The organism is Actinomadura sp. ATCC 39365, from assembly GCF_054392275.1.
This window is the reverse complement of record NZ_CP184335.1, coordinates 3586581-3640433: the sequence shown is the minus strand read 5'-3', so window position 1 is coordinate 3640433 and position 53853 is coordinate 3586581. Positions and strand designations below refer to the sequence as shown.

General features: G+C 68.1%; 65 protein-coding genes and 1 tRNA gene (2 of these 66 running past the window's edge). 34 read left to right on the top strand and 32 right to left on the bottom strand.

The features are described 5' to 3' along the window. Together ACNF49_RS18140 and ACNF49_RS18135 are read right to left on the bottom strand one after the other, a co-directional pair. Nucleotides 1–140 carry the 5' portion of a serine hydrolase domain-containing protein gene (locus ACNF49_RS18140; RefSeq protein WP_482944424.1) on the bottom strand. 1012 nt of this gene lie to the left of the window's left edge, so only the first 140 of its 1152 coding nucleotides appear in the window; its start codon is at nt 138–140; its stop codon lies beyond the left edge, outside the window. 246 nt (nt 141–386) lie between these two features. Next, nucleotides 387–797, bottom strand: coding sequence for a hypothetical protein (locus ACNF49_RS18135; protein WP_482944423.1), 411 nt, complete (start codon nt 795–797; stop codon nt 387–389). A 439-nt stretch (nt 798–1236) separates the two neighbouring features. Between ACNF49_RS18135 and ACNF49_RS18130 the strand changes: the two genes are divergently transcribed. From ACNF49_RS18130 to ACNF49_RS18090, 9 genes are all read left to right on the top strand, one after another. Then, nucleotides 1237–2151, top strand: coding sequence for a DMT family transporter (locus ACNF49_RS18130; protein ID WP_357965491.1), 915 nt, complete (start codon nt 1237–1239; stop codon nt 2149–2151). Nucleotides 2152–2290: 139 nt separating this feature from the next. After that, a complete protein-coding gene (locus ACNF49_RS18125; RefSeq protein ID WP_482944422.1) occupies nt 2291–3331 on the top strand; it encodes an AMP-binding protein in 1041 nt (346 codons plus the stop codon). Then, complete coding sequence (locus ACNF49_RS18120) at nt 3328–3747, top strand: AMP-binding enzyme (RefSeq protein WP_482944421.1); 420 nt, start codon at nt 3328–3330, stop codon at nt 3745–3747. Before ACNF49_RS18125 ends, ACNF49_RS18120 begins: the two co-directional genes overlap by 4 nt. 75 nt (nt 3748–3822) lie before the next feature. Continuing rightward, the gene (locus ACNF49_RS18115; RefSeq protein WP_357965495.1) at nt 3823–4092 is read left to right on the top strand and encodes an acyl carrier protein; all 270 of its coding nucleotides are present in this window, start codon (nt 3823–3825) and stop codon (nt 4090–4092) included. Beyond that, complete coding sequence (locus tag ACNF49_RS18110) at nt 4089–4280, top strand: cupin domain-containing protein (protein WP_482945742.1); 192 nt, start codon at nt 4089–4091, stop codon at nt 4278–4280. Before ACNF49_RS18115 ends, ACNF49_RS18110 begins: the two co-directional genes overlap by 4 nt. After that, a complete protein-coding gene (locus tag ACNF49_RS18105) occupies nt 4202–4462 on the top strand; it encodes an ectoine synthase (protein WP_482945540.1) in 261 nt (86 codons plus the stop codon). Before ACNF49_RS18110 ends, ACNF49_RS18105 begins: the two co-directional genes overlap by 79 nt. A gap of 15 nt (nt 4463–4477) precedes the next feature. Further along, nucleotides 4478–5644 carry an acyl-CoA dehydrogenase family protein gene (locus ACNF49_RS18100; protein ID WP_482944420.1) on the top strand — a complete coding sequence of 389 codons (1167 nt, stop codon included), beginning with the start codon at nt 4478–4480 and terminating at the stop codon, nt 5642–5644. Beyond that, nucleotides 5641–6297, top strand: a complete 657-nt coding sequence (locus ACNF49_RS18095) for a transglutaminase-like domain-containing protein (RefSeq protein WP_357991656.1) — start codon at nt 5641–5643, stop codon at nt 6295–6297. The genes ACNF49_RS18100 and ACNF49_RS18095 overlap by 4 nt, the downstream gene beginning before the upstream one ends. A gap of 34 nt (nt 6298–6331) precedes the next feature. Beyond that, nucleotides 6332–7696: a TrpB-like pyridoxal phosphate-dependent enzyme gene (locus tag ACNF49_RS18090; RefSeq protein WP_357965503.1), complete on the top strand. Its 1365-nt coding sequence runs from the start codon at nt 6332–6334 to the stop codon at nt 7694–7696. A gap of 100 nt (nt 7697–7796) precedes the next feature. On the opposite strand, the gene ACNF49_RS18085 is transcribed toward ACNF49_RS18090, so the two are convergent. Then, entirely contained in the window at nt 7797–8168 is a 372-nt protein-coding gene (locus ACNF49_RS18085) for a DUF5997 family protein (protein ID WP_357965505.1), read from the bottom strand. A 54-nt stretch (nt 8169–8222) separates the two neighbouring features. Here ACNF49_RS18085 and ACNF49_RS18080 point away from each other — a divergent pair, with 54 nt between their 5' ends. Then, a complete protein-coding gene (locus tag ACNF49_RS18080) occupies nt 8223–8957 on the top strand; it encodes a LysR family substrate-binding domain-containing protein (protein WP_357965507.1) in 735 nt (244 codons plus the stop codon). Nucleotides 8958–9088: 131 nt separating this feature from the next. Beyond that, a complete protein-coding gene (locus ACNF49_RS18075) occupies nt 9089–9376 on the top strand; it encodes a hypothetical protein (protein ID WP_482944419.1) in 288 nt (95 codons plus the stop codon). A 33-nt stretch (nt 9377–9409) separates the two neighbouring features. On the opposite strand, the gene ACNF49_RS18070 is transcribed toward ACNF49_RS18075, so the two are convergent. The 3 genes from ACNF49_RS18070 to ACNF49_RS18060 all read right to left on the bottom strand — a co-directional run bounded on the left by ACNF49_RS18070 (nt 9410) and on the right by ACNF49_RS18060 (nt 10648). Then, the gene (locus tag ACNF49_RS18070; protein WP_357965512.1) at nt 9410–9553 is read right to left on the bottom strand and encodes a hypothetical protein; all 144 of its coding nucleotides are present in this window, start codon (nt 9551–9553) and stop codon (nt 9410–9412) included. Between the two features lie 43 nt (nt 9554–9596). Beyond that, nucleotides 9597–9743 (bottom strand): hypothetical protein, encoded by a 147-nt coding sequence (locus ACNF49_RS18065; protein ID WP_357965514.1) that lies wholly within the window; start codon nt 9741–9743, stop codon nt 9597–9599. A gap of 110 nt (nt 9744–9853) precedes the next feature. Further along, entirely contained in the window at nt 9854–10648 is a 795-nt protein-coding gene (locus ACNF49_RS18060) for a GNAT family N-acetyltransferase (RefSeq protein WP_482944418.1), read from the bottom strand. Between the two features lie 155 nt (nt 10649–10803). Between ACNF49_RS18060 and ACNF49_RS18055 the strand changes: the two genes are divergently transcribed. Further along, nucleotides 10804–12177, top strand: a complete 1374-nt coding sequence (locus tag ACNF49_RS18055) for a hypothetical protein (protein ID WP_482944417.1) — start codon at nt 10804–10806, stop codon at nt 12175–12177. 27 nt (nt 12178–12204) lie between these two features. Further along, the gene (locus tag ACNF49_RS18050) at nt 12205–13050 is read left to right on the top strand and encodes an FkbM family methyltransferase (protein ID WP_482944416.1); all 846 of its coding nucleotides are present in this window, start codon (nt 12205–12207) and stop codon (nt 13048–13050) included. On the opposite strand, the gene ACNF49_RS18045 is transcribed toward ACNF49_RS18050, so the two are convergent. The 9 genes from ACNF49_RS18045 to ACNF49_RS18005 form a co-directional block, all read right to left on the bottom strand. Then, entirely contained in the window at nt 13027–13296 is a 270-nt protein-coding gene (locus ACNF49_RS18045; protein ID WP_364329067.1) for a hypothetical protein, read from the bottom strand. The two genes, ACNF49_RS18050 and ACNF49_RS18045, sit on opposite strands and share 24 nt — an antisense overlap. Continuing rightward, the gene (locus ACNF49_RS18040) at nt 13293–13565 is read right to left on the bottom strand and encodes a hypothetical protein (RefSeq protein ID WP_352358868.1); all 273 of its coding nucleotides are present in this window, start codon (nt 13563–13565) and stop codon (nt 13293–13295) included. Before ACNF49_RS18040 ends, ACNF49_RS18045 begins: the two co-directional genes overlap by 4 nt. A gap of 145 nt (nt 13566–13710) precedes the next feature. Further along, complete coding sequence (locus ACNF49_RS18035; RefSeq protein ID WP_482944415.1) at nt 13711–14343, bottom strand: TetR/AcrR family transcriptional regulator; 633 nt, start codon at nt 14341–14343, stop codon at nt 13711–13713. A 51-nt stretch (nt 14344–14394) separates the two neighbouring features. Next, nucleotides 14395–15339 (bottom strand): LLM class flavin-dependent oxidoreductase, encoded by a 945-nt coding sequence (locus ACNF49_RS18030; protein WP_482944414.1) that lies wholly within the window; start codon nt 15337–15339, stop codon nt 14395–14397. Between the two features lie 105 nt (nt 15340–15444). Then, nucleotides 15445–16131, bottom strand: coding sequence for an alpha/beta fold hydrolase (locus tag ACNF49_RS18025; RefSeq protein WP_482944413.1), 687 nt, complete (start codon nt 16129–16131; stop codon nt 15445–15447). Next, a complete protein-coding gene (locus ACNF49_RS18020; RefSeq protein ID WP_482944412.1) occupies nt 16128–16604 on the bottom strand; it encodes an ester cyclase in 477 nt (158 codons plus the stop codon). Before ACNF49_RS18020 ends, ACNF49_RS18025 begins: the two co-directional genes overlap by 4 nt. A 9-nt stretch (nt 16605–16613) precedes the next feature. Beyond that, nucleotides 16614–17561 (bottom strand): NADP-dependent oxidoreductase, encoded by a 948-nt coding sequence (locus tag ACNF49_RS18015; RefSeq protein ID WP_482944411.1) that lies wholly within the window; start codon nt 17559–17561, stop codon nt 16614–16616. 187 nt (nt 17562–17748) lie between these two features. Beyond that, nucleotides 17749–18804, bottom strand: coding sequence for a hypothetical protein (locus ACNF49_RS18010; RefSeq protein ID WP_482944410.1), 1056 nt, complete (start codon nt 18802–18804; stop codon nt 17749–17751). Beyond that, nucleotides 18752–19525: a hypothetical protein gene (locus tag ACNF49_RS18005; protein ID WP_482944409.1), complete on the bottom strand. Its 774-nt coding sequence runs from the start codon at nt 19523–19525 to the stop codon at nt 18752–18754. The genes ACNF49_RS18010 and ACNF49_RS18005 overlap by 53 nt, the downstream gene beginning before the upstream one ends. A gap of 124 nt (nt 19526–19649) precedes the next feature. Between ACNF49_RS18005 and ACNF49_RS18000 the strand changes: the two genes are divergently transcribed. After that, nucleotides 19650–20471: a hypothetical protein gene (locus ACNF49_RS18000; RefSeq protein ID WP_498702619.1), complete on the top strand. Its 822-nt coding sequence runs from the start codon at nt 19650–19652 to the stop codon at nt 20469–20471. 70 nt (nt 20472–20541) lie between these two features. On the opposite strand, the gene ACNF49_RS17995 is transcribed toward ACNF49_RS18000, so the two are convergent. Then, nucleotides 20542–21000, bottom strand: coding sequence for a GNAT family N-acetyltransferase (locus tag ACNF49_RS17995; protein WP_482944407.1), 459 nt, complete (start codon nt 20998–21000; stop codon nt 20542–20544). Between the two features lie 77 nt (nt 21001–21077). Beyond that, a complete protein-coding gene (locus ACNF49_RS17990; protein WP_482944406.1) occupies nt 21078–21371 on the bottom strand; it encodes a hypothetical protein in 294 nt (97 codons plus the stop codon). A gap of 39 nt (nt 21372–21410) precedes the next feature. Here ACNF49_RS17990 and ACNF49_RS17985 point away from each other — a divergent pair, with 39 nt between their 5' ends. Next, nucleotides 21411–21968, top strand: coding sequence for a hypothetical protein (locus ACNF49_RS17985; RefSeq protein ID WP_482944405.1), 558 nt, complete (start codon nt 21411–21413; stop codon nt 21966–21968). 427 nt (nt 21969–22395) lie between these two features. Next, nucleotides 22396–22665 carry a site-specific integrase gene (locus ACNF49_RS17980; protein WP_482944404.1) on the top strand — a complete coding sequence of 90 codons (270 nt, stop codon included), beginning with the start codon at nt 22396–22398 and terminating at the stop codon, nt 22663–22665. A gap of 203 nt (nt 22666–22868) precedes the next feature. On the opposite strand, the gene ACNF49_RS17975 is transcribed toward ACNF49_RS17980, so the two are convergent. Further along, nucleotides 22869–23345, bottom strand: coding sequence for an NUDIX domain-containing protein (locus tag ACNF49_RS17975; RefSeq protein WP_482944403.1), 477 nt, complete (start codon nt 23343–23345; stop codon nt 22869–22871). A gap of 30 nt (nt 23346–23375) precedes the next feature. Continuing rightward, nucleotides 23376–24590, bottom strand: coding sequence for a helix-turn-helix domain-containing protein (locus tag ACNF49_RS17970; protein WP_482944402.1), 1215 nt, complete (start codon nt 24588–24590; stop codon nt 23376–23378). Nucleotides 24591–24715: 125 nt separating this feature from the next. On the opposite strand from ACNF49_RS17970, the gene ACNF49_RS17965 reads away from it, so the two are divergent. Both ACNF49_RS17965 and ACNF49_RS17960 read left to right on the top strand, forming a co-directional pair. Continuing rightward, a complete protein-coding gene (locus tag ACNF49_RS17965) occupies nt 24716–25063 on the top strand; it encodes a hypothetical protein (RefSeq protein ID WP_482944401.1) in 348 nt (115 codons plus the stop codon). 447 nt (nt 25064–25510) lie between these two features. Then, nucleotides 25511–26014 (top strand): site-specific integrase, encoded by a 504-nt coding sequence (locus tag ACNF49_RS17960; RefSeq protein WP_482944400.1) that lies wholly within the window; start codon nt 25511–25513, stop codon nt 26012–26014. Nucleotides 26015–26479: 465 nt separating this feature from the next. Here the strand turns inward: ACNF49_RS17960 and ACNF49_RS17955 are convergent, their stop codons facing one another. From ACNF49_RS17955 to ACNF49_RS17945, 3 genes are all read right to left on the bottom strand, one after another. After that, nucleotides 26480–26989 (bottom strand): hypothetical protein, encoded by a 510-nt coding sequence (locus ACNF49_RS17955; protein ID WP_482944399.1) that lies wholly within the window; start codon nt 26987–26989, stop codon nt 26480–26482. Nucleotides 26990–27636: 647 nt separating this feature from the next. Next, nucleotides 27637–29865, bottom strand: coding sequence for an NACHT domain-containing protein (locus ACNF49_RS17950; protein WP_482944398.1), 2229 nt, complete (start codon nt 29863–29865; stop codon nt 27637–27639). Nucleotides 29866–30578: 713 nt separating this feature from the next. Continuing rightward, nucleotides 30579–31868, bottom strand: coding sequence for an NsdA family TPR-like regulatory protein (locus tag ACNF49_RS17945; protein WP_482944397.1), 1290 nt, complete (start codon nt 31866–31868; stop codon nt 30579–30581). Between the two features lie 345 nt (nt 31869–32213). On the opposite strand from ACNF49_RS17945, the gene ACNF49_RS17940 reads away from it, so the two are divergent. From ACNF49_RS17940 to ACNF49_RS17900, 9 genes are all read left to right on the top strand, one after another. After that, the gene (locus tag ACNF49_RS17940) at nt 32214–32498 is read left to right on the top strand and encodes a hypothetical protein (RefSeq protein ID WP_482944396.1); all 285 of its coding nucleotides are present in this window, start codon (nt 32214–32216) and stop codon (nt 32496–32498) included. Nucleotides 32499–32787: 289 nt separating this feature from the next. Next, nucleotides 32788–33480 carry a GntR family transcriptional regulator gene (locus tag ACNF49_RS17935; protein ID WP_482944395.1) on the top strand — a complete coding sequence of 231 codons (693 nt, stop codon included), beginning with the start codon at nt 32788–32790 and terminating at the stop codon, nt 33478–33480. Between the two features lie 564 nt (nt 33481–34044). After that, nucleotides 34045–34470 (top strand): plasmid replication, integration and excision activator, encoded by a 426-nt coding sequence (locus ACNF49_RS17930; RefSeq protein WP_482944394.1) that lies wholly within the window; start codon nt 34045–34047, stop codon nt 34468–34470. After that, complete coding sequence (locus ACNF49_RS17925) at nt 34470–34736, top strand: hypothetical protein (RefSeq protein ID WP_482944393.1); 267 nt, start codon at nt 34470–34472, stop codon at nt 34734–34736. Before ACNF49_RS17930 ends, ACNF49_RS17925 begins: the two co-directional genes overlap by 1 nt. Further along, a complete protein-coding gene (locus tag ACNF49_RS17920; protein WP_397194565.1) occupies nt 34733–35050 on the top strand; it encodes a hypothetical protein in 318 nt (105 codons plus the stop codon). Before ACNF49_RS17925 ends, ACNF49_RS17920 begins: the two co-directional genes overlap by 4 nt. An 84-nt stretch (nt 35051–35134) precedes the next feature. Beyond that, nucleotides 35135–36553 carry an FtsK/SpoIIIE domain-containing protein gene (locus ACNF49_RS17915; RefSeq protein WP_482944392.1) on the top strand — a complete coding sequence of 473 codons (1419 nt, stop codon included), beginning with the start codon at nt 35135–35137 and terminating at the stop codon, nt 36551–36553. Beyond that, on the top strand, nt 36550–36705 hold the full coding sequence (locus ACNF49_RS17910) for a hypothetical protein (RefSeq protein WP_482944391.1): 156 nt from the start codon (nt 36550–36552) through the stop codon (nt 36703–36705). The genes ACNF49_RS17915 and ACNF49_RS17910 overlap by 4 nt, the downstream gene beginning before the upstream one ends. Further along, complete coding sequence (locus ACNF49_RS17905; RefSeq protein ID WP_482944390.1) at nt 36702–38312, top strand: replication initiator; 1611 nt, start codon at nt 36702–36704, stop codon at nt 38310–38312. The genes ACNF49_RS17910 and ACNF49_RS17905 overlap by 4 nt, the downstream gene beginning before the upstream one ends. Then, nucleotides 38312–39436 (top strand): tyrosine-type recombinase/integrase, encoded by a 1125-nt coding sequence (locus ACNF49_RS17900; RefSeq protein ID WP_482944389.1) that lies wholly within the window; start codon nt 38312–38314, stop codon nt 39434–39436. The genes ACNF49_RS17905 and ACNF49_RS17900 overlap by 1 nt, the downstream gene beginning before the upstream one ends. A 57-nt stretch (nt 39437–39493) precedes the next feature. On the opposite strand, the gene ACNF49_RS17895 is transcribed toward ACNF49_RS17900, so the two are convergent. The 7 genes from ACNF49_RS17895 to ACNF49_RS17865 form a co-directional block, all read right to left on the bottom strand. Continuing rightward, nucleotides 39494–39568, bottom strand: a tRNA-Val gene (locus tag ACNF49_RS17895). 17 nt (nt 39569–39585) lie between these two features. Next, nucleotides 39586–40527: an ROK family protein gene (locus ACNF49_RS17890; RefSeq protein ID WP_482944388.1), complete on the bottom strand. Its 942-nt coding sequence runs from the start codon at nt 40525–40527 to the stop codon at nt 39586–39588. Nucleotides 40528–40701: 174 nt separating this feature from the next. After that, nucleotides 40702–41031 carry a hypothetical protein gene (locus ACNF49_RS17885; RefSeq protein WP_352321053.1) on the bottom strand — a complete coding sequence of 110 codons (330 nt, stop codon included), beginning with the start codon at nt 41029–41031 and terminating at the stop codon, nt 40702–40704. 14 nt (nt 41032–41045) lie between these two features. Beyond that, on the bottom strand, nt 41046–41507 hold the full coding sequence (locus ACNF49_RS17880) for a peroxiredoxin (protein WP_357965566.1): 462 nt from the start codon (nt 41505–41507) through the stop codon (nt 41046–41048). A 29-nt stretch (nt 41508–41536) separates the two neighbouring features. Beyond that, nucleotides 41537–41965 carry a DUF3052 domain-containing protein gene (locus ACNF49_RS17875; RefSeq protein ID WP_352321051.1) on the bottom strand — a complete coding sequence of 143 codons (429 nt, stop codon included), beginning with the start codon at nt 41963–41965 and terminating at the stop codon, nt 41537–41539. A 118-nt stretch (nt 41966–42083) separates the two neighbouring features. Continuing rightward, nucleotides 42084–42491: a secondary thiamine-phosphate synthase enzyme YjbQ gene (locus ACNF49_RS17870; RefSeq protein WP_357965569.1), complete on the bottom strand. Its 408-nt coding sequence runs from the start codon at nt 42489–42491 to the stop codon at nt 42084–42086. Between the two features lie 9 nt (nt 42492–42500). After that, the gene (locus tag ACNF49_RS17865; RefSeq protein ID WP_482944387.1) at nt 42501–42797 is read right to left on the bottom strand and encodes a DUF1918 domain-containing protein; all 297 of its coding nucleotides are present in this window, start codon (nt 42795–42797) and stop codon (nt 42501–42503) included. Nucleotides 42798–43755: 958 nt separating this feature from the next. Here ACNF49_RS17865 and aceE point away from each other — a divergent pair. The 3 genes from aceE (at nt 43756) to ACNF49_RS17850 (ending at nt 49011) form a co-directional block, all read left to right on the top strand. Further along, nucleotides 43756–46554 carry a pyruvate dehydrogenase (acetyl-transferring), homodimeric type gene (gene aceE / locus ACNF49_RS17860; protein WP_498702612.1) on the top strand — a complete coding sequence of 933 codons (2799 nt, stop codon included), beginning with the start codon at nt 43756–43758 and terminating at the stop codon, nt 46552–46554. Nucleotides 46555–46754: 200 nt separating this feature from the next. Beyond that, nucleotides 46755–48254 carry an alpha/beta hydrolase gene (locus tag ACNF49_RS17855; RefSeq protein WP_482944385.1) on the top strand — a complete coding sequence of 500 codons (1500 nt, stop codon included), beginning with the start codon at nt 46755–46757 and terminating at the stop codon, nt 48252–48254. A 10-nt stretch (nt 48255–48264) separates the two neighbouring features. Next, complete coding sequence (locus ACNF49_RS17850; protein ID WP_482944384.1) at nt 48265–49011, top strand: maleylpyruvate isomerase family mycothiol-dependent enzyme; 747 nt, start codon at nt 48265–48267, stop codon at nt 49009–49011. 196 nt (nt 49012–49207) lie between these two features. Here the strand turns inward: ACNF49_RS17850 and ACNF49_RS17845 are convergent, their stop codons facing one another. The 3 genes from ACNF49_RS17845 to ACNF49_RS17835 all read right to left on the bottom strand — a co-directional run bounded on the left by ACNF49_RS17845 (nt 49208) and on the right by ACNF49_RS17835 (nt 51481). Next, complete coding sequence (locus ACNF49_RS17845) at nt 49208–49567, bottom strand: VOC family protein (protein ID WP_498702608.1); 360 nt, start codon at nt 49565–49567, stop codon at nt 49208–49210. 76 nt (nt 49568–49643) lie between these two features. Continuing rightward, nucleotides 49644–50372 (bottom strand): helix-turn-helix transcriptional regulator, encoded by a 729-nt coding sequence (locus tag ACNF49_RS17840; protein ID WP_352357678.1) that lies wholly within the window; start codon nt 50370–50372, stop codon nt 49644–49646. Between the two features lie 86 nt (nt 50373–50458). Continuing rightward, nucleotides 50459–51481: a PHP domain-containing protein gene (locus ACNF49_RS17835; RefSeq protein WP_482944383.1), complete on the bottom strand. Its 1023-nt coding sequence runs from the start codon at nt 51479–51481 to the stop codon at nt 50459–50461. Nucleotides 51482–51660: 179 nt separating this feature from the next. Between ACNF49_RS17835 and ACNF49_RS17830 the strand changes: the two genes are divergently transcribed. The 4 genes from ACNF49_RS17830 to ACNF49_RS17815 all read left to right on the top strand — a co-directional run. Beyond that, nucleotides 51661–51978: a hypothetical protein gene (locus tag ACNF49_RS17830; RefSeq protein ID WP_482944382.1), complete on the top strand. Its 318-nt coding sequence runs from the start codon at nt 51661–51663 to the stop codon at nt 51976–51978. 1 nt (nt 51979) lies between these two features. After that, complete coding sequence (locus tag ACNF49_RS17825) at nt 51980–53125, top strand: glutathionylspermidine synthase family protein (RefSeq protein WP_482944381.1); 1146 nt, start codon at nt 51980–51982, stop codon at nt 53123–53125. Nucleotides 53126–53149: 24 nt separating this feature from the next. After that, nucleotides 53150–53581 (top strand): DUF350 domain-containing protein, encoded by a 432-nt coding sequence (locus tag ACNF49_RS17820; RefSeq protein WP_357965596.1) that lies wholly within the window; start codon nt 53150–53152, stop codon nt 53579–53581. 95 nt (nt 53582–53676) lie between these two features. After that, nucleotides 53677–53853: the 5' portion of a PucR family transcriptional regulator gene (locus ACNF49_RS17815; protein WP_357965870.1), read on the top strand. It continues 948 nt past the right edge of the window; only the first 177 of its 1125 coding nucleotides appear in the window; its start codon is at nt 53677–53679; the stop codon falls past the right edge of the window.

Sequence of the window (53853 nt, the reverse complement as noted above, 5' to 3'; positions counted from 1 at the left end):
CGGGCAAGGACGATCTTGCCGCTCTTCATGATGGCGAGCTGCGCGGCGGTGATCCGCCGGTCCAGCACGAACTTCTTCAACAGGTTGTCGAAACCGGCGAGCGAGGCGGGCGCGATGCCCGACATCTCGACCCCTGGCATGGGCCGCGCCGCCCGCGCCGCCTGGGCCGCCGTTCCGGGCGCGAGGACCGCGGCCGGAACCGCGATCGCGCCAGCTTTGAGAAGGTTTCGCCGGGACAGCAGCGTCACGTCAGGGCCCCCAAGTCACATCCGTACCATTAGGACCCGTATCTTACGGATTTTTCGGTCGTCCTTGACAAGGGTTTGCCAGATCGCCCCCGGCCGCAGCCCGGCGACCTCGCCGCCGGGCCGGAGCGCCGGGCGGGGCTAGACCCGGGTCATCGTCGACTGGTAGCCGCCGCCGGGCCACTCCCAGGCGCCGGCGTTGGTGTCGCCGTTCTCGTTGAACTTGCCGACGAAGCGGGCGGGCGAGCCCTGGTCGCCGTACCAGATGGTCAGTGTGTCGCCGCTGACCTCCCAGGTGTACTTGAGGATCTCGGCGGACTGGCCGAAGAGGTGCGACTTGAGGGTCTTGCTCTCCTCGTCGTAGCCGATGTACTCCACGGCCTTGGTGTCGACCAGGTCGACGTGCTGGACGAGGAAGTTGCCGCCCTCCAGCCATTCGAAGCGCACGGTGCCGGCGTCGGTCGCCTTGCCGTCCTCGACGTTGCTGACCCGCCAGGTGCCGATGAGGACGTCGAGCTGCCGGAGCGCGGGATTGGGGGATTTATCGGTCATGGTGGTTTCCCTCCGTTTCAGGGTGACAGTGCACGGCTTGGCGCGGCGGGACCAACGGCCCGATGCCGTCCGGCGAGGGCCGGTGATTTCGCGACTGACCTGCGAGGACACCGATCGGCGGCACTCCGGTCGCGCGTCAAGCATCCCTTGGCGTCGAGCCGATTGTCCACTGAAAGAGCACGTTGAAAGAAGCCGCGACACGGGCGCCGTGCGATTCTCGGGAAGAAATGCTTTCGTGCGGGAATTGTCGCGCGGCAGCGAATAGGCTGGAGGATTTTCATGGATTCGCCGTCGGTCTTCCGCAGGCCGCCGGCCCGCATCCCCGGCGCCGCTCCCGCCCCGCCCTCTCCTCCCGCCGCACCACCGGCCGCTCCCCCGCCCCTCGCCTGAGCAGACCGTCCATGAGCAGACCGACCATCTCGACCGCAAGGAGACGCATGTGAGCCGCCGTGGCTGGGTGCTGTTCGCCCTGATGTCCGTGATCTGGGGCATCCCCTACCTCCTCATCAAGGTCGCGGTCGGCGGCGTGCCGGTGCCCGTGCTGGTCTTCGCGCGCACCGCGATCGGCGCCGCGCTGCTGCTGCCGCTGGCGATCCGCGGCGGGCAGCTGGCGATGGTCCGGCGGTACTGGCGGCCGGTCATCGCGTTCGCCTTCCTGGAGATCCTGGCGCCCTGGTGGCTGCTGTCGGACGCCGAACGGCGGCTGACCAGCTCGACCAGCGGCCTGCTGATCGCCGCTGCCCCCATCCTCGGCGTGGCGCTGGCCCGCCTGAGCGGCGGCAGCGAACGGCTCGGCAGGGCCCGCTGGACCGGGCTGGTGATCGGCCTGGCCGGCGTCGCCGTGCTGGCCGGGCCGCACCTGGGCGGCGGGGACGCCTGGGCGATGGGCGAGGTGCTGCTGACCGCGCTCTGCTACTCGATCGCCCCGCTCGTCGCCGACCGGCACCTGCGGGACCTGCCCACCATCCCGCTGACCGCCGCCTGCCTGACCCTGGCCGCGCTGGTCTACACGCCCGCCGCGATCTGGACCTGGCCGTCCGCCATGCCGAGCTGGCAGGTGCTGGCGGCGCTGGGCGGCCTCGGCGTGGTCTGCACCGGGCTGGCGTTCGTGGTGTTCGTGGAGCTCATCAAGGAGGCCGGGCCGTCGCGGGCGCTGGTGTCGACGTACATGAACCCGGCGGTGGCGATCGTCGCCGGGGTGCTGATCCTGGACGAGCCGCTGACCGCCCTGATCGTCGTCTCGTTCGCGCTCATCCTGGGCGGCTGCGTGCTGGCCACCCGCGCGGAGAAGGAGCCGCCCGCTCCGGCGGCCGGCCCGCCGGAGCGGGCCGAAGAACTGGAAGTACGGTCCTGACCCGTTCTCGTGGTCGAGGCGTTGCAGGAAGCTGCCGGACGCGGGCAATTAGCTGAAGCCCGCATTCCCGATTCCGCGGTCGCACATCGAAGAAAATCATTGGTATCCGGCAACCAAGAAATCGATGGGTGACCTTCCGATGACCACAGAACTGCTCCGCGATTTCATCGCGCACGCCGAGAGAGAACCGTCCGCACCGGCGCTGCGCACCAGGACGGAAAAGGTCAGCTACGCCGAACTGGCCACCATGGCCGGACGGGCACAGAAAGAACTGGACGCCTTTCCGCCGGGCCCGGTCGCGGTGCTCGCCCGTAAATCCCCGCAGGCGGTCGCGCTCGTGCTCGGCTGCCTGGCGGCCGGGCGTCCGCTGCTGCTGCCGCCGATCGACCTCGGCGCGGTCGCGCTCGGCGAGTTGTGCGCACGGGCGGGCTGCGTCGAGGTGCTGGCCGCCACCCCCGAGGACGCCGCCGAACACCCCGACGTGGTCACCGCCGTGATCAGCGGGCACGGCGGCGGGCCTGCGCTCCCCGACCCGGTGGCGGTCGCCGGCCAGGACAGCGCGTTCATGCTGACCACCTCCGGCTCGACCGGCACCCCGAAGATCGTCCCGCTGTCGGCGGGCGCGGTGGCGCGGTTCACCGACTGGGCCGGCGACGCGTTCGGCCTCGGCCCCGGCGAGGTGGTGTTCAACTACGCGCCGCTCAACTTCGACCTGTGCCTGCTGGACGTGTGGGCCACGCTGCGGCACGGCGGATGCGTCGCCCTGGTCGACCCCGCGCTGGCCGCCAACCCGCGCTACGTCTGCGACTTCTTCGCCGCCTGCGGGGTCACCGTCGTCCAAGGCGTGCCCATGCTGTACCAGCTGCTGGAGGAGGGCGTCTTCCCCGGCGTGCGGCACGTCATCGTCACCGGCGACCACGCGCCGGTCCCGCTGCGCGCCGGGCTGCCGCGCAGGTTCCCGCGCGCCCGGCTGCACAACGTCTACGGCTGCACCGAGACCAACGACAGCTTCTGGCACGAGTTCGACGCCGCCGAGGCGGCCGGGCCCGCCCCCTGCCGATCGGCCGCCCGCTGCCCGGCGTCGTCGTGGCCTTCGGCCCTGATCTGGCCCCCGTCCCGCCGGACGACGGCGGCACCGAGCTCCTGGTCTGGACGCCCTTCCAGACCGAGGGGTACGTGACGCCGGACCCGGCCGCGGCGACCGGCAGGTTCGTGACCGGGCCGGACGGCCGCCGCTTCTTCCGCACCGGCGACCTGGTCCGCCGGGACGCCGCCGGCCGGCTGTTCCTCGTCGGCCGGGACGACTTCCAGCTCAAGGTGCGCGGCATCCGGGTGAACCTGGAGCAGATCGAGCGGGTGCTGCTGGAGCACGACGACGTCCTGGAGGCCGCCGTCGTCCCGGCCGTGGACGGCGCCGAGACCCGGCTCACCGCGTTCGTCCGCGGGACCGGGCCGGGGCGGCTGTCGGGGCTGCGGCTGCGTACGCACTGCGCGATGCGGCTGCCGCGGGCCGCGATCCCGTCCGCCATCAGGCTGGTCGAGCAGCCGTTCCCGCGTACCTCGACCGGAAAGGTGGACCGAAAGCGCATCGGCTGACACGCAAAGCCCTATTGCGGGCACGCGCATTCTCGGAGATGCGACCGCGTGCGCGCGCGTGTGATGCTGCCTTTCGTGGACATCACACTCCAGATTAAAGAATTCGTGGTGACCGAGTATCTCCCCGATACTCCCCCCGACGAACTCGAGGCCGACTACGACCTTTTCCGCAACGGGGTCATCAGCAGTCTGGGCCTGTTGAAGCTCATCGGCTGGATCAAGGACCGGTTCGACGTCCCGGTCGACGAGCTCGACATCGCCCCGGAGAACTTCCGGACCGTGGCCGCCATTCGTGAATTCGTCGGAAAAGCATTATCAGCACCAGCAGAACGGACACTGCAATGATCATCCGCAAGATTTCTGACGTGACGCCGGTCGAGTGGGGGAACGGCCTGAGCCACCGCTTCCTCGTCGAGCGCGACGGCATGGGCTACTCGCTCACCGACACGATCGTCTGGGCCGGCACCAGCTCCCCCTGCAGTACCGCAAGCATCTGGAGGCGTGCTACTGCATCAGCGGGCGGGGCGCAGTGATCGACGCCGACGGCCGCCAGCACGTCCTGGAGCCGGGCACCATGTACGCCCTCGACCAGAACGACCCGCACCACCTGATCGCCGACCCCGGCGAGGACCTGCGGCTGATCTGCGTCTTCTCCCCCGCGCTGCAGGGCGACGAGCGCCACCAGCTCGCTGAGGCTCAGTTCTCCCACTACTGACGGATCTGGTCACCCATGGACGAGTGGAGCGACACACACCGCGAGCTCAGGGCCGAGTTCGCGGACTGGTACGAGGTGCTGGGCGAAGGCCACCTGGACGCCGACCGGGACGCCGACCGGACCGCCGGCCTGCCGGCGCACCAGTGGGAGCAGGTGCGCGCCTCCGGGCTGCTGCGCCTGCCGTTCTCCCCCGAATGGGGCGGCCGCGGCCTGGACCTGCTCAGCACCATGTACGTCCTGGAGGGGCTCGGCGAGGGCTGCCGGGACGGCGGGCTGTGCTTCTCGCTCTGCACGCAGATCGTGAGCGCCGGGATCCCGCTGCAACGCTTCGGCAGCCCCGAGCTGAAGGCCCGCCACCTGCCCGGCATCTGCGCCGGCACGACGGTCACCGCGCACGCGATCACCGACCCCGGGGGCGGGTCCGACGTGCTGGGCATGGGCATGACCGCCAAACCGGACGGCGACGACTGGATCCTCGACGGGGACAAGGTGTTCGTGACCAACGGCCCGGTCGCCGACCTGATCGTGGTCTACGCGGTGACCGACCGCGACCTGGGCCCGTTCGGCCTGACCGCCTTCCTGGTCGAACGGGACACCCCGGGCCTGCTGACCGGCCCGGACGTGCCCAAGATGGGGTTGCGCACGTCCCCGCTCGGCGAGCTGACCCTGCGCGACTGCCGGGTCCCGGCCGGCAACGTGGTGGGCCGGCCCGGCATGGGCTTCACCGTGCTGGAGCACGTGATGCGGTGGGAGATCCTGTGCTCCTTCATCGTCCAGGCCGGCGCGATGCGGCACCGGCTGGACCGCTGCGTCGAGCACGCCTCCCGGCGCCGCCAGTTCGGCCGGCCGATCGGCTCGTTCCAGATGGTCGCCGGCCAGATCGTCGACATGAAGATCGGCGTGGAGACCGCCCGGCGCTGGTTGTACGACGCCGCGCGCGGCTTCGCCGCCGGCCGGGACGTCTCCACCGACATCGCGATCGCCAAGGTGGTCACCAGCGAGGCGAACGTCAGGTCGGCGCTGGCCGCGATCCAGATCTTCGGCGGCAGCGGCTACCTGACCGGGACCGGGCTGGAGAAGGACCTCCGGGACGCGGTCGGCGGCACCATCTACTCCGGCACCTCGGAGATGCAACGGATCCGCATCGCCCGGATGCTCGGCCTCAAGGAGTCACACACATGACCGCTGACCTGGCCGCCACGAAGTTCCTGGACGCCGGCCACCCCGTGGTGCGCGAGTTCGCCGAACGGGCCGTCGAGGGCGCCACCACCCCCACCGAGCAGGCCGTCCGCCTCTACTACAAGGTGCGGGACACCATCCTGTACGACGTCTACGACATCGACATGTCCCGCGACGGCCTGCGGGCCAGCACGATCATCGCCCGGGGCAGCGGCTTCTGCCTGCACAAGTCGGTGGTGTACGCCGCCGCCGCCCGTGCCCTCGGCATCCCGTCCCGGCTGGTGTTCGCCGACGTGCGCAACCACCTGGCCTCCGGACGGCTCAAGGAGCTCGTCGGCGGCGACGTGTTCCGCTTCCACGGCCTGGTCTCCGTCCAGCTCGAAGGCCGCTGGGTGAAGGCCACCCCCGTGTTCAACAAGATGTTGTGCCGGCTGTACCGCCTGAAGCCCCTGGAGTTCGACGGCACCGCCGACAGCGTCTACCACCCGCACGACGAGTCAGGCCGGCGGCACATGGAGTTCCTGCACTGGCACGGCGAGTTCGACGACTTCCCCTACGAGCTGGTCCTGGAGGGCTTCAGGACGTCCCACCCCGGGCTGCTGGGCGGCCGGGACCAGACCGTGAAGGGCTCGCTGACCGCGGAAGCGGGCGTCTGACATCCATCGACGAAGTCCTTATGAGAGGTATCCGTTGAACGAGCGCGTCAAGTACACCCTGAACGAGGACGACATCCCGTACACGTGGCTGAACATCGCCGCGGACTTCGGCGAGCCGGCCCCCATCCTCGACCCGGCCACCGGCGCGGCGATCACCCGGGCCGAGCTGTGCAGGACGATCGCCGAGCCCCTGGTGGACCAGGAGCTCAGCACCGAGCCGGAGTTCGAGATCCCCGGCCCGGTGCGCGACATCTACCGCCAGTGGCGGCCCACCCCGCTCTACCGGGCGCGCCGCCTCGAACGCGCCCTCGACACCCCCGCCCGCATCTACTACAAGTACGAGGGCGTCTCGCCGGTCGGCAGCCTCAAGCCCAACTCGGCGGTGCCGCAGGCGTACTACAACAAGCAGATCGGCAAGACGGGGCTGGTCACCGAGACCGGCGCGGGCCAGTGGGGCAGCTCGATCGCCTCGGCCGCGGCCATGTTCGGGCTGAGCGCGCAGGTGTTCATGGTGGGCGTCAGCTACCGGCAGAAGCCGTACCGCCGGGCCCTCATGGAGGCGTACGGCGCGGTCTGCAACTCCAGCCCCAGCCCGCTGACCGCGGCCGGACGGGCCGTGCTGGCCGAGGACCCCGACCACCCCGGCAGCCTCGGCATCGCCAAGTCCGAGGCCCTGGAGGTCGCCTACGCCAACCCCGACCTGGGCTACACCCGCGGCAGCTCGCTCAACCACGTGTGCGCCCACCAGACCGTCATCGGCCAGGAGGCGATGCTCCAGATGGAGCTCGCCGAGGACTACCCGGACATCGTGGTCGGCCCCTGCGGCGGCGGCAGCACCCTGGCCGGGATGTGCTTCCCGTTCCTGCGCGACAAGCTGCGCCGCGGGCGCGAGATCCGGCTCGTCGCCGCCGAACCGGTCGCCTGCCCCACCCTGACCCGGGGCCGCATCGCCTACGACCACTCCGACGCGGCCCGGCTCACCCCGCTGTCGCGGATGCACACGCTGGGCCACAAGTTCGTGCCGCCGCCCGTGCACGCCGGCGGGCTGCGCGCCCACGACATCTCGCCGCTGATCAGCCGGGCCGTGGAGAACGGGCTGATGGAGGCGGTCGCGGTGCGGCAGACCGCCTGCTTCGAGGCAGGCGTGCTGTTCGCCCGCGAGGAGGGCATCGTGCCGGCCCCCGAGTCGGCGCACGCGGTGCGGGCCGCCATCGACGAGGCGCTGCGCTGCCGCGAGCAGGGCCAGTCGAAGGCGATCCTCATCGCGCTGTCCGGGCACGGCCACTTCGACATGGCCGCGTACGACAAGTTCCAGGCCGGGCTGCTGCCCGACGACGAGCCGACGGACGAGGACCTCGCACACGGCCTGTCCAGCATCCCCGACCTGGCACGCGCCTGACCGGGTGGTGACGCGCGGCCTGCCCACCGGCGGGCCGCGCCGTCATGCCGGGGACGCGGCCCCTGGCTCCGGCCGCGCCGTCGTGTCGCGGACGCGGCGGCTAGCGCTGCTTGAGCCGAAGGGCTTCCTTGCGGTTGTCGGCCTGGACGGTGCGCTCCCGCTCCAGCCAGTCGGGGTTCTCCGCCTTCAGCGCGTCGATCTCGGCGGTCGTGAGCGGCTCGGTGATCCCGGCCCTGAGCAGCCCCGAGATGGAGACCCCGAGCTTGGCGGCCACGACCTGCTTGGGGTGCGGCCCGTTACGACGCAGGTCGGCGAGCCACGCGGGCGGCTTGGCCTGCAGCTCGTTCAGCTCGTCCCTGGAGACGACGCCCGCTTGGAACTCCGCGGGCGTGGCCGAGAGAAGGACACCCAGCTTCTTGGCCGCCGTCTCGGGCTTCATCGTCTGGATGCTCTTCGGTTTGGACGAGGTCATGCCCCCAAGCCTAGCCAGTCGGGACAGCGTCCCCGACATCGATACCCTGAGGACGTGACTGACGAGAGCGGCGAAGACTTCCGGCTGGCGTACGCGCCCGGCGTGACCCCCGCCAAGTGGGCCGGCGTCTGGGCCGAGAGGCTGCCCGACGTGCCGCTCACGCTGGTCACGGCCCCCACCCCCGAGGCGCTGGCGCTCCTGCGGGGCGGCGGGGCCGACGCCGCGTTCGTCCGGCTCCCGATCGACCGCGAGGGCCTGAGCGCGATCCCCCTCTACGTCGAGACCACGGTGGTCATGGTGCCGAAGGACCACGCCGTGGCCGCCGCCGACGAGGTGACCCTCGCCGACCTGGCCGAGGAGGAGATCTTCCACCCCCTCGACGACACCATCGAGTGGGCCTCGCGGCCCGGGCAACCGGCCTTCACCCGTCCCGCCACCACGGCCGAGGCGGTCGAGATGGTGGCCGCCGGCACCGGCCTGCTCCTGGTCCCCCAGTCGCTGGCCCGCCTCCACCACCGCAAAGACCTCACCTACCGCCCGGTGACGGACGCGCCCCAGTCCCAGGTCGCCCTGGCCTGGCCCACGGACGCGACCACCGACCTGGTGGAGGACTTCATCGGCATCGTGCGCGGCCGCACGGTCAACAGCTCCCGGGGCCGCACCCCTGCCGCCTCCGCCGCTCCTCAGGAGAAGCAGGCACGACGGCAGCCCCCCAAACCCGCCCAGAACCGTGCGGGTCGCCGCGCCGCGCCGACGAGCCGTAAGAAGAAGGGACACCGTCCCCGCTGACGGCGGCGTCCCGGCGGCCGGGCAGGGGCTTGACGGCGGGGACAGGGCGGCTACTTTCTCTTAAGAAGCTTTCCTAACAGTGCACTGCCTGACGACCCACTGGAGGTCAGCACATGCGCGCGAGAAAGCACTTGACCCTCCCCCTCGCGACCGTCCTCACCACTGTCGCCCTCTTCGGCGCCGCCTCCCCTGCCCACGCCACCCCGACCGGCTGCACCACCGGCCGGGACGGCAAGACCGCCTGGGCGTACTGCAGCGGCGGTTCCGGCAACTACGCCGTGGTCATCCGCGTCACCCATCCGGACCCCACGGTGGGCTCGTGGCCGGAGGTCGGCCCCTGCGTCTCCCCCGGCCAGCGGTCGGAGTACACGCCGTACCACAACATCCCGTTCACCGTCACCGGCATCACCTACTGCTGAACCGGGAAAGGCCGGGCAGCCGGTCTCCGTCGCCTACGTGACGATGAGACCGGCGTCCGCCAGCACGGACATGAACAGGCCGCCGCACAACAACGCGATGGGCCACACCCGCTGGGTGAGGGCGACCAGGATCCCGGCGAGGAGTGCCAGCAGAGCGACGATGGTGAGGGCGTCCATGTGAGTGTTCCTGCCCGTAGGGGGTGGTCTCAGCCGCTGGGGGTCAGAGCTGGCCCAGCTTCGGGATGAGCTCGCTGAGCACCCAGAGCGCCAGACCGAGTGCGAGCAGGTTGACGCGCGCGCCGCCGATGTTGAAGGCGGACAGGACGAAGCAGGCCAGGGCGAGGATGAGCAGAATGAGAGTGATCATGCCGGCTTCCACTTCTGTAGCTGGGGTGGTTGCACAGCGCTACCCGTGATCATCCGATGTAGGCATGACCGCCCGTGCGTCCGCCTGACCGGGCCGGACCGAGAGGCTCGTCAGGCCGGGGCGAGCTGGAGGAAGTGGATCGCCGTGTTGGCTCGGCAGCCGATGCGTTCGTAGACCGGCTGCCCGGCCGGCGTGGCGTGGAGGACCAGCCGCCGGTGCCCGCTCCGCCTGCCGCCTTCGTGGATCGCCTTGCGGGTGACGGCCTCGCCGTACCCCTTGCGCATCTCCGCCGGCAGGGTGGCGACCAGCGCCAGGAAGATCGAATGTGGGCCGGCGACGGTGGCGGCGCAGGTCACCGGCCGTCCGTCGCGGTATCCGAGGTAGGCGTGCACGTCGCCGCGCCACAGTTCGGAGCCGGCCAGGGCGAGCCTGCCCGCCTCGGGCGTCATGCCGTAGGCGCGTGCGTTGATGTCACCGTACGCGGCGAGCTGCTCCTCGTTCTGCACCCGCCGGAACTCCAGGTCCGGATGATCCGGCTCAGGCACGGACAGGTCCCCCGCCATGCCCCGGCCCGAGAACGCCGGCTCCAGCCCGGCCTCGGCCGCGCGCCGGAACAGGCTCTCCCGCGCCTGAGGGCTCAACAGATCCTCGAAGATCCACAGATATCCGCTCTCGGACCTGGCCCTCATGAAGGACGCCGCCCGTGCCAGCCGCTCGCCGAGCGCGTCCACCGGGATGTCCGTACCGGCCAGGGTCACGGTGTTCCAGAAGCCGAAGGGGCTGTCGGCCCACATGTGCACGACGCCGTCGTCCGTACCGATCCGGCCGCCTCTGTCCCGTACCAGCTCGCTCCAGACGGCGACGAGATGGTCCCTGGACTCCACGGCCTCTTCGAGCGATGACACAACCGGCCCCTTTCAAAAGGAGACGCCACCAGAGGCTCAAGCGGATGGTACGACGCGGGCCCGCCGGCCGTAGCCACTCTCCATGACAACCTTCCCTGCGGTACCCGGCTGTGCTTCCCTTAGGGGTGGCGACCGAAGGGTGGTATCTCGAAGAGATGAAGCGCGATGACTCCCGCTCCATCAACGCCTTGCGCGCCACGTCCCAATTCGCCGCCCTCGAACCGATCTGGGCCGGCATCACTTCCACCATGCAGCTGCGGGCCCTGCTGGTGTTCGGGGCGCTCTTCAACGAGCGGGTCTACGTGCATGACACGCAGCTCGTGGACAACCCCAGGATCGTGGGCGACTTCAGCAGGTCGGACCTGCGGGAGAACAACTTCTACCGGCTGCTCAGAGATCTCGTCGCGACGGGTGTCGTCGCGGTCGGGCTCCGCGCCCACAACTACCTCTACCAGGAGGACCGGCTCGATCCCTGTGACTCTTTGGCCGCGGTGCTGAACAGCTGGAAGCGGAACAGCCCCGACGGGAAGGGCTGGGTCGTCTCGCCGGTCTCGGCCGCCCGCGACCGCATGATCAAGGAACTTGACGGCGTTCTCGCCGGAGACGGTTCCGTCGTCGTCCGCTATGACTATGTCACCGCCAAGGACGACTTCATGCGGCAGGTCCGCGAGGCCGCCAACGCGCCCGGATCGGTGCTGAGCGGCCTGCTGTCGGCGCAGCCGATCGAACTGAGAAGACGGTACGACGACATCCTGTCGAGGCCGCGGTTCTCCCACACCCCCATCTTCGCGCTGCTCCACGACTCCGGACTGCCGGTGAGCAGCGAGCTGATCCAGATCCACGGCCTCTTCGACGAGACCGCACACGCACGCGCGTTCAACGCGAGGATCATGGGCTCGGACTGGACCTCCGGGGACGGCACCGGCCTCGCCGAGGCCGTCCTCACCGATGCTGGCCGTGCGCACAGCCGGCCGGATCCCCAGCTCGACATGCGGGAGCTCGTCGAGACGGCCTATCGGATGGTGGAGGGGCCGCCGCCCGACCTGCTGGCCATGCTGCGTTTCGAGGAGATCGTCGAACTGCGCGAACAGGCCAGGGAGCTGTTCGAGATCCAGTCCTACCTCGAAGTCTCCGACGCCCGTGACGCGGACGACGCGCTGGCCACGGCCCTGGCCGACTGCGCCGCCGACTACTGGCAGCGCATATGCGACCACATCCGGGCGACCCGCCCCCATCTGGCGGTCAGATCCACGAAGCTCGGCATCTTCCTGCGCAGGAAGATGCCCGGACTGGCGAAGGTCGCCGAACGGTTCGCGATGACCGGTCTGTCGACGCTCACCGAAGTGGCGGTCAACGCGGTCCCGGTGGTCGGGGGCCTGCTGGGCGAGGAGGCGAAACGCAGCATGTTGCGGCGTGCCAACCTGGAGTTCGTCTTCTTCGCGGACTCCTCGCGCATGCGGGAACTCAGGAGCTTCTATCCACACCGAAGCTGGATCTCCTCCGACGCGAGATCGATCACACGTGGGTGAGCGCGGAACACCTCCCCGGGAGTCCTGATGCCGACGACACCTTCCCTCTCGCAGTGCGACGGACTCACCTGGGCCCTCCGGCCCGCCAGCGGTGACCGCGTCGGTCCCGGGCCGCACGAGCAGGACATCTGGCGCCTCCTGCAGTCCTTCGCCGAGCCGGGCTCGGCGTTCCTCGACGTCGGCGCCCACGTCGGCCACTACGCCCTACGGATGGCCAGGGCGTTCACGAAGGTGATCGCCGTCGAGCCGAACCCGGTCGCGCTGCGCGCGTTGCACCTCAATCTGCAGCTCAACGACCTGGGCAATGTCGACGTCCATCCGGTGGCCGCCCACGACTCCGGCGCACGACTGCGACTCTGGGATCCCTACGACGTCACCGCCGGCCCCTGCACGCGTACGCTCGCCGCCGGCGAGCCGGCGACCATCCCCGCCGGCTGCGCCACGTCCGCCCTCCACCACGGCGAGGAGGGGTACGGCGCGTTCCTCGGTGAGGCCGACGCCCTGCCTATCGATCTCATGACCTCCCGGTCCCGGGAGAGGATCCGGCTGGTCAAGGTGGACATCGAGGGTCATGAGGGGAAGGCGCTGGCAGGCGCGGCCGAGACGATCGCCCACCACCAGCCGGCCCTCCTGATCGAGATGCACGACTCCATGTACGGCGAACGCATCAGGGAGGAGGTGATCGAGCAGCTCGCGCGGCACGACTACGCCTGGTGCGACTTCTCGCTGTACCAGCGGTCGAAGATGACGCGGTCGGACATGTGCCCTTACATCTACGCCGAGCCGGTCAGCACGCGGCGGATGCGGGACGTCCGCGACTTCGCCGTACGGGCGAACGAGGGCGCGGCGTCACGCTGGGTGACGACTCCGTGAGACGGTCAGGATCACCAGGCTCATCTCCTCGTGCCGCACCCAGCACAGGGCCTCGAAGTCGCCTATCTCCGCCTTCAGCAGCCCCGCTTCCTTGTCGATCGTGCGCAGCAGGCCCGAGTCGAGGTCGGTGGAGAGATACTCCAGGCCGTTGAGGACGAACGTGGCGGCCATCGGCTCCGCGGCGTGCACGGCACGGATCTGCCGCACCGCCGATGACGAGAGCTGGATCTCGTAGTAGCCCTTCATGAGGCCAGCTCACGGCGCAGGTCGCTGAGCCGCATCGTCTCCATGCCGGCTTCGAGCTCCGCGATCAGCCTGAGCCCCGACAGCCGGTCAGCGGCGTCCTGGGCCTCGTTGAGCAGGTCGACGCCGGCGGCGGCCACCTCGTAGGGCACCACCGCGGCCACGAGGCGGCCGTCCTGCTCCAGGAGCACGACCTCGCCCGCGGTCGCCTGGTCGATGGCTTCCTGGACGGCGGCAGCGGTGGCGGGGATCCGCAACGTGCGATTTCGCATGGCAGGTGGCTCTCCGTTCGCGGGCTGCGCGGCCCCTTCGGCTGAAGAGTCCTTACCCCCGGGACCTCCACCACAATACGTCGCCGCCGTTACGGAGGCGTGGCAGCCGCTGCACATCGACCTGGCGATCGGAGAGTGTGGCCGGCTAGCTCGTGTGCAGGCAGCCCGGGGCGGAGAGACGGGCGACGCCGGCGAGCACCCGGTCGAGTTCGGCCAGCGCGTCCGCCAGCGCTGCCCGCTGGTCCGGGGCGCGGGCGATGTCCAGGGCGATCTCGCAGATCCCGCCGTACAGCAGCGAGGTGGCGGGGTCGAGCGGCCGGTCCGGGATGCAGCCGGCCTCGATGGCGATGGCCAGCCCGCGCCGCATCTGCTCCTTGCACCCGGCCTGGATGTCCCGCATGGCGGTCCAGCCGAGCGCGCCCGGCGCCTCGACCAGCGTGATCTGCCGTACGGCGGGTTCGAGGGACGCCTCCAGCAGCCGCCGGCAACCCGCCGACACCCCGCGCCACGGGTCCCGCTCGGCCTGGAACGCCTCCCGGACGATCACCGAGAGCGCCTTCTGCTCGGCGGCGTAGACCTCGCGGAAGATGTGCTCCTTGTTGCTGAAGTGGTGGTAGAACGCGCCACGCGTCACGCCGGCCCTGGCACAGATGTCGTCCACCGCGGTGGCGGCGAATCCGTCGCCGACGAAAAGCTCACGCGCCGCCGCGACCAGGGCGCCCGTGGTCGCCTTGGTGCGCTCGTGCTGGCTCCGCCGCACCCCCGTGCTCTCTGCCACCCGTGTGTCTCCTCTTGCTCCGAACCCGAGATGAGAAGACCATATGCGGCGTCACGGGTGCCCGTTCAGGTGGAGCAGGGGCAGTATCCGGGCCGCGACCGTCTCCAGGGCCGCGTGATGGTCGTCGGCGGCCAGCCGGATGACGACGTGTCGGGCTCCCGCCCGGATGTAGGAGTTCAGCCATTCGGCGGCGTCCGAGGGCCGGCCGGCGAACATGGCCTGGATCTTCTCCACCGCCTCCAGCCTGGCGTTGTAGTAACGCTCGATGCTCCGCCGCAGGGTCTCGCGCGCCTGCGCGGGGTCGTCGTCCAGGGACAGCGTTGCGTACAGGGCGTGGGTGACCGGACGGGACCCCTCCTGCTCGATGGTCGCCCGCTCGCGGGCGTAGTCCGCGACGGCGGGCGGATAGGGCAGCCAGCCGTCGGCCAGGCGGGCCACCCGCCGCAGCGCCGGCTCGCCGCTTCCGGCCAGCCAGATCGGCGGGCCGGACGGACGGGACGGCGCCGGGACCAGGGAGACGTCGCGGAAGTCGAAGTGCCGGCCGGTGAACGAGGCGCCCTGACCGCCCCACAGCCGCCGCATCGCCTCGATCGACTCCTCGAGCCGGCTGACCCGAGTCCTGAACGGCACGCCGATCGTGTCGAACTGCGCCTCCGTGCTCGCGTTGGGAAAACCGCCGCCCATGCCCACGATCAGGCGTCCGCCGGCGATCCGGTCCAGCGAGGCGAGCTGGTGCGCCAGCAGGATCGGATGCCGGAGCGCGGGCAGCAGCACCGCGGTGCCGAGCGTGAGCCGCGGGGCAGTGACGGCCACGGCGGACAGCAGGAGCAGCGGATCGACCCGCGGCCGGGTCAGCGGGCTGTCACCGGCCCATACGGAGTCGAACCCGAGCGCGTCGGCGTGCCGGGCCTGGGCGATCATCAGCGCCGGGTCGTCGTCGCCGCGTACGGCCTGGTCGCGGGTCGGCAGCAGGTAGCCGACCTTCACTTCGGCCATGTGGCCGCCTCTCTACGTGGGTGGACCGCCGCAGCGGCGGGACCTCGGTTCACCGGAGCGGGCTCGGCCGCCCGCTCCGGCGGCGGACCGGGCGGCCGGGCCGGCTCAGGACGGGTGCTGCATCAGGACGTCTGCCAGCGCCCGCGGCGCGGTGACCATGGCGTCGTGGCCGACGTCCAGGACGGTGGTCTCCCAGCCGTGCTCGCCGGCCAGCCGCGCGAACGGCATGGGCCCCCCGGGCGTGCAGAGCACCGCTCGGCACGCGATCGTGTCGACGGCTCCGGACAACCGGGTCGGATCGGAGAACGTGCGCCGGGGATGGGCGGTCAGCAGGGGCTCCAGCCAGGCCACCTGATCCGGTTCCGTCACGCCGACGGCGGCCGCCGACGAAGGCGGGATCATGCCGTCCACGGTGGCCGACCCGATCCAGTCGAGGAAGAACGCGGGAGCCAGGTCGTCCAGCGACTCCCCGTCGCGGGCCGCCCAGGCGTCGACCATGACGATCCGCGAGACGCGTTCCGGCGCGCGGTCGGCGGCCTCGCGCACCACCAGACCGGCGTAACTGTGGCCGACGAGCACGACGTCGCGCAGATCCTCGTACCGCAGCAGGCCCAGCAGGTCGTCCACGTGCGTCCGCAGGCCGACCTCGGGGCCGGCCAGGTGGGCCCGCTCGCCGAGGCCGGTCAGCGTCGGGGTGTGGACCTCGTGACCGGCCTCGCGCAACCGCGCGGACACCTGCCGCCAGCACCAGCCGCCGTGCCAGGCCCCATGGACCAGGATGTACGTCGTCATCGCGACACCGCCCGCGCCCGCTCGCGCCAGGCGGCGAACCGCGCCGCGACGGCGGCGGTGGACAGCCCGAGCTGCTCGCACATCTGGTGGAGGTCGAAGAAGAACCGCTCGTGCGCGATCAGCCCGTCCCGCACCCTCCAGTGGCAGGCGAACGGCAGCGCGAAGGCCCTGCCCGTGGCCGGGATGCCCACCAGGCTCTGCGTCATGGTGCCCCGGACCGTCCCGGCGCCGACGACCAGGTCGTCCGCCGCCGCGAGGTACTCCAGCTCCACGCCGTAGTCGGGGAAGGTGCGCAGGAACGCGGCGGTCTGCCGGGCGACCTCGTCGATGCCGGTCGCGACGGCCTGGAACGCGACCGTCTCGAAGACGGTGTCCGTACTGCAGTACCGCAGAGTCTCCTGGACATCGGCGCGGCTCTTGGCCCGCGCGTAGGCCCGCACCACGTCAGCGGGTGGGATGTGCTGTTCCGACACTGCTCCTCCTCAGTTCGGCTCGCCGACGGCGAGCACGACCTTGCCTCTGGTACGCCCCGCCCCGACCAGATCGTGCGCCTCGCCCGCCCGCGCCAGCGGGAACACCGCGTCGACGTGCACCTTCAACCGGCCCTCGGCCACGAGCCCGGCCAGCGCGTCGAGCCCGGCGCCGTCGGGATCGACGAGGTAGGCCGCGGCGCGCACGCCCAGCTCGGTGGCGCGCTCGTGCAGGCCCGGCGTCCAGGCCGCCTGCCCGCTGACCAGGATGCCGCCCGGCCGCAGGCACTCCAGCGCCCTGAGCCCGGCCTCGCCACCGAACATCTGGACGACGACGTCCATGTCCCGCGCCACGTCGGACACCACGGTCGTGGAGTGGTCGATCACTTCGTCGGCCCCCAGTTCGCGGACGAAGGCGTGCTTGGCGGCGCTCGCGGTGCCCGTCACGTGGGCGCCGCGGGCCTTGGCGATCTGGACCGCCAGGTGTCCCACGCCCCCGGCCGCCCCCGCCACGAGGACCCGCTGCCCCGGCGCCACGGCGGCGACCTCGGTCAGCATCTGCCACGCCGTCAGCCCGGCGAGCGGCAGCGCCGCCGCCTCGGTGAAGCCCATGCCCTCCGGCATACGGGCGAGGTGACGGGCGGGGGCGGTGACGTACTCGGCGTAACACCCTCCGGCCCGCGGGAACCACGGCATGCCGAACACCCGGTCGCCGGGCTGGAAACGGGTCGTGCCGTAACCGGTCCTCACCACGGTGCCCGCGACGTCCCAGCCGTTGATGAACGGCAGGTCCAGCACCCGGTTGTACGCCTGCCCCCGACTGGTGAAGACGTCCACCGGATTGACCCCGGCCGCCATGACCTCGACCAGCACCTCGCCGAACACCGGCGCGGGCTTGTCCACCTCGACCAGTGCCATGGTCTCGGCCTCTCCCCACGCCGACTGCAGCATCGCCCACATGACCGCCCCATCCTGGAGTGTTTGACGACGCCACGGATGTTACATACATACATCATGTATGTAAATGCGAGCGAGAGGTGTGCCAGAGCGCGAACCCACGGTCCTGGGGTCCTACGGTCCTACGGCCGGTGAGGCCGGCGCCGGTGGCCGGAAGCGCTGATCAGCCCCCGGCGCGCCCGGCCTCCGATCAGGACTTCAGCTTCAGCCGCTTCCTCGACGCGCCCGGGAACACGACGACCAGGTGCTGCTCCCCCGCCTCGCCGACCCGCACGTGGACACGGAGCCGGTAGCGGCCCTTCCCGGCGATCGCCAGGTTCGGCATCGGCGCACCCGCGCCCACGTCGCCGCCGTCGGCCATCTCGGGCACCGCGAGCCGGCCGCCGCGGCTGACGATCGGCACCTCGTGGACCTGGTCCCAACCGGCCGTCCGCGGTGGCGGCGCGGTGCGGAAGGCCTTCACCGTGAGGCACAGATCGACGACGTCCTCGACGTGCCCGATGAGCGCCGTGCCGCGGGCCACCCCGATGAGGGCGCCGTCTTCGTAGGACCGGGCCGTCGCCAGCTCCGCCTCCTCCATGGCCGCCTCGCCCTCGCCGTCCTGGACCAGGTATCCGGGATCGCCGTCGACGAACAGGAAATACTTGGCCGTGGCCTGGACGACACCCTTCGTCCGGGGCCACGGGTCCCGGCACTTCGCGTTCTCCCCGGCGATGTAGGCCGCGCTCGCCGCCTCCGTCTCCGCCGTCGACCGCAACAGGTCGGGACGGGTGGCGCCGATGATCTCCGGACAGACGTAGACGAGCTCCTCGGGGTCCACCCGCCAGGCGGCCCGGGCGCTGCCGGCCCGCGCGAGGATCGTCTCCTGCTCGCCGGTGTCCTTCGCACGGCACAGCGCCCGTCCGTACGCGAGGACCGCCTGGTCCGACGTGGTGTCCGGGAACATGGGCGGTCCTGCGCCGTCTCCGCTGCGCGCCCGGCACAGGAACACGGCGTCGCGTTCCGCGGGTTTCACGTCGCCGAAACTGGGCCGGTCGTAGCAGTCCGCCGACCCGGCGGTGTAGGTCAGGCGCGCGTTCTGCTCCGGGTTGATCAGTACGACGAGCGACAGCACGGCCACGGCCGCCACCGCGACGCGGAACCCGCGCCGCCGGACGGCCGGGAGATCCGCCGGGCGGCCCTCGGCGGGCAGTTCACGAGCGGTCGCGGCGATCCACACGGTGCTGACGAGCCCCACCACGTCCATCACGACCAGCGTCGCCAGACCGCCGCCGTAGTCCCCCCCCGATGAGGAGGTTGAACGGGATCGCCAGCGCGTAACCGCCCACCGACAACAGCCCGGCGATCTGCGTGCCCCGGCTCCAGCGGCCGTCACGCCACTGCCCGAGGACGGTGACGAGCGTCGCCAGGACTCCGCCGCCGGTCAGGCCCAGGTCGAGGACGCCGCTCGGTCCGAGCTCCGGAAGGTCGAGTTCGTCGAGCAGTCCGTTGGCCACCCCGACCAGCTCGACCGCGAACAGCACTCCGGCCGCCCCGCGCAACAGGCGGGACCGCCACCGGATGACGAGCAGGTAGAGGACGTCGATCGCGGCCCACAGAACGAGCGTGAATGCCGCATCGACCGCGTCCGGGAGCAGCGCGATCGGGTACCACAGCACAAGCCCGTAGGCCATCGCCAGATACAGCAGCCGGCGCAGCGCCTTCTCCCTGCGGTCCAGCGGCCCCGGTACGGGGGCACGCAGGATCAGCCACAGGAGCGCGGCCTTCACCAGGGCGGCCCCGAACAGCGCCAGAGAGGCTGAGCTGTCGGACCCGTCGCCCGGGTAGAGATCGCCGAAAGTCGGCGGCGACCACTCGGCGGCCACCCAGAGCCAGGTGTCGCCGAGCACCAGTCCCGTGGCCGCCGCCAGAAGAATCAGACTTACTAATCCGATCCTGATAAACCGCCATAAATGTTCCGAAGACACGGGACGCGATCTTAGTGCGGCAATGCCACTCAGGCAGACACAGCGGATCAAACGATGCCGTACCGGTGGTGATCTGGTTTGATCATCACTGTTCGACCGGCATCAGCGCGCAAGGGAGACCGCCTTGACCGCAGACAGCCGCACTTGGAATTCCCGCAGAACCGGGTACGTCATCGTCGTCATGCTCGTTCTGCTCGCCTGTCTGGCCGAAGGCGTGCACCTGTTCGGCGGGCGCGCGGAACGCATGCGCGAGGTCTATGGCGGCGCCTTTCAGGTGGCGCATCCGGAGCACCACGTCGCCGTGGGCCAGGACGTCAGCGTGGGCCCTCTGTCGATGAGCATGTCGGCCGGCGGTTTGCAGTTGGGTTCGGGGCAGCTCAGCCGTCCGGCGTACGGACAGATGGTGACCGACGTGCTGGGCCGGACCTCCGCTCCCCCGCTTCCGGAGACGACGATGACCCCGTTGTTGCGCTCGTTCCACGGCGGCGAAGAGGCGGACGAGCCGGCCAGATCTCAGGCCCGCCAGGCGATAGCAGCCCTGGACGAAAATGAATTCTTCACCGCCGTCGTGGAACTGGCCGCCCCCATGACCGAGAACGAAGTGACCACCGCCCTGGGCGTGCGAGGACTCCGATCGGACGCCGTATTTCTGTTCCTCTCCGGATCGCGCGGGGCCGCCGGCAAACCTGTCTACTGGCGGTCGTGCGCGGTCTACGGCACCGAATGCGAGAACACCTCGCCGATCGAGCTGTACAGACGCTGGGCGGCCAAGTTGCAGTGGACCGACGCACTGAGCCTCAAGTCTTTCGGGCTCGATCTCTTTCGTTTACGTCAGGCGGCACACGAGGGCAAGATCTATGGACTCGTCACCTCCGGATACTCGAAACCGGCGCTCGCCGAGCTGATCGCGAAGCCTGGAGTACGCACGATCAAGATCGTCACATGATCGCCCATGGCGGGATGACCACCGCTTGAGTCGAATCGCCGACGGTCATTCCACGATCGTTCACCCTGCCTCAGAACGACAGCTTGAACCCGTCGTGGCTGCGTACGAAGCCGAGCGAGCCGTAGAAACGATGGGCCTCGGTGCGGCGCTTGTTGCTGGTGAGCTGGACCAGGGTGCAGCCGCGGGCGCGTGCCCGCTCGATCGCCCAGGTGAGCAGTTCGCGCCCGAGCCCTTCCCCACGTCGATCGGCACGCACCCGAACCGCCTCGATCAGCGCCCGCTCCTGCCCGTGCCGTCCCAGGCCAGGGATGTACGTCAACTGGAGGCAGCCGACGACCGTACCGTCTCCCTCGTCCAGAACGATCATCTCGTTGCGCTCGTCGGTGTCGACGGCCTGGAAGGCCCGCTCGTACGCCTCGTCGACCTCAACGGTCCGGGGATCGACCACGGTGTCCTCATCAGCCAGAAGCGCGATGATCGCGGGCAGATCCCGGCGCGTCGCAGTACGAATTCTCACGCCCCAGAGCATGCCAGGCACCTGAGCACAGCCTAGCGGCAGCCCCTCGGGAGAGCTCCCGCCCCGGCTGATGACACGTTGACGCCACTCTATCCGCGCGAAAAGGATATGCGTGGCCGTGAAAGGAAGGCGGCGAACAATGTGGCCCCACCTGCGGCGATCAGTACGGTAGCGGGGATCTTGACGAGGTTCCGCAGGTCTGTGCAGTTGTCCAAATGGTGCAGCCTGTCGGCCAAGGCGGAGGACGGATCGAGCTGCTCCCAGGTGACTCCGACAAATGCCGAGCCGCAAGATTCACCGCCTGACGTAACGGACATCAGGCCGCTGAGAATGCCCGAGCCGATCAACAGGAAGGCGACGAACGCCATCGCTTTGGGAGACATGCCAGTCCTCACGTGGATCCAACCGCAGTGGATCATTTCATGGCGAGGCTTGAGCTGGGAAGACGCCTGACTCAGCCAGGGAACCACAAGCGCCATCATATGGATGTGACTAGATTCGGAGTGCTTTTCTTGCTCACGGTTCCCGTAGGCGCTCTGGGCGCATGCTCGTCGGGCCCTCCGCTGACCGACCGCAATCCGGATCCACGCGCGCTCCCCGGAACAGCGCCCACTCTCAAATTCGACAACGTACTGGGCGACCATCAGATATCGCTCCCCCAGACCGCTGCCGGCATAAAGTTCAAATCCCGGATGGACGACGATCCTTACTGGCTGGAGCTGGCCTTCTCAGTGGACTGCGCTCAGGGACCCGCCTTCTTCAAGAAGGAGGGGCTCGAACGGCAAGACGACGACGGGGACCTCTATGACGAGACCAGGGTCGAGGAGGCGGCACGTTCCTTCGGGATGGAGCCGAGCCAGTATTCGGTCCGAGGAACGTACGCCACGGCCCCCGACGAATCCCGCAACAGCAAAATGGGAGTGCTGCTGGCCGGCGCGGACAAATGCCAAGTGATCATCCTGTCCGATCGTTACAACTAGCGGACGGCCCCGGGGAAGGAGATCCTCCTTTCCCGGGGCGCGAACGCTTGGCTCGCCGAAGGCTTTCCGCCCCAGCTTCGCGAAGCTGGGGCATTGAACCCTTTCCATCCTTGGGTGGCCTGTGCGGCGCCGTGATTCCGGAGGACGGCAATGCCTCGCAGAGGCGGCCGGCCTCACCGGGGCTGGAGCGTAGCTTGCGGAGGATCTTCCGACTCTTCAGTCGGCGTTCGCCGGGTCCCCGCAGGGGGCGCGGAGCGGTTGGCACGTTTCTGGGACTCGGGCTCGTTCATGCTCTGGTAAGGGTGCTCACCGCACCTGTGGCTCCCTGATACACCTTGTCGGCCAATGGACCCGGATTTGAACGCCCGGCCGTCAGCGTTCGGCAACAGCATGTCGAACTCGATACGGACGCCCAAGTGCCGCGTGGGTGTCCGTACGATGGCCATCCCGGAAGCGATTCTGCGAACATCTCGACGAGTTCACGGACACGGAAACCGACGCGCTGATCTTCACTGGGGCACGCGGCGGCATCCTCCGGCGCAGCAACATCCGCCGCGCGGCCAAGTGGAACGCCAACCTCCGGAAGATCGGCTGCCTCGGCCTGCACTTCCATGATCTTCGGCACACCGGAAACACGATCGCCGACACCATGAACACGAAGATCGAGAAGAGCCTCGCACCGGCTGGTGGCACGTGAATGGCACGAAGCCCCGTTTCCGCGATCGGAAACGGGGCTGTTCCACGAGGTGGGCGGTACTGGGTTCGAACCAGTGACCCCTCGCTTGTAAGGCTCGCCGCGAGAGGGTGGGACCTCGGGTGATTCGGGGTGCTACCTCGGCGAACGTTCCGCCCTGGTCCTCAATCGTCCACGCTCGTCCTGGGCCGTTGTCACTCAGATATTCACTCAGTGGGAGCGGCCTGTCCGTGCTCCAGATAGACGGTCCTGCCAAGCTCGCGTGCAGCAGCGGCGGCCTTGACGCGACGAGCAAGCCGCTCGATCAACAGCCCGTCCAGTTCCTCGACGGGATGGAACTCGTAGGCGCTCAGCTCGTTGTCCACGAACCTGATCTGCTTGAGCAACTCGCCGTCCAAGGTGCCTCCGTCGAACACGAACAGGACCTTGTCGCCCTCCTTAGGGAGAGGCGCCCAATCGACCACGAGGAGGCGACCGATGGCCGGCTGAATGCCCAGTTCCTCTTGCACCTCTCGAACGCACGCCTCGTACGGGGTCTCCCCCGGCTCGACGTACCCGCCCGGGATGTCCATGGAGGGCTTGTACGTAGGACGGACGAGAAGCACACGACCGCTGTCATCGAAGAACAGCGCACCGGCAGCGGCACGGGCCTGGGCGAACGGCGGAGCCTCCTGATCGTTCACAGCCCCGACCTTACGCCACAGGGACTGCCTTCACACGATGTGCAGTCGCCGGGCGAGAGCTGCGAGTTGGTAACTGGGTTTGCCCTTCTGCCTTCTGATCCACGACATCGTGAGCTGGCGGCTGAGGTAGTGATGGCGCACCTGCTCGGGAGCGATGGTCTCGGCCTCCAACAGCGCGGCCATCGCGTCGTCGGTACGGTTCCACAGGCTCAGGGCATGCGCCACGGCCAGGCCATGACGAGCGCGACGTTCGATCGGAAGCCCGCTGGTATCCAGCTTCGGCCCGAGTTCCACAGCCACCTGGATGTCTCCCAGCTCGATTGCCGTGGCCACCTGATGGATACGGACGTTCGTCGGCCCGAACGCGGTCCAGACATGGTTGGCGTCACCGCCGAGCCGCACCGCCGCTTCCTGTGCCTCGGCGAGGAACGCGCGTGTCGTGCTGCGGTCGTCGTCTCGCGCCGCCGCCATCGACCCGGCGAGGTACAGCGTGCCGTACACCGAAAGCAGCTCAGCCGTGGCGTGCGGGAGGCCGGGAGACAGCAGGTCGGCGGCGTCCATCGTGAGCTGCTTGGCTGCCTCGTAGCGACCGTTGGACAGAAGGGCGTGGGTCACGGAGCGAAGCAATGAGGCCGTCACGAGCTGATCACCGGATTGCCGTGCGAAGGAGAGCCCCCGCTCAGCGGCGATCCATGCGAGATCTGCCTCACCCACCTTGGCCAGGATGCTGGCAGCGGCGTGGTAGACCTGCCCGAGCACTCCCGATGCGGCCATGCGCGCGTCACCGTTCGCTACGCGCGCAGCATGATGCGCCTCTCCCAGGAGTCCGGGCAGAGTCCGGATCATGTAGCTGTACCGGGCTCCCTGGTACGCCCGCCACACCTCGGCAAGGGCACGTCGCAGGTCGGCCTGCCCGGAGGGTTCCGCGTTCTCCACGAGCCCGGCCATCGGCGAGAGCTGCCGATAGTCCGTGATCGCGGCGCGCAGTGCTGGGATGGTCTGATCGCCGCTTCCGTCCGTCCACTCGAACAGGTGCGGCTCGGCCAGTAGATCACCGAGGGACACGTCCAATACGCTCGCCAGGGATTTGATGACGGACAGACGATCCAAGGTGATGCGGTCGTTCTCCACCTTGCTCAGCCAGTCGGTGGTCCGTCCCACCAGCCCGGCCAATACGTCCTGAGACATCCCACGCCGTCGCCGGTACCAGGCCACGCGCTGGCCGATGGACAGATTGCTGGTCATTCCTCGCATGCACCTCATCCTCATCGGATGCCTACGACGGACCCCTGAATTTCTTTCCGGCCTCACAGCTCGGCCGACACATACCGTCACGCTACGTCACTGCCGTACGTGATGGGAGGTCACTCATGCAACCGCCGAACCGACGCCCCACGCCAGAGAAGCACGCCGCCGATGCCCTGGCCGACGCCCTCGCCGCTCACGGCGTATCCGCAGACGTCCATGACGGCTATGGCCTGAGTCTGGTGTCCGTGTGGGTCGGGCTCGTCGTCTGGTGCGACGGCGATTGGTACTGGTGGCGGGCAGGCTGGGACGACCGCCGCAAACGAGTGCTGTACGCCCGCCATCCGGCCATCGAACCGTCGAGAGCCGCGCGCCGGGTGGCCTTCCGCTACGCGGACCTTCAACGACGCCACCCCCTCTCGGAGACGATCCGCAGTCTGCGACCGGAATCCACGGAAGCGAGCCCTCAGTGAAGGAGATCCTTCACAGTGACATGCTTGCGCTGGCGTCCATGCAGGTCGGACCGGTCGTCTGGTGTCACGGCGGGCGGTACTGGTGGCGACCGACACGGGACGCGAGACGACAGCGAGTCATCCACGCTTGGCACCCCTCCACCGAGCCCACTCGGGCCGCGCACCGAATCGCTTTCCGCTACGCCCGCCTACGGGAGTCGCAGCCGCCCTGTACGCCGGTCGTCGGAGTGCAACCATGCCCATGACCTTGGCGAAGTTGATCGCCGAGTACCCGGAGTGGCAGGTTCACGACATGGCCGCAGGGTGGGCGGCCATTCGGAAACAGTCCGTTCCCTGTACAAGCGGCCAGTCCAACGTCCGTTGCGGGGCGACGTTGGATGAACTGGCCGCGAACCTGCAAGCGGAGACCAGGCTAAGGAAGAAGCAGAGGTCTCTTCGCGGGTCGGTTTGAGACGGCCCCGCGGCACGCCGGGCACCACCGGCTGGGAGCACGGCGACTTCGCGGTCTACGTCTGGCGATCCGTACGGCAGAAGGGCGACACCAAGACCGTCAAGTCGCGCCGATCACTCAAACTCCCCCGACGTTGCGTGGAGGCGCTACGCCTGCTCAGAGAAGCCCAGGACCTGGCACGGGAGAAGGCCGGCGACCGGTGGAAGGACACGGATCTCGTATTCTGCACACGCACGGGCACTCCCGTCACGGCGCACAACGTACGGCGCGACTTCCGGAAGGTCGTGGAGGCGGCGGGACTCACCGAACGGGAGTGGTCACCCCGCGAGCTGCGGCACAGCTTCGTGTCCGTGCTGTCAGACTCCGGCGTCCCCATCGAGGACATCTCGCGCCTCGTCGGACACTCCAACACGGTGGTCACCGAGACCGTCTACCGGCATCAGATCCGGCCCGTGATCATGCAGGGAGCTGCGGCGATGGACAAGATCTTCGGGATTTAGTCCCTCACTTAGTCACTCAGGCGCCGTTTTCAAGATCAGAGATTGTACGTTTACGCTGGTGGGCGGTACTGGGTTCGAACCAGTGACCCCTCGCTTGTAAGGAGCCATGATCCCTTGGCTGCACGTCTGGACCTGCGCCCCCGAACCTGCATCGCGCTCAACCCGCCGTGATCAATTCAATCTAATGGCACGCTAATGGCACAGCAATCACGCCTCTGACCTGGCCCTCGCTTGCGGGATCCGGCACGGCATGGCAACGTCGGCGGCACGCCGATGGCACGAAGGCGAACCTGGCACCTCTGCGGGGGGATCCACCCGCATGGACGGTCGGACTGCCGGTGGTTTTACAGCTCGTGACCGTTTGCGGACTATGCACGTCCTTCGACCTGCGGTGGAACCTCCGAGGCGCACCTTCATGCCCTTGATCATTACACGCATATTGCACACGCCGCCCGGCCACAAGGCTCAGGTGGCGGCGTCGTTCAAATGAGCGATCCATTCGCCCTGCTTGACGACGACGGGCGGGGACGGCTGTGCGGGCCAGATCTGCAGGTAGTGATGGTTGCCAGCGGAATCAGGCCGCTCCTCAAGCGTGCTCCAGACGTGGTAGCGCAGCCGGTGAAGGCCCGGACCGGCCGGCAGCGACGGAAGGCGGCGCATCGCCGTGTCCTCCCAGTCCATGCCCCATCCGATCAGGGAGACCTCGCCGGTCGCCGACATGAAGTCGATCTCCACGATCTCCTCGTACCCGTCGAGGTCGGCGCCCGGGTCGTGATCGGCAATGGTCACCGTCAAAGGGATGCCGTCGCCGTGCTGATACATGATCGACAGTTCGGCCATGGCCTTCCATACCGTGACGAGCGCGACGGACCCCACCACGTCGCCCGCGTCGTCGCCGTCCCAATCCGTCAGTAAGACAGTGCCGCAGTCCTCGACGTCTACTTCCACCTGGACGGTCTCCGCATAGGGACTCATAGGTGGCGATCGTAGAGTCCGCCACCGACAGACCGGCCAGTTGTCCGCAGTCCGAAGATCAGCCACGTTACTCGGTGGGCCAGAGCTGAGGAACGAAGCTCTGGACCTTCGATCGCCCCCAACCATGTCCGGCGGCCAGCCACGCAGTGGCGATCGTAGGGCTGCATCTGTAAGGCGGCGCGGCAACCCCGGTCGGCGCGTTCGGCAGGTGCGGCGGGGCCGGCGTGCGGTGCCCGGCCCGGTGTCCCGCCGCCGTCTGGGACCGGCCCCCAGGCCGCACGCCCGGACGGCGGGCGGGCGGAGGGCCGGAGGTACGGCGGCGCGGCGCGCCGCCGCTTGATACCTATAAGGGTAATTCAGCAAGGATTAACCACTTGAGATTCGGAAGGCTTTCGGCAACTGCGATCTTCAGGCGAATGCGCCCTGCTGAACTGAGCAAGATTGAGGTCAGATGCCGACGGCACGAGTGCCCGTGCGCTGCCGAGTACAGGCATTGCGGTCAGCTCCTAGTGTGAGCGGCCGGCCAACTAGGCGATCGTCACGGTCTTATCCATTCGATTCGAACTGCCAGTACGGTCGCAAGATTCGTCTAGCGCCTGACGATGCCATGCCCGACAGCGATTCCTAATGGGTACCCCCTCCGACAGTCAATGATGCCATCGAGGAGCGTTAGATCTAACAAAACCCAATCGTCGAAGATCACTCCAAAGCCACTGGAATGCCTGATCTATTGCTGGCGTGTCCCCGAAGACGTGATCAACTGCATTCCATGACTCCGTGAGAGTTAGCCATCCGTCTGAGTGTGGACGCAATCTTCTCACTTGCTCTCGATTCCATGCCCGCTCAGCAAGAACTTGATCCCAATCCCGTGCAGGCACACCGTTTTCCGCACCAAGACTAATACGGGCCAACGAAGTCTCGCCAGAATCTAACAGGACGGACTTACTCCATAGGCTTGGTGGAGCATAATCAGCAGAGTCACGTCCGATTACCAGAGTACCTTCCAAGCGCAGCGGTAGAGCGCCTCCGATGCCGAGAGTGGGAAGTAGCTTGGGGAAGTTGGCGCGCACTATCGCTTCATATATATGCAGTGCATTCGTGTATACATCTTCCACCAGGGTCCGTAGATCCTCATCTGAATACCCGCTCCAAATCCAACCTCCCCCATGGCTCTCTACATCTGGCACGGGATACGAACGAGATAGAGAACCTTGCAAGATGCGCAAGTCCCCTCGATGTAGCCTATTGTCAAAATCTTCCAACGACTCTCTAGCAAAAATTCGCTTACCGAAGCTTACCGCCTGCACATTTCGTGGCAGGCGCGCAAATAGGCGGTCTAGCGCCTCGGAGACGACATCAACGGGAATGGGCCGATGATTTATGGAGCCCTGATTAACAATAGCTTTCGCCAATGTCCAATCCAACTCATTTCGCGTCGCCTCAATATCGGGAATTACGGCATTCTGAGAACTTAGTGCCTTCTCAAGCTCGTAAGCAATCTGCGACAACGTCCATCGCCAGGGCCAAGCCGCATAACTGGACGATACAATACCGCTGCCAAGCCTGGCACATAGATCTCTTACTTCCGGGCCAGCTGGGATTATGTCGGACATGGACTTGTCTCTGTCTGGTGATACAATTCCCCAGCTCAGATGAGACCCTTGTACGCCAATGGCAATGGCTGTAACTGATCCATCTGACCGCGTCAAACCTAACTCGCCGCCAAGTGGCAGGATGCCTGATACCCATACGGCGAGCGCATGACGCACCATATTCCCACATTCAATATACGTAGGCAGAAATGTGTCCTCCTCGCGATCATATTGCGGTACCGATTTCGTTACGATTGCAGAAGCAATTCCGGGGAAGTCTGAGGCAATCGATTCCAGGAGAGCTGAAGCGCTCGACCAACTCCCCATGCTCACGGCTAGCACTAGAGCATCTTGCCAATCGCTGAGCTTGCTCTGATCCAAAATATCTCTTGGGAGACCATCTTCAAGAATGGCTTGCCCAGCGAAGTACTGTTCAAAGATGGGAAGGCTAAACGAAAGTGTCATACCTCGACGAACTGCCAAATGCGTATCGCACATGGCTTCAATGAGCCGCTGGTTGCCTACTTCACTTACCGGCACGCGACGATTCCTACTTATTGAAAGTAGTGCCAGTTTACGCAAGCCTGTCTGTACGTGACCATCGGCTATTTTACTGCTCCTCGAAAGTGCCTTGGATGCAATTGCCGCCAAGAGTGCACCACGCGATCGGGGCATCTGAACGCCCTGGCGGTCGAGCACTGCGGCAATTAGAGCAAAGAGAGGAAGACGCATCGCGTCTCTGATGGACGATGACTCAGGATGTTGAAGGTGACGTCCTGCCCCCACCCGCTCTAGAAGGCTTTCGATTTCCAGAGATGTCATGTCCGGGTGGTTGATGCAGGGCGTGTCACCCAAATCCAAACCAGGACGGACAGTGATAACTGCACGACTATTCGGCCATTGCAGGATCGCTCTTCTACTTTGGCTTAGAATATCTAGGGCCCCGACAGGTCCGGGCTCGTCCAAACCATCTAGAATCAGATAAACGCCCGTCTTCTCGGGATCGCCGATCCTATCTGCTGCTTGACGAATCTCTGCGTCCACTCTTCGCTCGATGAATCGAGCCTCCAGGAAAACGGGAACTGGTGCTTCCGGGTCAGCGATCGCTTGCTCGATGCTAGCTTGATGCAATCGTTCAGCTGTTACCGACTTACCAGTGCCGAACTCGCCTACTAGTGCGACTATTTTCGTGGCGGGGAGCTCTGTTCCAAGCCGTTCTGGTGATCCAACAGTTGAATCGGCAGCGAGCGCATCGGCGACCGCCTCACTCAGGCCGACCGCCATCCATCGTTCAACAAGACGAGCCTTGCTCTCTCTTTCTAACTTAGACAGCCGTTCTTCTCGCTCAGCTAGATTGGTCGACTCGTTCGGTCACGAGCATTGTATATATTCAAGCTTTCTGTATTAACATTATTAATGAGGGTGTTCACTGTTGAATTGCTAACAGTGACGCCTCCAACAGAAGTGCCCGTACGCTCGCCGTAATTGCTTTCGCTTTCTCCGGGAAAGCGATCGTCTTTGCCTTCTATTCGTCCTTGGACCAGCCATGCAATGAGCGCACTAACCAATGTCAGGCCAGCAACTGCGAGCCACATAATTTGCGGATTTTCGGGCCATTTCCAAGTCTTCGGTAGCAAGTCCGTGGCAATATTCGTAGCAACGCCGAGTGCCGAAGCTAGAAAAACGCCTATTCCTGCGTACGCAGGGACAAGGAGGGATCCTCTGCGCGGCGGTTCTCCATTAGATTTTCGTGACCGAGTCATGCGCTCACATACTTTTGATGACTTGAGACGGCTCTTGGCTAGTAATGGCGGATGCGCCCCACTTTGCTGGCGAACTTAGAGAGTACCGGATAGGGCTGTGCTGGAACGGTCGAGTGCTGTGGGCACCGGTATCGTTTGCTGGCGCCGCGAGGTCGTTGTGGATACTACGCAGGAAGTTCGCTGGCCGGAAGGCTCGAGCCGCAAGCACAGGTGGTGGTGTCCATCCTCTCGACCTTAATCGAGCAGGTCTGGGCGACGGTTTGCGAGGGCTCGCCGGGCAGTGACGAACCGTTCGTGGAACTCTTCGGCAAGTGCTTCCCGTCGGTAGCGCTGCCGCAAGACACGGTCGAGGTCCCCTGCGCGATTGATCAGATCGGTGAGGGACCTGCGGTCAATGTCGAAAGCGGCCATGCCATGGTCTACGGCTGCATCGAGGTCGCCTCGTCGGGCGTGAACGATGCCGAGATCTATGTGCGCATCGGCGACTCGCATGGGAGCGTTAGATGTGCCGTCCGGGCGGGTGTGCATCTGGATGGTTTCGCGGGCGTGTTCTTCGGCGCGGTCGTCATCAGCGAGCCAGGTGTAGCAGGTGGCGGCATAAAAGACCCACTTGGCGTGGTCGAACACGAAGTGGTGGTCGGGGTGGTCGGGCATGGGCAGGCTGCTGAGGACTTCGGCCCCGCGAGTCAGGGCACGGTCGGCCTCCCGGCGGTCCCCGATTCGGGCCAGACCGCGCGCCTCCTGCAAGGTGAGTTGGACCATTGCGCTACTGGTGCTGGCCACCGCCTGGCCCATGCGGGCGGCGGTGACGACGTCTTCGTAGCGACCTTCGACGAGTGCGAACCAGGCTGACATCTCGTGTGCCCAGCCCATGAGTTCGCCGTGTCCGACCTGGCGGCCCATTTCGAAGGCGGCACGTCGAGCTGTTTCGGCTTCTTCCCTCTCCCCCAAGTCGTAGTGCACGCAGCCCAGCAGAGCAGTGAGCCAACCCGTGATCACGAGCAATTCGCGATGCTGGTCCAAAGTGAGGCGTCCGGCAAGCAGATGGTTGATCTGTGCCAAGCGCTTCTGCGTGCGGTCCCGAAGGGTGCCTGCGGGGACAACGGGATAGGCGCGGCACAACAGATCGACGGCCTCGGCAAGGGCTTCCAAGGTGCCAGTTCCAACGTCGGATGCCTGGAGTTGCTGGGCGAGCTCCATCGTCCCGTAGAGATCGGCTTCGGCTCGTAGCGCGTCGGCTGGGATGACGCGAGCCTCGATGAGGCGGCTGTCGTTCTGCCTTCCCTGGGAGAACCCGAGTGCCTCCGGTTCCAATCCGGTCAGTTGTGTCAGGGCGAGCCGGTACGGCGTGCGAGGCCATCGAACTTCGCCGGCCTCCCAGCGCCGGACGCGTTCCTCGTCACAGGTCAGCCGTTCGGCGATGCCGATGGGAGTGGCGTTGATCTGGTCAGCCATCTGGGCGCGGGACAGGTGCTTTTCGTTGCGCCAGGCCCGAAGGCGCACGTTCGGGATGTAGTCGGGCATCTGCGGGTCTTCCTCCCGGCTGGGGGCTCGAAAGGGGAAACAAGGGGGCCGTTCAGGGGTCCTGCAGAAACGCGGTTGCCGGTGGACTTGTCATCAAGCAACCACGGTACGTCACGCGGCCTCCCGCCACAGGGAACGCCGGATGAACGAGGAGATGGCGACGGTGACCCGGCCAGACGAGACAAGCAAGACGTCGTGCTGCCCCGCCTGCCGGGGACGCGGGATCAAGCTGCGTGACTCACGCCGTGCGCTCCTCATCGGCGACGACGACGGAGATCAGACCTTGAGTGAGGAGCGGGAGTGTCTCGACTGCCTCGGAAGCGGCCGGGCCGAAGGGAGCGTGAAATGAATTCGATCATTCAGGCGGTGGACACGGGCTTCATGCAAGGCCAGGACGAGGGCATCATGCTCGTCCGGCTGCGTGACCGTCTCACGGGCCTTGGCGTGAATGCCGAGCTGCGCGACAACAACAGCGTGCTTCTGGTGCACAGGCCGGCGGGAGGGCTGCCGGTGTGGGTGTTCGTCGGGTACGGCGGCGCCTACTACTCCTGGCGGAGCGCCGAGAAGCGGCACCCGACCAGCGATCCGGAGGGCGCGGCGAACGTCCTGGCTGAGTACGTCGCCAGGTGATGACGGGCACGGCGAGGCAGAGGTGACCCCTTCCGGAGGGGGTGAGGGTCATCGTCCGGTCTCGCCGTGCCTCCCCCGGTAGGCAGTTGCAGTGGCGTCCCCCGCGGCACCCTTCCCAGCCCGGTCACTGCGCTGCCTGCCGGCTCTTTCATGTACGGCTCCCCGCTTCGGCGAACCACGTGGACAGCCGGCGGCAAGCCGGATACGCTCAAACTTGGTAAAACAACCTGTCGGCTGTTGGACGGTCATGATGTCGCTAGAGTCCGTGCCGCCTAAGTATGCGCAGCTTGTGCAGACTCTCCAGAGGCGCATCGAGGCGGGAGACTACCCGCCGGGCACACTGCTCCCCAGCGAGAACCAGCTCATCCAAGAGTTCGGCGTCTCCCGTCCCACCGTTGTCGCCGCCCTGCGCGTGCTGCGTGAGCAGGGGTGGATCGAGTCCCAGCAGGGCAAGGGCCGCTTCGTACGCGGTCGACCGGCGATGGCCTCCGTCGAGCAGAAGCGGCCAGGGCAGGCGTATCTGACCAAGCCGGAGACCGACTCCACGGGCGAGGTCGTCGAGGTGGGCGCGGTGACCGCCCCCAATCGGATCAGCTCTCTGCTCGCTCTCCAGCTCATGAGCAAGGCGTTCGTACGGCGGCGTCTGATCACGCGTGATGGCGAACCGACCGAGCTGGTGTCGCTCTGGCTGCCGTTGGAGCTCTCCGAAGGAACGGATCTGACCAGCGGGGAACCCCTGAGACAGGGCTTCCGGGAACACCTCCAGGCGCGCAAGGGCATCCGCTTCGACCACATCGTGGAGCAGATCACCGCCCGCATGCCTTCGGCCGACGAGGCCAAGCAGCTCGCGATGCCGAAGAACCAACCGCTCCTGGCCGTCTTCGGCGCGGTACGAGATGCCTCCGGCCGGCCTCTTACCGTCGTGGAAGTCTTGCTTCCCGCCGACCGGCACGAGCTGGAAGACGCCTACCCGATCGCCTGAGGCGACACCTACCCTTCTGGGCATTCATTGCCTCCACCGCTGCGCTCCATGCAATGGTTGGACGGCGAGGGAGACGGTACAGGGTGCAGCTTCGCCTGATGGGCCTGTACGGATCCCAGGACGAAGATCACGCATGCCGCTGCGATGACGCCGAAGATGCATGCGCCGACGCGCCTGTCAGTGAACAGGCAGATTCCTGTGGCGAGAACCGGGGACCCAGCGAAGATCCATGCGGCTGCGGTCAGCCATCCGCTCACACTTGCCTGGTCGACTTCGGGATGCGCCAGGCCGGCCCCAAGCGCCTGTATGAAGCAGAGCGGCGCCCCGAAAACCCAGATAGCACTAACAGCCCGAGGGCGGTCCCGCTGATGACACCCGGCTCCGTTTCTACGGTCTCCACAATTGCGACTATTTCGTCCGATTTGCTGTGAATAAAGCACAGAGGATTCACGATTCCGCGCCGAAATTTCTCTTAGGCACTTGACCTAGCAAGTTTGAGCTGCGTAATCTCGGAGCATCAACTTGATAGGTTAAGTGCCTGCCAGTCAAGAGAGGAAAGCTGTCATGGCTCTGCAAGGCCCCATCCCCGTCACCTTCGCCATGGTCTTCCCGCACGGCTGCTACATCGTCGGCGAGGTCGAGCCCGTCAAGGACTTCGACGCCTCCTCCGGCGGCCGGTTCGTGCAGGCCCGCGACAAGCAGACCGCAGAGCTGGTCTGGCAGGTCGCGGTCATGGACGGTGACCCGACCCTCAAGCCCGCCCAAAAGACGGTCGCGGTCAAGATCCTCGCCCCGGTGCAACCGGTGCCCCCGCAACCGATGCCGGGGCTGCCGTTCACGCCGGTCGAGTTCGACGGCATCGCCATCACGCCATACGTCAACGCCGCCGGACGTCTCGCCTACTCGATCAAGGTCCGCGAGATGCACGCACCTCGCCATCTCAACCAGCCCGCCCAGAGCAAGGCTTCGGCCGGAAAGGACGCCGCCTGATGACCCGACGCCGTACCCCGCGCAACAGCGTGATCCGGCTGACCACCGGGCACGCCGCCCGCACCATGAACCACCCGTTCGCCCGCCGTGAACCCGTCCTGGCGCTCGACTTCGGCGCCACCTCCGTCCTGGTCACCACCAACGGACCCGTGACGGCGGAGGACCTGGAGTTCGCCCGCCAGCTCGCCCACGCGGCTCACCGCTTCGCCCGCTCGCTGGAACGCAGCTTCTACGGCCTTCCGGACGGACAAGGGGTCGCGGCATGACTCTCCGCCCCTACACCTACGTCACCCTGTCCATCCGGCCCGACTCCGAGCCGCACGTCCGGGTCTCCTTCTACACGCCGGGTCTCCGGGCCAGTGCCGGACTGCTGCTCGAAAGCCCGCGCCCGTACCTGGAGTTCACCTCGTCCGAGGCGAACGTACACATCTCCACGAGCGGAGCCGGGCCGGTCACCGATGCCGACCTGGCCACCGCCCGCGAGATCTTCACCGCCGCCGCTCGCTACTTGGCCGACTGCGAGCAGTTGCACGCCGAACAGACGGCCAACGACCAGGACGCCACCGACCCGGCGACCTGACATGAGGCGGGGCCGCTGGAAGCGGCAACTTCCGGCGGCCCCTCGGTTCTCCCCTGACTCCACATCACGAGAGGTTCCAAGCCTATGTTCAAGCGGCTGCCTGGCGACGAGGCGCGCAACCTCGTCTCCACCACGCCCGACACGGCCGTCGTCTTCCGCCCGGCCGTCGTCAAGACCCCCGCCATCGTTACCTTCCTCGTCTACATCTGGCGCTTCCTGTCCGCCCTCGTCCGCACGACGTGGCGGCACCCGGTCGCCGTCGCTGTACCGGTCACCTTGGGGCTCGCCTGGTACTGGTACGGCTGGCCCGCCACGGCATCCATGCTCGGCTTCGTCGTCCTGTCCCTGCTCTCCTGGGCCTTCACCGAGCCGGACTCCTTCTCCCGCCTCGTCGGCTTCCGCCTGCTGGCCTGGTGGCGGCTGATCTCGGTCTACCGCCGACACTGGCAATCAGTCATGGACGTCTCCGGCCTGGCCAGACGCGTCAACGGTCGCGTCTACACACCTCGCCTGATCCGCATCACCTGCGACGGATGGGCCGACCGCATCACCGTCCGGATGCTCGCCGGTCAGGCGGTCAAGGACTGGTCCGACCGCCTCGACAACCTCGCCCAGGGCTTCGGGGCAGCCTCCTGCCGGGTCGCGCTCATCAAGGGCGGCAGGCTGTTGCTCACCTTCCCACGCAGCGACCCTCTGGTCGCGCCCATGCCCGCCCTTCCCATCCCAGATGAGCCATCCGTCGGCCCGGTCGAGATCGGCAAGCAAGAGGACGGCCAACCGCTCCGGCTCAAGGTCCACGGCACACACGTCCTGATCGCGGGAGCGACGGGGGCCGGCAAGGGCTCATTCCTGTGGGACACGATCCGCGGCCTGCTTCCTGCGATGCGGGCGGGCCTGGCCGAAGTCTGGGCGCTCGATCCGAAGCTCATGGAGCTGTCCTTCGGTCGAGAGCTGTTCCAAGGCCGCTACGCCGCCGACCCGTCCGACTGTGCCGACCTGCTGGACGAGGCCGTCAGCGTCATGCAGAAGCGCGCGTCCCGCTTCGCCGGTCTCCAGCGCTCCCACGTCCCGACCATCGAGGACCCGTTCGTCCTGGTGCTCGTCGACGAAGTGGCGTTCCTGACCGCCTACCAGCCCGACAAGCACCTCCGGCAACGCATCTCCGCAGCACTGGCCACCCTGGCGACCCAAGGCCGCTCAGTCGGCGTCGGCGTCATGGCCGCCCTCCAAGACCCACGCAAGGAAGTCATGAACATCCGCAACCTGTTCCCCGACAAGATCGCCCTCCGCCTGGACGAGTCCGAACAGGTGGACATGGTCCTCGGCGACGGTGCACGCGACCGGGGCGCACTCGCCGACCACATCTCACCCATCCCCGAACAAGGGGCCGGCGTCGCCTACATGCGACTGGAGACCTCACCCGAACCGATCCGAGTCCGCGCCGCCTACGTCTCCGACGCCGACATCCGCGACATGGTCGCCTACTACAGGCAGGCCGCATGACGCTCACTCACCTGCTGGACGGCCTTCGCTGCGCCACCTGCCTCACCCTGAACGTTCTCCGCCTCGACCCGGTCCGCGCCCTGGTCGAGTGCACTGAGTGCGGCCAGAGCGCGCTCATCGTCACCGACCCCGACGAAGGGAGGACCGCATGACCCATGCGCACGACCGCGCACTCCCCCGAGCCATCCGCCAGGCCATGCCGATGGCCCGCGACGTACTGGTAGAAGTCGCCAAGCAACACGGCGTCTGCATCCGCCCCATCCCGCTCAAGCGCCTCGACACCGTCACCGGCAAGTCCGAGATCATCGACGTACCGTGCGGGGCCACCCTCGACAGCAAGTGCTCGCCCTGCGCCAAGCGCAACAAGCAGCTCCGCAAGGCCCAATGCCGCGAAGGCTGGCACCTGGAGACCGAACCCGCCATCACACCCGACGACCCGAACGAAGAGCAGCGCTGGCTGGTGGAGTTCCGCGCCGACTACCAAACCCAGCGCGACGCCGCCGAAAAGGCCGGCCACGACACCACCGAACTCGACGCGATCATCACCGGCCTGGACGAGGAGATCAACGCCGCAGGCATGCGCGGCAACATCCTCGGCCGTACGACCACCAAGCGCTCCCGCTCCACCAGGCGCCGCCAGGACGCGCCGGACCTGCCGAAGCGCAAGATGGCCAACACGACCCTGGGACGCACCTTCCAAGCACCGGACGGCAAGACCTACCGGCCGTCCCTGTTCGTCACGCTCACCTTGCCCTCGTACGGCAAGGTCCGCGACGGCGCACCCATCGACTCTGACACCTATGACTACCGGCGGGCCGCACGGGACGCGCTGCACTTCTCGAAGCTAGTTGATCGCTTCGTCCAGAACCTGCGCCGCGTCGCGGGCTATGACGTGCAGTACTTCGCCTCAGTGGAGCCTCAGAAGCGGCTCGCGCCGCACCTGCACATGGCCATCCGTGGAACGCTCCCACGCGCCGAGATCAAGCAAATCGCCGCCGCCACCTACCACCAAGTCTGGTGGCCACAGGCCGACGAAGTCATCTTCGACGGTGACCACCTGCCCATCTGGTACGAGGGCACCGGCTACCTCGACCCAGTCACCGGCGAGGTCCTGCCCACCTGGGACGAAGCCCTCGACGCGCTCGACGAGGACGCCGAACCCCTCCACGTCATCCGCTTCGGCGACCAAGTAGACGTCCAAGGCGTGCTCGCCGGCACCCCGGACGCCGACCAATGCATCCGCTACCTGTCCAAGTACCTCACCAAGTCCATCGGCGACGCCCTCGACGGCGGCCAGGCCCACCAACAGCACGCCACCCGCATGCTGGACGCCCTCCGCTACGAACCCTGCTCACCCACCTGCCCGAACTGGCTCCGCTACGGCATCCAGTCCAAGGGCGCCAAGCCCGGCATGCTCCCTGGCCGCTGCCGCAGCAAGGCCCACAAGCCCGAACACCTCGGCTACGCCGGACGCCGCGTCCTCGTCTCCCGCAAGTGGAGCAACAAGACCCTCGCCGAACACAAGCAGGACCGCCGCACCTGGGTCTTGGAAGCCCTCGGCCAGACCAACGAGAGGCCCGACCCACACCGCTACGTCTGGCGCCCCCTCCCCGCCGGAGACGCCAATGTGCCACCACTCGCCGTCCGACTCCTTCGCACCGTGGCCGAACGCCAACGCTGGCGAACCCACCTCAGAGAGTTGGAAGCGAGAGCAACCGGACAAGATCTTTCGGCAACGGACCTGAGAGGGGCGGCCTGATGGCGAACAAGCCAGGCAAGCGGCGCTTCGGCAGCATCCGCCAGCTCCCCTCCGGAAGGTTTCAGATCCGCTATCCCGGTCCGGACGGCAAGATCCGCATGGGAGAGACCACCTATGCCCGCGAGCGCGATGCGGACAAAGCACTCTCGCTGATCGAGGCCAAGCTGATCACGGGCGAATGGACGGACCCACAGCGCGCCAAGGTCAAGCTCGGTGACTACGCGGACAAGTGGATCAACGAGCGGACGAATCTCCGGCCTCGTACCGTCGAGATCTACAAGGGGCTACTCAAGCGCTACATCCGCCCTCACCTGGGCGGCGTGCCCATTGGCAAGGTGGACACGGCCACTATTCGGGAATGGCGCGTCCTGTTGCTCGGCAGCGGTGTCGGCCAGTCCGAGGTGGCCAAGGCGTATCGCTTCCTGCGGGCCGTTCTCATGACGGCGGCGGACGATCAGATCATTCCGCGCAACCCGTGCCGCATCCGTGGTGCCGGCGAGGAGAAGCCCGAAGAGCGGCCCGTCCTCACCGTGGCGAAGGTGTTCGAGCTGGCTGACCTGATGCCGACCCGCCTGCGCGCCCTGGTCCTCCTCGCCACCTTCGCTAGCCTGCGCTGGGGGGAGGTGGCGGCCCTCCGCCGGATGGACCTGGACCTGAACGCCCGGACCGTCAGCGTTCGGCAACAGCACGTCGAACTCGACACCGGCGAACTCCTCGTCGGCCCGCCCAAGTCCCGCGCGGGTGTCCGTACGATCGCCATACCGGAAGCGATCACCCCTGTGCTCCGCAAACATCTCGACGAGTTCACGGACGCGGAAGCCGACGCACTGATCTTCACCGGGGCACGTGGCGGCATCCTCCGACGCAGCAACTTCCGCCGCGCCGCCAAGTGGGACGCGCGCACCAAGAAGATCGGCTTCCCTGGTCTGCACTTCCATGATCTTCGGCACACCGGAAACACGATCGCAGCCAGCTCCGGCGCGAGCCTCAAAGATCTCATGCAGCGCATGGGACACGACTCGGTCCGCGCCGCACTGATCTACCAGCACAGCACGGCGGAGGCCGACCGCAAGATCGCCGACGCCATGAACGCGAAGATCGAAAAGAGCCCTCGCAGCAGCTAATGGCACGCTAATGGCACGAAGCCCCGTTTCCATGATCGGAAACGGGGCTTCTTGTGCTGGTGGGCGGTACTGGGTTCGAACCAGTGACCCCTCGCTTGTAAGGCGAGTGCTCTACCGCTGAGCTAACCGCCCCCTGATCGGCACTAACCTTACGACACCAGAGGGGCCGATCGCACATTCACCGTCCAGCCGGGGCCCAGTTCGGGGCGGCCGGCGGCGCGCCAGCCCAGCAGGGCGGCGCCCAGCATGCCGGCGTCGACGCCCAGCGCGGCCGGGACGAGCGGAGGCGCGTCGCGGAAGGCCAGGCGCTTGACCAGGCGGGTACGCACGGGGTCGAAGAGCGCGGGACCGGCCTCGGCCAGGCCGCCGCCGAGGACGATCACCGAGGGGTCCAGCAGCAGCGTGTACGTCGCCAGAGCGAGCGACAGGGCCTCCACGGCCTCGTCCCACACCTCGATGGCGATGGGGTCGTCGGAGGCGACCACCTGCTCGGCGCGTACGCCCTCCACGCCCGCGCGCTGGCTGTAGCGTCGGCCGACCGAGGCCGCCGAGGCGTACGTCTCCAGGCAGCCGAACTGGCCGCACGCGCACTGTTCGCCGTCGGGGAAGACGGGGGTGTGGCCGATCTCGCCGGCCCAGCCGGAGGAGCCGCCGTACGGGTCGCCGTTGATGATCGAGGCTCCGGCGATACCGGTGCCGATGGGGAGGAAGAGGAAGTCGGAGACGCCTCTTCCGGCGCCGAGGATGCTCTCGGCCAGCCCGCCCGTGCGGACGTCGTGGCCCAGCATGACGGGGATGTCCAGGGTGGTGAAGTTCGAGGCGGGGACGTCACGCCAGCCCAAGTTCGCCGCATAGAGAGCCGCGTTCGCGGACACCAGCCCGGGGACGGCCAGACCGACGCCTGCGGGTTCGCCGTCGCCGGAGGAGGCCAGGTGGCCGATGAAGTCTGAAATGGCGGACACGACCGCCTCAGGGCCCTCCGCGCGAGGAGTGTGGCGCCGCTCGCTCAGCAACACCTCACCGGACTCGCTGACCAGGCCGCCCTTCATGGACGTGCCACCGACGTCGAGCGCGACGACGAACGAACTCATAGCGGACACGAAAGGAGACGATAGCGCAGGTCAGCAAATGTCTGAAAAGGCGCTTGAGAATCTCTCAGCTGGAAGGGGGGCACGGCGCCACGGTCCAGGACGGCCACACCAGGGCCCTGAACTGGCGATCAACCACCCGACGCCAGAGCCTTGGGCTCAAGATCACCCGGGCGGTCAGGCCCTGCCCAGCACTCGGTTCAGCGCCGCCTCGACCTCCGCCGACAACCCCGGCGGAGCACCCGACCCCACGTACGCCCCCTGTTCCTCGAACCCCTTCGGCGCCCGGGCCTGCCGGACGGCGCCGCAGCCGCGGCACTCGATCTCCCCCAGCCGGCAGATGAGCGCGGTGGACCCGCAGGTGGCGCAGGAGTCGAGGTCGAGGTCGTGCAGCCGTTGACAGTCCGGGCAGATCAGCACCTGGGACTCGTTGCGCACCCCGCGCTGCCACGGGCTGGCGCCACGGACCGGGTCGGTCTGCCGGGCCCCGCATCGGTAGCAGGGCATCGTTCCCTCCGAGGTCAAGAAATGTCGGCGAGTGCCTTGACGTAGTCGGCGACGTCACGTGCCGAGGAGATCGGACTGATCACCGACCACCGGATCACGCCCTCGCCGTCGATGACGAAGGTCCCCCGACGTGCGAGCCCCTTCGCCTCATCGAACACACCGTACGCCTGGGCGACCTGTCCATGTGGCCAGAAATCGGAGAGTAGGGCGAATCCGTAACCTTCCCGATCGGACCAGGCACGCAAGGCGAACACGGAGTCGACCGACACGGCGAGCACCCGCGCGTCGAGAGGCTGGTCACGCAGCGCGGTGAGCTCGCCCTCGCAGATCCCGCTGAAGGCAAGCGGATAGAAGACCAGCACGACCTTCTCGCCCCGGAACATGGACAGTCTCACCGGGGCGCCGTGCTGATCCTGCAGCTCGAAATCCGGAGCCAGTGCGCCGACCTCGGCAGGATGTGCGTTCACAGCCACCATCCTGCCGTATCGGCCGGCCTCGGAGTTTCCTAACGTCGGCCCTTCGGGGCGACGAGCCTGGTCCCGGACCAGTCCGGTGCGGCTGAGATGCTGCTGGTCTGCGAGAGACCCGCGGTAGCGGCATCCTCCCCGATGTCGCTCGGCTCCACGTGGCCATCGCGCCCGGCCTTGGGAGTCAGCAGCCAGATCTGGCCGGCTTCGGCGAGTGCTCGCATGGCGTCGCTGAGGGCGTCGAAGAGGTCCCCGTCGCCGTCGCGCCACCACAGCAGCACCACGTCGACGACGTCGTCACTCTCCTCGTCCAGCAGCTCGTTGCCGGTCAGGTCCTCGATGGAGTCGCGAAGCTCGTCGTCGACGTCCTCGTCCCAACCGATCTCCTGCACCACCTGACCCGGCTTGAGGCCGAGTCGTTCGGCCAGGCCGCGCTCGCCCTGCGCCTGACCCGCGGTCGCGCTCACGTTTATCCCTCCTGCTTGAGTGGCCCCGCTCTATGCGGTTTATCGCTTCGGCACAGTCCACACGCTGTGACCCTCAGTCGTCAACGGTCGCCACGGGTACGGCCGTAGTCGGCCAGAATCAATCTGACAAAAACGACAGGCGAACCTGGCGTTGCGTGTTGTCGACATTGAGGTCGACCAGCGCGACGGACTGCCATGTGCCCAACGCCATTCTCCCGCCCAGCACGGGGATCGTGGCGTACGGCGGGATCAGCGCGGGCATGACGTGTGACCTGCCGTGACCGCGCGAACCGTGGGCATGACGCCAGCGGTCGTCGGCCGGGAGCAGGTCTCGCAGCGCGGCGAGCAGGTCGTCGTCGCTGCCGGAGCCGAGCTCCAGCAGCGCCACGCCCGCGGTCGCGTGCGGCACGAAAACGTGCAACAGGCCGTCATTTCCCTGCGCGCGCACGAATTCAGCGCATTCAGCGGTGATGTCGTGCACGGTCTCACGTGAACCCGTGGCCACGGAGATGATTTCTGATCTCACAGGGAAATCCTACTGAGGCACAACGACCGCATCAGGGCCGGGAAAGACCAGCCCGGTGTGGCCGTCGTCGAACCGCACCATGTACGGAGGCCCGCCATCCGTGCCGTGGACCTCGGTGATGACGCCGCTCCGATCCCCTTCGCCGACGGTGTTGCCGTGCATCAGGAGGCGGTCTCCTGCCGTCGCATTCATACCTTCCACATTGGTACGACGGATGGCCCAGGAAAAGAGCGGATCCCAAGGATGGCGTTTTTTTGCCCGGTCTTCATGGGGGCCGAAAATGATGACCGAAACGTTACGCGGCACGGGCACGGCGTTTCGGCCGTCACGGCCGGACCGTGGTCGTCGGATCACCTGACCATCAGGGCGTTGTCGCTGGTCAGAGCCTGGACGGCGGGGTCGCGTCCGGCTCTGTCGCCTGATGGTTCCGATATGGCCTCATTTCGGCAGCGGCCCCGGCCGAGAGCCGTATGTGCGGGCCGGAACGAGATCGCATCCGGCATGGCCAGACGGGCCGCGAGCGGAGGCAGCGGCTGGATGCGCGGTGGAGGGCCGACTCGACAAGAGACACAAGGAGAGCAGACGCCCAGGAGCCGGACATAGCTTCCTGCGGGCAGGAAGCCGCCCGGCTCCGCGACGGGCCCCACGGCTCCCTGCGCTCCCCGGGGGCCACCGTGCGGACACTTCGGGCGGCGGGCGCGGGTGTGCGACCCGTCTGAGGGGCGGCCCGTCTCGGGTGCGGCCGGTCTCAGGCAGCCGGTCTCAGGCAGCCCGTCTCAGGCAGCCCGTCTCGGATGCGCCCTGTCGCAGACGTACAGCCCCAGGAGAACTCGGAGGGCTTCCCCCGAGCCCTCCCCTGGAACCGCCGCATGCCGTGAAGGCCCGTGCGGCGGTTCCGGAGCGCGTACAGAAGCAAGGAGAAGAGGTGTGCGTGTGCCGCCCTCCCGGCGGACGCCGCCCCGCCGGGCTCCACCGGAAAGTGGGTGGCTAGACTCGCGCGGCGCGGCTCGGCCGCCCCCGCCGGGTGAGGACCGCCCCGTTCGGGGGAGGGGGTGAGGGCGGAGGCCGACCCACCGGGACAGCCCCCTAGGATTGGGGGGGAAATTTCGTCCGTTTTCTAGTCTTGTTAAATTGCTCCACCGATGTAACCTTTGGTGGCGATTCGTCCTACCATCGGTGGTCTAGGCCACCAACATGGCCCTGCCAGCAGGGACGCTCTGGTTACCCGTCAGTAGAGATGCGTTTTCTACGACTAGCGACCAGGATGGAAAGCGACCCAGACCAGACTTCAGTCATTCTCGGAAGGCGAGACCCAGTGGCTTCCGGACGCCAGCGATTCTCGATCATCAGCGACGGCCTACCCAGCCAGCTGCCTGATGTCGACCCCAGTGAGACCAACGAGTGGCTCGAGTCTCTCGACAATGTCGTCAAGACCGAAGGCCGCACCAGAGCCCGCTACCTCATGCTCCGCATGCTGGAACGGGCCCGCGAGCACCAGGTCGGCGTGCCGGGCCTGCGCAGCACCGACTACATCAACACGATCCCGCCGGAGCGCGAGCCCTGGTTCCCGGGCGACGAGCACGTCGAGCGGCGCATCCGCGCCTACATCCGGTGGAACGCCGCGGTCATGGTGTCGCGGGCCAACGCCCGTACGAACGTGGGCGGCCACATCGCCACCTACGCCTCGGCGGCCTCGCTCTACGAGGTGGGCTTCAACCACTTCTTCCGCGGCAAGGACCACGGCGAGTCGGGCGACCAGGTGTTCTTCCAGGGCCACGCCGCGCCGGGCATCTACGCCCGCGCCTTCCTGGAGGGCCGCCTCAACGAGGCCCAGCTCGACGCGTTCCGGCAGGAGCTGTCGCACGGCTTCCACGGCCTGCCCTCCTACCCGCACCCGCGGCTCATGCCCGACTTCTGGGAGTTCCCGACGGTCTCCATGGGCCTCGGCCCGATCGGCGCGATCTACCAGGCGCGGTTCAACCGCTACCTGCTCAACCGCCAGCTCAAGGACACCTCGCGCAGCCACGTGTGGGCCTTCCTCGGCGACGGCGAGATGGACGAGCCCGAGTCGCTCGGCGCGATCGGCCTGGCCGCCCGTGAGGAGCTGGACAACCTCACGTTCGTCATCAACTGCAACCTGCAGCGGCTCGACGGCCCGGTACGCGGCAACGGCAAGATCATCCAGGAGCTGGAGTCGTACTTCCGCGGCGCCGGCTGGAACGTGATCAAGGTCGTGTGGGGCCGCGACTGGGACCCGCTGCTCGCGGCCGACGTCGACGGCGTGCTGGTCAACCAGATGAACACCACGCCCGACGGCCAGTTCCAGACCTACTCGGTCGAGACCGGCGGCTACATCCGCGACCACTTCTTCGGCGGCGACCCGCGCCTGCGCAAGATGGCCGAGCACCTGTCCGACGACGACATCCGCAAGCTGTCGCGCGGCGGCCACGACTACCGCAAGGTCTACGCGGCCTTCAAGGCGGCCCGTGAGCACGTCGGCCAGCCGACGGTGATCCTCGCCCAGACCATCAAGGGCTGGACGCTGGGCAAGGACTTCGAGGCGCGCAACGCCACCCACCAGATGAAGAAGCTCACCAAGGCCGAGCTGAAGGAGTTCCGCGACCGGCTCTACCTGCCGATCCCGGACTCGGCCCTGGAGGGCGAGCTGCCCCCGTACTTCCACCCGGGCGAGAACGACCCCGAGATCCAGTACATGAAGGAGCGCCGCGCGGCGCTCGGCGGTGTGCTGCCCAAGCGGGTCATGCGCGCCAAGCCGGTCAAGCTGCCCGGCGACGACGTCTACAGCCAGTTCCGCAAGGGCTCGGGCAAGCAGCAGGTCGCCACCACCATGGCGTTCGTGCGCCTGCTGAAGGACCTCATGCGCGACAAGGAGATCGGCCACCGGTTCGTGCCGATCATCCCCGACGAGGCCCGCACGTTCGGTCTCGACGCCATGTTCCCGACGGCCAAGATCTACTCGCCCCACGGGCAGACGTACGAGGCGGTCGACAGGGAGCTGCTGCTGTCGTACAAGGAGGCCGTGCAGGGGCAGATCCTGCACGAGGGCATCAGCGAGTCGGGCTCGATGGCCTCGACCATCGCGGCCGGCACCTCCTACGCCACGCACGGCGAGCACATGATCCCGGTCTACATCTTCTACTCGATGTTCGGGTGGCAGCGCACCGGCGACCAGATGTGGCAGATGGGCGACCAGATGGGCCGCGGCTTCCTGCTCGGCGCCACCGCCGGCCGCACCACGCTCAACGGCGAGGGCCTGCAGCACGAAGACGGCCACACGCCGCTCATCGCCTCGACGAACCCGGCCGCGGTCTCCTACGACCCGTCCTGGGCCTTCGAGGTCGCCCACATCGTCAAGGACGGCCTGCGCCGCATGTACGGCGAGCAACCCGAAGACGTCTTCTACTACCTGACCGTCTACAACGAGCCCTACCTGCAGCCCGCGCAGCCGGCCGACCTCGACGTCGAGGGCCTGCTCAAGGGCCTGTACAAGTTCGCCGAGGGTCCGCAGACGCAGGGCCCGAAGGCCAACATCCTGTCCTCCGGCGTGGCGGGTCCGTGGGCCATGGAGGCCCAGCGCCTGCTGGCCGAGGAGTGGGGCGTGTCCGCCGACGTGTGGTCGGCGACGTCGTGGTCCGAGCTGCGGCGCGACGCGCTGGCGTGCGAGGAGCACAACCTGCTCAACCCCGACGCCGAGCAGCGCGTCCCGTACGTGACGCAGGCGCTCTCGCAGGCCAGCGGCCCGTTCGTGGGCGTCAGCGACTACATGAAGGCGGTCCAGGACCAGATCGCGCAGTGGGTGCCGGGTGACTGGTCCTCGCTGGGCACCGACGGGTTCGGCCTGTCCGACACCCGCTCGGCGCTGCGTCGCCACTTCCACGTGGACGCCGCCTCGATCACGCTGGCCGTGCTCACCCGGCTGGTCAAGCGGGGCGAGCTCGACGGCGAGGTGCTGCGCGAGGCCATCGCCCGCTACCACCTGAAGAACGGCGTCACCGAAGCCGGCGGCGCGGAGAGCAACGACACCCAGTCGATGGGCGTCTGAGTCATCCGGAAGGGGCGCTCCCGCGAACTGTTTCTCGCGGGAGCGCCGTCATGTCCGGGCCTCCGCTCCGTTCGACGGATGAGGCGGCACGTCCAGGAGGGGTACGTGCCGCCTCACCCAGGGCCGCCTCACCCAGGTTCGACGCGAGGTCCCGTATCGTGGGCACTACTTCCCCCGAAGACACGAAGGGGAATGTACGTATGCGACGCGTCCTAGCCGCCGCCCTGCTCGTGACGGCCGCGGGCTGCGCGAGTGCACCCGCGGAGCCCGCCACCGACGGGCCCGCCGCCGACACCGACCAGATCGCGTGGGGGCCGTGCACCGACATCAAGCGCCCGGACGGCGAGCCACCGGCCCAGCAGGACGCCTCGGTGCGCTGCGGGAAGCTGGCGGTGCCCCTCGACTACTCCCGCCCCGACGGCGACAAGCTGGAGCTGGCGCTCATCAAGCTGGCGGCCACCGATCCGAAGAAGCGGCTCGGCTCGATGGTGTTCAACTTCGGCGGGCCCGGCGCCTCCGGCGTGGACACCCTCGACCAGGCCGCCAAGGCGCTCACCTCGCTGCGCGCCCACTACGACCTGGTCAGCTTCGACCCGCGCGGCGTCGAGCGCAGCGCGGGCGTACGCTGCGGCGACAGCGCGCAGATGGACCGGTTCGTCTCCCTGGACACGCTGCCCACCAACGCGCAGACCCACCAGGAGAGCCTGGACGCCAACAAGGAGTTCGCCCAGCTCTGCCAGCAGCACTCCGGCAAGGTCCTCCCCTACGTCGGCACCGTGAACGCCGCCCGTGACATGGACCGCATCCGCGCCGCCGTCGGCGACCCCAAGCTCAACTACGTCGGCATGTCGTACGGCACCCAGCTCGGCGCCGTCTACGCCACCCAGTTCCCGAAGAACGTGGGCCGCATGCTGCTCGACGCGCCGCTCGACCCGACGGTCACCTTCGAGCAGCGCACGCTGACCCAGACCCGCGGCTTCCAGCAGGCGTACGAGAGCTTCCTGCGCAGCTGTGTCAAGGGCGGCTGCGAGGTCGGCAAGGACGTGACCGCCGCGAACGCCAACGTCGAGAACCTGATGAACCGGCTCACCACCAAGCCGCTGCAGGTGGACGGCCGGAAGCTGACCCAGGGCCTGGCCTCCACCGGCGTGGCCGCCGCCCTGTACTCCGAGCTGACCTGGCCGTTCCTGGAGAAGGCGCTCGGCGAGGCGCTGAAGGGCCACGGCGAGGCGCTGATGTACCTGGCCGACTCCTACACCGGACGCTCGGAGGACGGCACCTACTCCACGCAGATGACCAGCTTCCCGGCCATCACCTGCGTGGACACCGCCGAGCGGCCCAGCGAGGCCGAGCTGCGGCGCACCGAGGCGGCGGCGCTGCGGATCTCGCCGCTGTTCGGCAGCGAGGGCTCGGGCGGGTTGTGCCGGGTGTGGCCGGCCAAGGGCAGCAACCAGGCGCGGCACGTCAACGCCACCGGGTCTGCGCCGATCCTGGTCGTGGGCGGCAAGGGCGACCCCGCCACGCCGTACCAGTGGGCGCCGCGGCTGACGGCCCAGCTCAGGACCGCGCGGCTGGTCACGTACGAGGGCGAGGGGCACGGGGCGTACCTGTCGGGCAGCAAGTGCGTGCAGGGGCTGGTGGACGCGTACCTGGTGGAGGGCAAGCTGCCCGCCAAGGGCGCGACCTGCCCGGCGGCCTAGTGTGTGACGGGTGACCGACAACGACACCTTCGTCGCCCGGATCGAGGGCGAGGCCGCGCGGCTGGCGGCGCTGACGACCGACCTGTCCGTCCCGGTGCCGACGTGCCCGGGATGGACGTTCGGCGACCTCGTCACGCACGTCGGCCGGACCCATCGCTGGGCCACCTACGTGCTGCGCAACCAGGTCCAGGAGCGCGTCTGGTCGCGGCAGGTGCCCAGCGGCCTGGCCGAGGGCGCGAACGGCGACGCCGCCTGGCTCATGGAGGGCGCCGCCGACCTCCTGGACGTGCTGCGCACCACCGACCCGGACCTCGCGGTGTGGACGTGGGGCCCGGACCTGCGGGCCCGATGGTGGGCGCCCAGGATGCTCTTCGAGCTGGTGATCCACCGGGTCGACGCCGAGCTCGCACTCGGCCTCGACCCGGAGATCCCGGCGGCGACCGCCGTGGACGGCATCGAGGAGTTCCTGCACAACCTGCCGTACGCGTCCTGGGTGACCAGGTCGCTGGCCGGGCTCGGCGCGGAAGGGGCCACGATCCACCTCCACGCGAGCGATCTCGACGGCGAGTGGACCATCACGCAGGGCGCCGACGGGGCGGTCAGCTGCGAACGCGGCCACACCAAGGGCGACGTCGCCGTGCGCGGCCCGGCGAGCGAACTGCTCCTGCTGCTCTACGGTCGGCGGCCCCCGCGCTCGCCGGCCGTCTTCGGCGACCACGACCTGCTGACCCGCTGGCTGGCGGCCGCCGCCTTCTGATGCGAACCCCCTGCCGGGGGAAGGGGCCCTGGACGCGCCGCCGCTCGGCGATCGGCGGCGTGTCCAGGGCGGGTGAACCGCTCCCAGGCGGGACGGCCCCCGTCGCGCGGCCCCGGTTCGGCGGGGAAGGTGCTTCCCCGGGGGCGCGATCGCGGCAACGTCCCGCGAGCTCCGGCGGTGTCGGCCGCCGGAGGGCTCACCTGCGGTGGAAGACTCCGAACAGGCTCCCCGAGACGTCACGCAGATAGGCGAAGTCGGTACCGGCGCCGTCGTCGATCACCTTCATCTCGACCTTGCCGCCGAGCGACTCACTCTTGGCGCACGCGGCCTCGACGTCGGCGACCTGCACGTGGAACACCGCGTGGGCGGGGAAGTCGCCCTTGGTGTTGAACAGCCCGCCGCCGGGCCGCTCGCCGCCCGGGTAGCCGATCATGCGGTAGTCGACCGGGCCGTCGTCGTCGCGGCTGAACGACCAGCCGAACAGCTCGCCGTAGAAACGTTCGGCGCCTTCGGGGTCGTCGGTGGCGATCTCGAACCAGGTCACCGTGTTGTCCATCATCGTCTCCTCGTCTTTCGAACAAGACAACGATGTATCGCTATGGCGACAACCCTATGTCGGTGTTTTCGCATGATTAATCGAGCATGGTTCCGCGGACGACCATCTCCGGCACGTCGGGGGCGAACCCTTCGAGCGGCCGCTCCGGGCAGCGCTCGACGGTGACGACGGCCGCGGCGATGCGGTCGAGCCGGAAGACCCGGACGTCCTCCCGCAGCCGGCACCACGCCACGAGGTACCAGAAACCGCCGCGCCCGCCCAGGAACACCCCCGGCTCGACGTCGCGCGAGGTGAGCGCGCCCTTGGCGTCGGCGTAGTCGAGCCTGAGCACGCGCCGCCGCAGCAGCGCCTCCTCGATGGCCCTGGAGATGCCCTCGGCGCCGAGCGGCCGGCTCGGGGAGCCGGGCTCGGGCGGCTCGCTGACGAGCTGCACCCGCCGCGCCAGCTCCCTGGCCAGGTCGCCCTCGGGCCCCGGCATGGCCGAGACCACCTTGCGTAACGCGCTGCGGGCCTGGCGGCCGAACGGCTGGTCGCCGGCCTGGCTGAGCGCCACCGCGATGGCCACCGCCTCGGCCGGGGTGAAGTTGAGCGGAGGCAGCGACATCTTCTTGTCGAGGGCGTAGCCGCCCCTGCGACCGGGCTCGGCGTAGATCGGCACCCCGGACCCCTGCAACGCGGTGATGTCGCGCTCGATGGTGCGCACGCTGACCTCGAACCGCTCGGCGAGCTCGCGGGCGGAGCGGCAGCGTGGCGCGATGGCGCGCAGGTCCTCGACGAGCGCATAGAGCCGGTCGGTACGGTTCACAGCCGGAACGCTACGCGCCGCCACCGACAATCACCGGCCCCGCGCGGCCCCCGCGACAACGACCTGGCTCCGCCGCCACCCAGGGCTCACCCCGCCGTCCACTCCAGCAGCCGGTCCAGGGGCCAGGAGTTGACGATCCGCGCGGCCTCGATCCCGCAGCGGGCCGCCCGCTCGCAGCCGAAGCGCAGCCAGTCGAGCTGCCCGGGCGCGTGCGCGTCGGAGTCGATCGAGAACACGCACCCCGTCTCGTACGCCAGCCGCATGAGCCGCTTGGGCGGGTCGAGCCGGTCGGGCCTGGAGTTGATCTCCACGGCCACCCCGAACCGCCGGCACGCCTCGAAGACCAGCTCGGCGTCGAACTCCGACTCCGGCCTCTTGACCCCGCGCTCCCCGCCCGCCCGCACGACCCGCCCCGTGCAGTGGCCCAGGACGTCGACCAGGGGGTTCGCGACGGCGGTGACCATGCGGCGGGTCATCTCCTCGCGGTCCATGCGCAGCTTCGAGTGGACGCTGGCCACCACCACGTCGAGCCGGGCGAGCAGGGCCGGGTCCTGGTCGAGCGAGCCGTCGAGGTGGACGTCGACCTCGATGCCGGTCAGGATCCGGAAGGGCGCCAGCCGTTCGTTGAGCCCGGCCACCACGTCGAGCTGCCGCTCCAGCCGCTCGGCCGACAATCCCTTGGCCACGGTCAGGCGCGGCGAGTGGTCGGTCAGCGCCCAGTACTCGTGCCCGAGCCCTCTGGCGGCCTCGGCCATCTCCTCGATCGGCGAGCCGCCGTCGGACCAGTCGGAGTGGCTGTGCAGGTCGCCCTTCAGCGCCTCGCGCAGGGCCGCGGTCTCGGCGTCGAGCTCGACGCCCTCGGTGGCCCGCAACCTACGCAAATACGTCGGAACCTGACCGTCGAGCGCTTCGTTGATCACGAGGGCGGTGACCTTGCCGATGCCGGGGAGGTCGCCCAGCCCGCCGGCTCCGGCCAGCCGCGCGAGCTCGCCCTCCGGCAGGTCGTCCACGACCGCGGCCGCGCGGCGGAACGCGCGGACCCGATAGGTGGGCTCACCTGCGCGTTCGAGCAGAAAGGCGATCTCGCGCAGGGCCTGGACCGGTTCCATGAGTCATTCATACCCGAGCCGACGACCACCGGCATTGAACGGGGGCGAAGCGCACCGATAGGCTGATTCGCCCAGGAAAGCAGGAGCTAGATGGCACACCCGCCGCGCAAGCCGGCCCCCCACCCCCGCGCAAATCGTCCAAGGCCGTACCACTGACCATTCTCGGGGTCCTGTCGGTGATGCTGGTGGGCTACTGCGCCGCGACCCAGGACGACGACGACGTCACCGCCGACTGCGTAGTGCAGCTGGAGGACGGCACGTACGAGGTCGTCGACGACGACTACTGCGACGACGACGGCGGCAGCGGCAGCGGCGGCGGGTCCCACTACTACGCCGGTTCGCGCGGCGCCTACATGTGGTACTACGGCGGCCACCGGGTCGGCAACCGCATGCAGGGCGGCACCACGTACCGGCCGTCCGACGTGAACATCTCCAGCCGCAACGGCAAGTCGATCCAGCGCGGCGGCTTCGGCAACAGCTGGGGCGGCGGGAGCTGACGTGCGCCGCGAGCATGGCATCGCCCGGCCCGGCTGGGAGAAGACGATCGAGAGTCAGGGCCTGGCCTACCACCGGGCGGCCCACCCCGAGGGCCTGAGCAGGCCCTACTGGGACGAGTCGGTGCACTACGTCCTGTCCCTGGAGGAGGTGGAGTCGCTGGAGGAGCAGGTCGAGGAGCTGCACGGCATGTGCCTGCGGGCCGTCGAGCACGTCGTCTCCACCGGCCGCTACGCCGACTTCGCCGTCCCCGAATGGGCCAGGGACGCCGTGGCCCGCTCCTGGGAGCGCCGCGACCCCCACCTCTACGGCCGCTTCGACCTGCGCTACGACGGCACCGGCCCGGCCCGGCTGCTGGAGTACAACGCCGACACGCCGACGTCGCTGGTGGAGTCGTCGGTGATCCAGTGGTTCTGGCTGCAGGACGCCCACCCCGGCGACGACCAGTGGAACTCCCTGCACGAGCGGCTCATCGAGCGCTGGCGCGAGCTGCCGCTGCCGCCCGGCCCCACGCACTTCGCCTTCACCAACGCCGACGAGACGGGCGAGGAGGCCATGACGGTCGCCTACCTGCAGGAGACCGCCGAGCAGGCGGGCCGGCGGACGGTCGCCGTCGCCATGGAGGACATCGGCTGGGACGAGCTCAACCGCCGTTTCGTCGACGCCGGGGACGAGATGATCCGCTCGGCGTTCAAGCTCTACCCCTGGGAGTGGATGCTCGCCGACGACTTCGGCCGGCACGCGGTGCGCCACTCCACCTGGATCGAGCCGCTGTGGAAGGCGCTGCTGTCGAACAAGGCGCTGCTCGCCGTGTTGTGGGAGCTCTACCCCGGCCATCCCAACCTGCTGCCCGCCTACCTCGACGGGCCGCGCGAGCTGACCTCCTACATCGCCAAGCCGCTGCTGGGCAGGGAGGGCGCCTCGATGCGCATCGTCACCCCCGAGGGCACCCAGGAGACCCCGGGCCGTTACGGCCGGGAAGGCTACGTCTTCCAGGGGTTCGAGGCCCTGCCCGCCTTCGAGGGCCAGCGGCCGGTGCTCGGGGCCTGGATGGTCGCCGACGAGGCCGCCGGGCTCGGCATCAGGGAGACCACCGGCCTGATCACCGACGACACCTCCTCCTTCGTCCCTCATCGCATCGCGATCTGAAGCACCCCCGTGATTGGAAATGACGTGACCCTTCTCGAAGTCCTGGCCCGCGGCGCCGGCGCGATCGCCGCGTACGCCGCCGTCGGCGTGATCCTCCTGATCGTCGGCTTCTACGTGATCGACTGGGCCACGCCCGGCAAGCTGAGCGAGATCATCCGCACCGAGCGCAACGCCAACGCCACGCTGCTCACCACGTCCGCGCTGGCGGCGATCGGGCTCATCGTGGCCGCGTCCATCTGGTCCTCCGGCGGCCGGCTGGCCGAGGGGCTCGCGGGCACGGCCGTGTTCGGGCTGGTCGGCATCGTGGTGCAGACGGTGGCGATGCTGGTGTTCGACAAGGTCGTCGGGATCTCCGTACGCGAGCTGGTGAAGGAGCCGGAGCTGCAGCCCGGCGCGCGCCTGCTGGCGGTCACCCACGTGGCGATCGGCCTGATCACGGCGGTTGCGGTCATCTGAAACACCACCGTTCCGGTCATCGGAACCGACCTGGCACTCTAGGAGGCGTGACAGACCGGACCCGGGAGGACACCACGCGAAGGCTCGAGCGCGCCATGGGCGCGCTCGGCACGGCGGCGATGGCCCGCATGGACGACCAGCTCCCCTGGTTCCGCGCGCTCAGCGCCGAGGACCGCTCGTGGGTGGGCCTGGTGGCCCAGGCCGGCATCGCCGCGTTCGTGGAGTGGTTCCAGCACGCCGGCGAGAACCGGCCGACGCCCAGCATCGAGTTC

Bases quoted from the DNA above. Each gene is read 5' to 3' on its own strand.
- ACNF49_RS18050 (WP_482944416.1), top strand. From the start codon at position 12,205: ATGCCGACGACACCTTCCCTCTCGCAGTGCGACGGACTCACCTGGGCC.
- ACNF49_RS17845 (WP_498702608.1), bottom strand. From the start codon at position 49,567: ATGGACAACACGGTGACCTGGTTCGAGATCGCCACCGACGACCCCGAA.
- ACNF49_RS17830 (WP_482944382.1), top strand. From the start codon at position 51,661: ATGCTGGTGGGCTACTGCGCCGCGACCCAGGACGACGACGACGTCACC.
- ACNF49_RS18070 (WP_357965512.1), bottom strand. From the start codon at position 9,553: ATGGACGCCCTCACCATCGTCGCTCTGCTGGCACTCCTCGCCGGGATC.
- ACNF49_RS17990 (WP_482944406.1), bottom strand. From the start codon at position 21,371: ATGTCTCCCAAAGCGATGGCGTTCGTCGCCTTCCTGTTGATCGGCTCG.
- ACNF49_RS18030 (WP_482944414.1), bottom strand. From the start codon at position 15,339: ATGGCCGAAGTGAAGGTCGGCTACCTGCTGCCGACCCGCGACCAGGCC.
- ACNF49_RS17945 (WP_482944397.1), bottom strand. From the start codon at position 31,868: ATGCCCGACTACATCCCGAACGTGCGCCTTCGGGCCTGGCGCAACGAA.
- ACNF49_RS17885 (WP_352321053.1), bottom strand. From the start codon at position 41,031: ATGCCCTGCTACCGATGCGGGGCCCGGCAGACCGACCCGGTCCGTGGC.
- ACNF49_RS18135 (WP_482944423.1), bottom strand. From the start codon at position 797: ATGACCGATAAATCCCCCAATCCCGCGCTCCGGCAGCTCGACGTCCTC.
- ACNF49_RS17955 (WP_482944399.1), bottom strand. From the start codon at position 26,989: ATGAGTCCCTATGCGGAGACCGTCCAGGTGGAAGTAGACGTCGAGGAC.
- ACNF49_RS18040 (WP_352358868.1), bottom strand. From the start codon at position 13,565: ATGCGAAATCGCACGTTGCGGATCCCCGCCACCGCTGCCGCCGTCCAG.
- ACNF49_RS17890 (WP_482944388.1), bottom strand. From the start codon at position 40,527: ATGAGTTCGTTCGTCGTCGCGCTCGACGTCGGTGGCACGTCCATGAAG.
- ACNF49_RS18085 (WP_357965505.1), bottom strand. From the start codon at position 8,168: ATGACCTCGTCCAAACCGAAGAGCATCCAGACGATGAAGCCCGAGACG.
- ACNF49_RS18125 (WP_482944422.1), top strand. From the start codon at position 2,291: ATGACCACAGAACTGCTCCGCGATTTCATCGCGCACGCCGAGAGAGAA.
- ACNF49_RS18045 (WP_364329067.1), bottom strand. From the start codon at position 13,296: ATGAAGGGCTACTACGAGATCCAGCTCTCGTCATCGGCGGTGCGGCAG.
- ACNF49_RS17930 (WP_482944394.1), top strand. From the start codon at position 34,045: ATGGCTCTGCAAGGCCCCATCCCCGTCACCTTCGCCATGGTCTTCCCG.
- ACNF49_RS17910 (WP_482944391.1), top strand. From the start codon at position 36,550: ATGACGCTCACTCACCTGCTGGACGGCCTTCGCTGCGCCACCTGCCTC.
- ACNF49_RS17965 (WP_482944401.1), top strand. From the start codon at position 24,716: ATGCAACCGCCGAACCGACGCCCCACGCCAGAGAAGCACGCCGCCGAT.
- ACNF49_RS17985 (WP_482944405.1), top strand. From the start codon at position 21,411: ATGGCGAGGCTTGAGCTGGGAAGACGCCTGACTCAGCCAGGGAACCAC.
- aceE (WP_498702612.1), top strand. From the start codon at position 43,756: ATGGAAAGCGACCCAGACCAGACTTCAGTCATTCTCGGAAGGCGAGAC.
- ACNF49_RS18100 (WP_482944420.1), top strand. From the start codon at position 4,478: ATGGACGAGTGGAGCGACACACACCGCGAGCTCAGGGCCGAGTTCGCG.
- ACNF49_RS17950 (WP_482944398.1), bottom strand. From the start codon at position 29,865: ATGGCGGTCGGCCTGAGTGAGGCGGTCGCCGATGCGCTCGCTGCCGAT.
- ACNF49_RS17880 (WP_357965566.1), bottom strand. From the start codon at position 41,507: ATGGTGGCTGTGAACGCACATCCTGCCGAGGTCGGCGCACTGGCTCCG.
- ACNF49_RS17900 (WP_482944389.1), top strand. From the start codon at position 38,312: ATGGCGAACAAGCCAGGCAAGCGGCGCTTCGGCAGCATCCGCCAGCTC.
- ACNF49_RS17835 (WP_482944383.1), bottom strand. From the start codon at position 51,481: ATGGAACCGGTCCAGGCCCTGCGCGAGATCGCCTTTCTGCTCGAACGC.
- ACNF49_RS18010 (WP_482944410.1), bottom strand. From the start codon at position 18,804: ATGGACGTGGTGGGGCTCGTCAGCACCGTGTGGATCGCCGCGACCGCT.
- ACNF49_RS18015 (WP_482944411.1), bottom strand. From the start codon at position 17,561: ATGTGGGCGATGCTGCAGTCGGCGTGGGGAGAGGCCGAGACCATGGCA.
- ACNF49_RS17915 (WP_482944392.1), top strand. From the start codon at position 35,135: ATGTTCAAGCGGCTGCCTGGCGACGAGGCGCGCAACCTCGTCTCCACC.
- ACNF49_RS18025 (WP_482944413.1), bottom strand. From the start codon at position 16,131: ATGACGACGTACATCCTGGTCCATGGGGCCTGGCACGGCGGCTGGTGC.
- ACNF49_RS18095 (WP_357991656.1), top strand. From the start codon at position 5,641: ATGACCGCTGACCTGGCCGCCACGAAGTTCCTGGACGCCGGCCACCCC.
- ACNF49_RS17940 (WP_482944396.1), top strand. From the start codon at position 32,214: ATGAATTCGATCATTCAGGCGGTGGACACGGGCTTCATGCAAGGCCAG.
- ACNF49_RS18110 (WP_482945742.1), top strand. From the start codon at position 4,089: ATGATCATCCGCAAGATTTCTGACGTGACGCCGGTCGAGTGGGGGAAC.
- ACNF49_RS18055 (WP_482944417.1), top strand. From the start codon at position 10,804: ATGAAGCGCGATGACTCCCGCTCCATCAACGCCTTGCGCGCCACGTCC.
- ACNF49_RS17855 (WP_482944385.1), top strand. From the start codon at position 46,755: ATGCGACGCGTCCTAGCCGCCGCCCTGCTCGTGACGGCCGCGGGCTGC.
- ACNF49_RS17905 (WP_482944390.1), top strand. From the start codon at position 36,702: ATGACCCATGCGCACGACCGCGCACTCCCCCGAGCCATCCGCCAGGCC.
- ACNF49_RS17920 (WP_397194565.1), top strand. From the start codon at position 34,733: ATGACTCTCCGCCCCTACACCTACGTCACCCTGTCCATCCGGCCCGAC.
- ACNF49_RS17970 (WP_482944402.1), bottom strand. From the start codon at position 24,590: ATGACCAGCAATCTGTCCATCGGCCAGCGCGTGGCCTGGTACCGGCGA.
- ACNF49_RS17995 (WP_482944407.1), bottom strand. From the start codon at position 21,000: ATGCTCTGGGGCGTGAGAATTCGTACTGCGACGCGCCGGGATCTGCCC.
- ACNF49_RS17925 (WP_482944393.1), top strand. From the start codon at position 34,470: ATGACCCGACGCCGTACCCCGCGCAACAGCGTGATCCGGCTGACCACC.
- ACNF49_RS18065 (WP_357965514.1), bottom strand. From the start codon at position 9,743: ATGATCACTCTCATTCTGCTCATCCTCGCCCTGGCCTGCTTCGTCCTG.